This window comes from Mesorhizobium newzealandense, assembly GCF_042682145.1.
In the GTDB taxonomy this organism is placed as follows: domain Bacteria; phylum Pseudomonadota; class Alphaproteobacteria; order Rhizobiales; family Rhizobiaceae; genus Mesorhizobium; species Mesorhizobium newzealandense.
Map to the genome: position 1 here is coordinate 1 of NZ_JBHUGZ010000002.1, position 56,655 is coordinate 56,655.

Below are 56,655 nucleotides of genomic sequence, written 5' to 3' on the forward strand. Positions count from 1 at the left end.
GCAACAATCCTGAGGACGTGGTCGAATTCACCACCAATGCCAAGCCGGGCGATTTCGGCGGCTTCGCGCCCAAGGTGTTCGAGCATGCCGAAAAGGGCGACAGCGTCGCCAACTGGATTTTGGACAGGGTGGTCGCCGATGTCGAAGCCGCGCTCGGCGCGCTCGACCTTTCGGGCGACGCGCCACTGTGCCTGCTCGGCGGGCTGGCGCCGCTCTATGCGCCGCGCCTTTCGGCGCGCTACCGGGCGCTGCTGAAGCCGCCGCTCGACGATGCGCTGGGCGGCGCGGTGCAGATGGCGGCCCGCCTTTTCACTGGGACAGCGGAGGCGGCTCGATGAGCGACGCCGCCGACCAGATCTTCGCCACGCTGAAACAGTCGTCGCAAAGCGGCGCGCCGCTCTATCTGCAACTGCGCAAGAGCATCGAGGACGCGGTCAATCGCGGCCTGATCGGACCGGGCGACGCGCTGCCCTCCGAGCGCGACATCGCCACCAAGGCCGACATTTCGCGCGTCACCGTGCGCAAGGCGGTGCAGGACCTGGTCAAGGGCGGCATCCTGGTGCAACGCCACGGCTCCGGCACGTTCGTGGCGCCGCGCATGGAGCGCGTCGAGCAGTCGCTGTCGCGGCTGACCTCGTTTACCGAGGACATGGCGCGGCGCGGCATGGCGGTGCGTTCGGCATGGCTCGACCGTGGCCTTTACGCGCCCTCGCCGGACGAGATGATGGTGCTCGGGCTGTCGTCGAACGAACTTGTGGCGCGGGTGGCGCGCCTGCGCATTGCCAACGACACGCCGCTGGCGATCGAACGCGCCTCGCTGTCGGCCAGCGTGCTGCCCGACCCGGCCGGGATAGGCTCCTCGCTCTACGCGGCGCTGGAATTGACCGGCAACCGGCCGGTGCGGGCGGTGCAGCGCATCTCCGCCGCCAATCTCGGCGACGGCGACGCACGCCTGCTCGAAGTGCCGCCGGGAATTGCCGGCCTGCACATCGAGCGCATTTCCTATCTGGCGAGCGGCAAGGTGATCGAATTCACCCGCTCCATCTATCGGGGCGACGCCTATGATTTCGTCGCCGAACTGCGGCTGACAGGGCCGAGCGAAGAGGGCCGACCATGACTGCAGAGCCGACCATGCCGACTGAGCCGACCATGTCGACTGAGATGACCCATATGCGGCGCGAGATCGAAGAGATCCCACAGGCCGTCGCCCGCCTGCTCGACGGCTCCGGCGCGGTGCTGAGCGAGGCCGGGCGCGGCATCCGCGAACGTGACCCGCAGTTTGTCGTCACCGTGGCGCGCGGTTCCTCCGACCATGCGGCCACCTTCATGAAATACGCCGTCGAGCTCACCGCCGGCCTTGCCGTCGCTTCGGTCGGTCCGTCGATTGCCTCGATCTACGGCGCCCAGCTCAGGCTCGGCGGTTCGGCCTGCCTGGCGATCTCGCAGTCGGGCAAGAGCCCCGACATCGTCGCCATGGCCGAAGCCGCGCGAGCCGGCGGCGCGTTGACCATCGCCATCACCAACACCGCCGATTCGCCGCTGGCCCGCGCCTCGGACTACGCGATCGATATCCTGGCCGGGCCGGAGCGCAGCGTGGCGGCGACCAAGACCTTCATCAATTCCGCCGTTGCCGGCCTTGCTTTGATGGCGCATGCCACCGGCGACGAGGCGCTGCTGGCAGCACTTTTCCAATTGCCCGAGCATTTCGGGAAAGCGATCGCCTGCGACTGGATGACGGTGCTGTCCGAGACGATCGAGAAGCAGAAGTCGCTGTTCATCCTCGGCCGCGGCCCGTCGGCAGCGATGGCCAACGAGGCGGCGCTGAAATTCAAGGAGACCTGCGGCATGCATGCCGAGGCCTACAGTGCCGCCGAAGTCATGCATGGCCCGCTGGCACTGATCGGCCCGGACTTTCCGGTGCTGGCGCTGGCCGCGCGCGATGCATCCGAACCGTCCGTCGCCGAAGCCGCCGACAGCCTGGCGGCCAAGGGCGCGCCGGTGTTCGTCACCTCCGCACTTGCCCAGCGCGCCGTGCGCCTGCCGCATGTCGCCACCGGCCATCCGCTGACCGATCCGCTGACGCTGATCGTCTCCTTCTACATGTTCGTCGAGGCCTTCGCCCGCCATCGTGGCCTCGATCCGGACACGCCACGCAATCTTCGCAAGGTGACGGAGACCGTATGAGCGACCGTTTTGCCCTGACTGGCGCCCGCATTTTCGATGGCGACGACTGGCATGACGGCCACGCACTCGTCGCGCGCGACGGTCTCGTCGAGGCCATCCTGCCCACAGGCGCCATTCCCTCCGACATCCGCGTTATCGAGACCGGCGGCGGCATGCTGGCGCCCGGCTTCGTCGACCTGCAGGTCAATGGCGGCGGCGGCGTCATGCTCAACGACCACCCCGATGTCGCCTCGATCGAAACCATCTGCCGGGCACACGTGCCCTTCGGCACGACGGCGTTGCTGGTAACGCTGATCACCGACACGCCCGCCATCACCGCCGCCGCAGTCGCCGCCGGCGAAGCAGCGGCGCTGCAAAAGATGCCGGGTTTCCTCGGCCTGCATCTCGAAGGACCGCATTTGTCGATCGCCCGCAAGGGCGCACATGATCCGGCGCTGATCCGGCCGATGCTTGACGCCGACCAGGCAATGCTGATCGCCGCGCGGCAAAAACTGCCGGTGCTGCTCACCACCATAGCACCCGAATCGGTCGAACCGGCGCGCGTCTCGGCGCTGACCAGGGCCGGCATCATCGTCAGCCTCGGCCATTCCGACACCGGCTACGCCACGGCCAACACCTTTGCCGCGGCCGGTGCCTCGATGGGCTCACACGCAATGAGCCAGATCGGCAACCGCGAGCCCGGGCTGGCGGGCGCGGCGATCGACATCGGCACCTTGTCTGCCGGCATCATCGCCGACGGCATCCATGTCGACCCCGCCACCATCAAGATCGCGCTGCGCGCCAAGCGCGGACCGGCCCGGATTGTGCTGGTCACCGACGCCATGGCGACGATCGGCACCGACATGACCTCGTTCACGCTGAACGGCCGCACCATCTATCGCAGGGATGGCAGCCTGCGGCTCGCCGACGGCACGCTGGCAGGCGCCGATCTCGACATGATCTCGGCTATTCGATACGTCCATCGGGTTGTCGGACTTGACCTGTCGGAGGCGTTGCGCATGGCCTCGCTATATCCGGCGCAAGCGATCGGCCAGTCGCACCGGCTCGGGCGCTTCGCCAACGGCACGGCGGCGGACATTGTCGCACTGTCGGACGATCTCGATATCAGAAACGTCTGGATCGGCGGCGAAAGGGTTTTTTCAACCGATAGTGCGAGGTGATATCAGGCCATGCATGACGTCGATTGCGTCATTGCCGGAGCGGGCGTCGTCGGGCTCGCCATCGCCAGGGCGCTTGCCCTGTCGGGCCGCGAGGTGCTGGTGGTCGAACAGGCCGGCACGATCGGCACCGGCACCAGTTCGCGCAATTCCGAAGTCATCCATGCCGGGCTCTATTATGCACCGGGCAGCCTGAAAGCCCGGCTCTGCGTCGAAGGCCGCGAGCGGCTCTACGCCTATTGCCGCGAGCACAATGTCGCCCATGCCCGCACCGGCAAGCTGATCGTCGCCGTCGAACCGGACCAGTTGGACAGGCTGGGCGCGATCCGGACCAACGCGCAGAGCTGCGGGGTCGGCGATCTCGAAATCTTGACGCAGGCACAAGCCGAAAGCCTCGAACCCGCGCTGCGATGCGCCGGCGCGCTGCTGTCGCCATCGACCGGCATCATCGACAGCCAGGCGCTGATGCTGTCGCTGCGGGGCGACGCGGAGGCAGCCGGCGCTTCTTTTGCGTTCCTCACATCCGTTTCCGATGCGGCCATCGAGGCCGGCGGCATCCGGATCGATACGCGCGATGCCAATGGCGAGACCTTCGCCTTGCAGGCCGGCGCCTTCGTCAACGCCGCGGGCCTCGATGCACAGGCCGTGGCGGGCCGGATCGAAGGCTTCCCGCAAGCCCTCGTTCCGCCGCTCTGGCTGGCACGCGGCAACTATTTTTCACTCTCGGGACGATCGCCTTTCTCGCGGTTGATCTATCCCGTTCCGGTCAATGGCGGCCTCGGGGTTCATCTCACCCTCGATCTCGCCGGGGCCGCGCGCTTCGGTCCGGATGTCGAATGGATCGACAGCGTGGATTATACGGTCGGTCCCACCCGTGGCGAGGCCTTCTACGATGAGATCAGGCGCTATTGGCCGGATCTTGCCGACGGCGCCTTGCAGCCTGCCTATGCCGGCGTCCGGCCAAAACTGTCCGGCCCGGGCCAGCCGGCGGCCGACTTCACGATCCAGGGTCCGGCCGACCATGGCGCCGGCCAGATCGTCAATCTGTTCGGCATCGAGAGCCCCGGCCTGACGTCAAGCCTGGCGATCGCCGAGCATGTTTGCGAGCTTTTGTACCCAGGCTGACAACCGCTTCCGCACCTCCAGCCTTAAGCCCTTCCAGCCTCAGGATGTGTAGAGACCCTTGTAGGTGTCGCGCAAAAGATTCTTCTGCACCTTGCCCATGGTGTTGCGCGGCAGTTCGTCGACGAAGATCACCCGTTTCGGGTGCTTGTATTTTGCGACGCGCTCCGCGATGGCGCCGAGAATTTCCGCTCCGGTGATGTTCGACGCCGGCGCACGCACGACGACGGCGGTGACGCCTTCGCCGAAATCCGGATGGGCAACGCCGATGACGGCGCTTTCGCTAACCCCGTCAAGCGCGTCGATCTCGCTTTCGAGTTCCTTCGGATAGATGTTGTAGCCGCCCGAAATGATCAGGTCCTTGCCGCGGCCGACGATGTGGACGTAGCCGTCGGCGTCGACCATGCCGAGATCGCCAGTGATGAAGAAGCCATCGGCGCGGAATTCCGCTTTGGTCTTGTCCGGCATGCGCCAGTAGCCGCCAAAGACGTTCGGGCCCTTGACCTCGATCATGCCGACCTCACCCTGGGCAAGCGGCCTGCCATTGTCGGGATCGGCGATGCGAAGTGCTACGCCCGGCAAGGGGAAGCCGACCGTGCCGGCGCGCCGCTCGCCGTCATAGGGGTTCGAGGTGTTCATGTTGGTCTCGGTCATGCCGTAGCGTTCGAGGATCGCGTGGCCGGTGCGCGCACGCCAGGCCTTGTGCGTCTCGGCCAGCAGCGGCGCCGAACCGGAAATGAACAGGCGGATGGTTTTCGCCGCCTGGCGGTCCAGGCCGTCCTGCTGCAGCAGGCGCACATAGAAGGTCGGCACGCCCATCAGGGCGGTGGCGCTCGGCAAAAGCGAGACGATGCGGGCGGGGTCGAATTTCTGCTCGAACAGCATCGAGGCGCCGGCCATCAGGACGACGTTGGTGGCGACGAACAGGCCATGGGTGTGGAAGATCGGCAGCGCGTGGATCAGCACATCGTCCGTCGTGAAGCGCCAGTGATCGACCAGCACCCGCGCGTTCGAGGCGAGGTTCTCGTGGCTGAGCATGGCGCCCTTCGAGCGACCGGTCGTTCCCGACGTGTAGAGGATCGCCGCGAGATCGTCCCCGCCGCGCGCCACATCGTGGAAGTCCGCCGGCAGCCGCGAGGCCTGCTCCGTCAGGGATCCCTCGCCGTTGCGGCCGAGCGTGACGGTGGCAGCGCCCGATTTCTCCGCCAGTGCGCCGATGTCGGCCGCTCTGGCCGGATCGCAGACGACCAGCCGTGGTGCCGCATCGCTGAAGAAGTACTCCAGCTCTGCCAGTGTGTAGGCGGTGTTGAGCGGCAGGAAGACGGCACCGGCACGCAGGCAGGCGAGATAGAGCAGGACGGCTTCGGGACTCTTCTCGACCTGAACGGCGATCCGGTCGCCGGGCTCGACATCCAATTGCAAGAGCGCATGCGCGAGCTGCGCCGACCGCGCCAGCATATCGCCATAGGTCAGCGAGCGGCCATCATCGGTTTCCATCAACAGGCGCCCGGGCGCCGGCATCCGGGAACGGAACGCGTCGAACAGATGGTTGCTCATGAAGTCTTCCTGGGGGGTGGCGGAAACGGCGGCGCTGGGCATGCGTTTCGAGTTGGCATGCATTGGCGGCGAGAGTTCGCGGTTCTTGGCCGCGCCGTCAAGACCGCGGACAGCGGTTCACCCGTCGCGCCAACGGGTTGAGAGCAATGGCCGCAAAGGACTGCCGGGAACCGACGCTATCGCCGGGCTCGTTCGGCCTTGCTGGCAACCGCCTTTGGACCTTCGCCTCGCTGGAAGCGTTCCATGCACATGGCAGCGGTCAACTGGTAGTGATTGATCAGTGCTTCGACGGCACCGTCGGCATTGCCGTCCAGCGCACATTCGGCGATCAGGCGATGCTCCCCGAAATCGTCGCGCTTGACGCTTTCACCGTCACTTGCCATTTGCCGGTAGCGATAGGCGTGATCTGAAAGCTGCTCGCAGAAGCCCACCAGCCATTGCGACCGGCAGGCCGAAACCAGGACCCGATGAAAGATGCGGTGCAGCCTCTCCCAATCCGGATTGAGCGAAGAGAGATCCTGCGGCGAAAGACGTGACGCACGCCCTAGGCGATGCAACGCCAGTACGAGCTGTTCTTCCCATTCGGCGGTGCGGTGAGCGATGGATTCGCGAAGCGCTCGTTCCTCGAGCCAGCAACGGGTGCGCGTCAGCTCTTCGAGTTCCGACGCGCTGACCGGCATGATGAAGAAGCCGCGCTGGTCGTGCCGGCCGAGAAGCCCCTCCGAGGCAAGGCGATTGAGAGCCTCGCGGACGGGGGAAGCGCCGGCCCCATACTTGGAAACCACCCATTCGACCCGCAGCTTGCTCTCGGCTTCAAGAACACCACCAAGAAGGTCGTCCCGCAATTGGTGATAGACCGCGCTGGCAAGCGTGCTCTTGGGTCCTGCGCCGTCGTCGTTCAGATTGGCAGCTCCGTATGTCAAAGCGACTCCTTGTCCCCAATTTTTGTTTTGGGCAATTCGAGTCCGAAAGCAGTCCCTTCCGTACGTGTACTCTACAGCCTTCGCCCACAAACGCTCAAGCTGAAGATACCGTTATTGTACTTAAGCACGAAGGAATATGCGATGTTCCGCTGTTCGATCGAGCAAATCCGCTCATTTCTACAACCTTCGGAAACTTAACATGTTTTGTATGCACGCAGGATCATCTGTTCTTGTGTGCACGCGCGATCGTCCTTTCTATCGCGCGCAAAGAAGGATCTACGCAGACCCCCATCGGGGGCTCGATGCTTCGCGAATCACATGCTGAGGACCGTGCACGGCTCGAGAGCCGTTTGGCCAGCCTGAGGGCCACGGGATGAACGCAGTGGGCTAGCCGGCTGCGTTGTCGGCTGCCGTCCTGATCGCCTGGATATTTTGCCGGTAAGCGTCGACGCTGCCGCCCTTGAAGATGGCGGCGCCCGCCACCAGCACGTCGGCACCGGCGGCGGTGACCAGCGGCGCGGTTTCGGCCGACACACCGCCGTCGATCTCGATGCGAATCGGCCGACCGCCGATCAGCGCCTTGACCCGCTTCACCTTGTCGACGATCGCCGGAATGAAGGCCTGGCCGCCGAAGCCCGGATTGACGGTCATGATCAGGATCAGATCGAGCCGGTCGAGCACATATTCGACCGCACTTTCCGGCGTTGCCGGATTGAGCGACACACCGGCCTTCTTGCCAAGGTTCTTGATCGTCTGCAGAGAACGATCGAGATGCGGCCCGGCCTCGGCATGCACCGTCATGCCGTCGCAACCGGCCTCGGCGAAGGCGGCCAGATAGGGGTCTGCCGGCGCGATCATCAGGTGGCAGTCGAAGAAGGCCTTGGTGCGGTTGCGGATCGCCTTGATCACCGGCGGGCCAAAAGTGATGTTGGGGACGAAATGCCCATCCATCACATCCAGGTGGATCCAGTCGGCGCCGGCAGCCACCACAGCCTCGACTTCGTCGCCGAGCCTGGAAAAATCCGATGCCAGCACCGATGGTGCGATCAAGGTCTTTTTGCTCATTAGGTGCGGCCTTTCCGAGCGCCCTTTCATCCGGCCACTCTGGATCGACTGCCTAATGCGCCACAGGTGACTTGTCGAGTGCGCAGGCGCCGTGGCTGCACAGGCTAGAGCGTCGCCGCCCGTGTTGCTGCCGATTGGCGCGATCCAAACAAAAACCCGCCGGATCTGCTCCGGCGGGTTCTGGTCTGTATCGCAGACGGTTACGGCTTGGTGTTCTGGATGTTTCCAGCCGGGTCGTCCTGCAGTTGCTGGTCGCTTTGCGTCTTGCGCCGCGGCAAAAGCTGCTGCAGGACGTTCGGGTTCAGCAGGCCCGGTTCCAACGACGGTTGTCCGCGGATCGGCCTGCAGTTTGGATACCGCCCAACTGTCCCGACCGGGCAGCGCCGCTTGATGATCGGCTGGCACTGGCCGTTGATCATCTGCGAGCCCGGTGCGCACTCAACCTGCGGCCTGGACCTGCGGCATGCGCCGTCGATCACCTCGGTCCCACGCGGACAGACACACTCGCCGCGCTTGTTGTGGACCTGGCCACGTATCTCGCACTGCTCCACCGTCGGCTGCTTTCGCCGGCAGGCATTGCCTTGCACCTCGGTACCCCTCGGGCAGACACAATTGCCGTTGGCGTCGTGGACCTGGCCACGGATGGTGCACTGCTCGGGTTTCGGCCGGATCGGACGACAGGCATTGCCCCTGACTTCCGTCCCCTTCGGGCAGACGCAATCGCCGTCCGAGTTGTGGACCTGGCCTCGGATCGTGCACTGCTCAGGCTTCGGCCGGATCGGTCGGCAGGCATTGCCCCTGACTTCCGTACCCCTCGGGCAGACGCAGTCGCCGTCCGAATTGTGGACCTGGCCTCGGATCGTGCACTGCTCAGGCTTCGGCCGGATCGGTCGGCAGGCATTGCCCCTGACTTCCGTACCCTTCGGGCAGACGCAATCGCCGTCCGAATTGTGGACCTGACCGCGGATGGTGCATTGCTCAGGCCTCTCAGCCTTGACGCATCTTCCGTTTTCAAGCCCGCTTCCGCGTGGGCAGACGCAACGTCCGTCCTCGGTGCGGATCTGGCCTTCGAGCAGCACGCAAGGCTTCGGCTTTGGCTCGACGATGACACCACCGTCCGGCGAGCACTGGCCGTTGCGGAAGGTGGTGCCTGCCGGGCAGACGCACCGGCCGGCATCGTTCATGACAAAACCTTGCGAGCACTCCTTCTTCGCCTCATACGTGATGGTGAAGGGGTGGCACGCATAGGCCTTGCCGCGATCGCCCTGCACATTGGCCTGGTCTCCGGGGAGCACGTCGCCGCCTTGCACCCGTGTGTTGGGAGACAGGACGCCGACGCAGTTCTGGCCGTTGACGTTACCCCGCAGATTGGCCAGGCGGCCGTCGTCGGGAATGACCACGGTGACATGGTGCACCTGGCTTTCCCCGGCGCCGAGCGTCAGGTTGGCAATGCAGGACAGCGGCAAGGTTGCCGGCTCCGGCGAGCAGCCGAAGGGCGGTTCGATCGAGGTGATCGCAACGCCGTCCAGCCTGCCGAGACCCTCCACGCCGATCGCATCACCGATGCGAACCGGACCGGAGAAGGGGCTGGTGCCGTCGTTCGTGATGGTGATCTCGAACGAACAGGGTTGGCCGAGCTTGCATTCACGGTCGCCGGTCTTTTCGACGCGGATGGTCGAAGAGCCGCCGCCCTTGGCGCAGGCCTGGCCGATCGGATAGACGACGTCGTCGCCCGGGGCCGGACCATAGGAGCCCCGCGCGCAGTTCTCGAACTCGCCGTTCGCCGAAACCGTCACGTCGAAGTGGCGGCTGGTTCCGGGTGTCATGACGGCACCGGGAATCTGGCACGACAGCGCATTGGCCGGAACCGGTCCGCACGCCCATTCCGCGCCGTCGGGAGTGACGGTCTGGATCTGGACGGGCGCGCCGCCCGACACCAGCGTGGCGGCGTCGTTGACCCGCACCGGACCAGTGGGGGCAGCCGTGCCGGCATTGACGACGGTGATGCGGCAAGAGACGACCGCGGCACCGGCCAGCGAGCCATTGCACACCTTGGTGATGCGCAAGGCGGGCTTGCCGCCATTGGGGTGACGGATGCGTTCCTTGGCGCAGGCCTTGTTGTTGGTGAGATCGTCTTCACCAGGAATGGCCTTCACCTCGGCGCAGTTTTTCCACCGTGTCCGACTGGTAGCCGGCCGGCATGACTGCCTTGACGAAGATCGGCGTCGAGGCGCCCGGTGCGAGCGAGATGCCCGCATTGTCGCAGCGGAACAGGCCGGGGCCGGTCGGGCCGCATGTCCAGGGCGGGGTCGGGCCGAAGGTCGAGGAGGCCGGCGCACCGCCCGGGTAGCTGTCGATCACCGTCAGCGGCCCATTGTAGGTGAAGGTGCCGTTGTTGATGATGTCGATCACGAACGTGCAGATGCCGTCGGCCGTGCAGACCTCTGTGCGGGCACGCTTCTTGAGGATCAGGTCGACCTTCTTGTCGACCGGTGGCTGGCACTCGCGGTCACGATCGCCACGCCGGCAGATCGGGATCGAGGCGCAGCCGCGATCGTTCGACTGGCTGCCGAACAGCGGCTTGCCGCTGGCCGGGTAATTGTAGGTGGCGCAGTTGCGCAAGACGCTGCCTTGCCAGCCGCCAGCCGGCTTGAAGCCGAGCTTGAGGTCGATGAAGGTGCCCGGATTGAGCGTGGTCACCGGATAGGTGCACGTCATCGGGGTGGTGCCAGGTACGCAGACCCAGGGCGGGTTGGGCCCTGAATCCAGCGTCGAGCCGGCCGGCAGCGTCACCTCGTCGAGCACGATCTTGCCGTGATAGGCACCGGTGCCGACATTTGTGACCCTGATGGTGAAATCGCAGCCGCCGCCCATCGTGCAACGCTGGACTTCGGCGCGTTTTTCAACCTTGAGGTCCGGTTCCTTGTCCTTGGGCGGGCACCTCTGGTCACGCGGGATGACGATGTCGATGGTCTGCGTGCAGCACAGGCCCCAGCCCTCCTCCGGGCCGGCATAGGTTTCGATGCCGGTGACGATGAGGTGGATGACGTCGCCGGGTGACGCTCCGACGATCTTCCAGTTGAGCACGCCGCCGCCCGCCGGCACCAATTGGGTGTCGGGGATGATGGTGATACCGGGCGTTGTCGTCGAAACCTGCACCCACTTGCCGCCCATCTCAGGGCCGACAGGCATGTGGTAGATGAAGGCGCCGCCACCGGGCACGCAATCGACCGTGCCGCGTTCCACCTTGAAGCATTCCTTGCCGGGAGGTGGGGGCGGCGGATTGCACTTGGTGACGTCGATCTTGATCGAGGTCTTTTCCCCGGTCTTGAAGTCGCCGTCGTCGGGCTTGCTCGGATCCTGCGACGGGATGATGATCCCGGTGCCAGGTCCATTGGTCACCTTGATCATGCCCTGGTTGTCGACGATCGTTGGCGAGGGAAACGCCGCATGATCGATCTTGGCGGTGATCTGGAACGTGATGACGCGCTCGTTGGGGGCGCCGACGCCGTCGAGGTCGGAGGCGGAAATCCGGAAATCGGAAACCGTCGCCGTATCATTCGGATTTGCCGAGGTGCTGATTGAACCACCCGGCAGCGGCCCGCCGGACGAATTCGTGCCGTCGCCGGACACATTGACGTTGACGATCTCAAGGCCGGCCGGGAGCTGGTCCTTGAAGTCCATCTTGAGCTTGTTCAGTCTTTCCGCGAGGCTCGGGTCGGCAAAGCCCTGCGGATCGCCGCGCAAGCCGAAGCTCAGGGAATAGACGACGTAGTCGCAGCCTCTTTGAGTGCCTTTCTTGGTGAAGAAAGGCACGATCCGGTCCGGCCTCGGAGTGACGACGCGCGAATTGTCGAGGTCGAGCTTCAGCTCCGGACTGATCGGGGTAGCGCCTTCCGCGAAGCTTGGCACCGGGGTTAGCATGGCGACCGCGATACCGGCCGCCATCAGCCAGCGCGCGCCGCGCCTGGCATATGACAGGGGTTTCATGATCGTCTCCATGACGGTTGACTTGTTGTTTGCCGCGAGCGGGGAAAGTGCGAGATTTTTCATCTTCCCCTCCTCAACGTTCGCAGCTGACGGCTGGGGTTCTGAGCGGCAAAGTCATCTTGCAGCAAGGGTAGTAGCCACCCTTGTCCTTGTCGGACTTCCTGTAGAAGCAGAGCCCAACATCGACTGTGTCGCCCGGATAGTGGCCGGTGATGCCGATCGTGTATGGCGTGCCGGGCGCATGCGACATGGGGAAAGTCACCCCGACGCCTGGCGTCCTGGACTGGGCCTTGATCGAATCGCCGCCGAAGCCGGCATGGTCATGGAGATAGAGATCGGCCTCGAGACCGGAAGGCGTGCAGAAATACTGGACGTCCTCGATATCGAGACATGGGGGCAGATTGCCGGGCGGTGGGAAGTCCGGCGGATAGAAGGGAGGCAGATAGCCGCCCGGGATTTCTTCATAATAGCCGGCGCGGCCCTCACAGGGATGCCAGACGGCGACGTCGCCGACATGGCCTTCCACTTCGGGATCTTCGAAATAGCCGTCGAAATCGACGAACCAGGAGCCGAAGGGCGGCACGTTGGCCGGCTTGACCAGCTCCTTGGGCGTGATCTGCACGCCATGCACGGCGAGCGGCCCACCGGCGGCGAGTTGCTCGGCGAGCGCCGGATTGTCGCGCAGCTTGTCGCCGGTGTTGACCAGCGTCTGCGTACAGACCGAGGTGTCGAGATTGCCGTCCGCGTCATAGCCATACTGCAGGTCGAGACCGCCGGCCGACTGCCGGTTGCCTTGCGGGAAGCCGACGGCATATTCCTGCGGCACTTCGACCCAGACCGATTCCGTCGCCGGATCGTCCGGGTTCTCGCGCCAGTAGCGGATGACCTCGCCTTTGCCGGAATCGGCGAACTGGCTGTAATCGTAGCGGTTTTCGACCGGGCCGCGCTGGGCCAGGTACATGAAGCCGCTGTTGTCGAAGGCGATGTCGGTGACGGCGTAGTCCTTGTCGGCCTTGACCGTCAGTTCCCAGCGCGGGTCGCCGGCAAAGGTACCGTCGCGGGCAATGCCCACCGACCAGATTTCCGACTTTTCGCCGACCGAATAATAGAGCCGGCCGCCATGATAGGAGACGCCCCAGACGCGGCGCTCGTCCTGCGTGTAGCCCCAGCTGTCGAGGTCTTCGCTGTCGAAGGCCGCGCCCTGTATGTCCATCACCGAACCATCGTCGGCGAGCGGAGCCAGCCCATGTGCCGGACGGCCGGTAACACCATGGTCGAAGCTGTCGATCAGCCTGCCGTCGGCGTCGATGCGATGGATCAGGCCGGTGTCGAGGTCGGAGGCGAAGAACTGGCGGTGGATCGGATCGAAGGTGAGATTGCCGATGCCGGGACCGCTGTTGGTATCGATGTCGGCAAATTTGGAGACCTGGCCGGTGATGCCGTCGATCTTCCAGATGGTGCCCGGCCCGCCACCGTTTTCGGTGCCGAACTGGCCTTCCATGAAGGTGGCGCCGGCCGTGCCGCGGCGCTGCCGCTCCTGCCTGCCATCGCCATCGGCATCCGGGGTGACGATGCGGATGCCGTGCAGCGAGGTGGCGCCGGCATAAAGATTGGGAATGCCGGACGGAACGCCGTCGCGCACGCCGTCATCATAGGTGAGGCCGAACACCTGGCCGATCTGTTCGGCGGTGACCTCGAAGGGCGGCGGCGTGAAGACGAGCTGGCCGGCGGCTGGCCCGCCGAGATGCGAGACGTCGAACACGCGCAAGGTGGCGCGCGTGGTGTCGATGAAGGTTTCGTCGACCGGATCGACGCCGGGCGGCAGGCCCTCGTCGAAATTGGGAATGATGGTGCCGGAAAATCCGGTCACCGCCATCGAGCCGGGATAGATGATCTGGGTCTGGCTGTCCTGCGCCTGCGCGGCGCCACCCAGCCACAGGATGGCGGTGAACGCCAAAGCCAGCAATCCGCCTGGATGCAGGGTCCGGCGCAAACGGCCGTCAAGAGAAGACACGAACGTGCCGCGGACGCGAGACATGAAGCTACCCCCGTTAGCCACGGGAGAAACATCCGGCCTTGCCGCGCAAAACAGGGCAAGGCGCGGTGGTCCGGCACGTTCTTCCCTGATCGAATTGTCTGCTTTCCTCATCCTGACGATACGCCTGCTCTTACGCAGGGTCAACGGAATCAGCAGGAAGCCCAGCGCATCGACCCCGTCCCGAAGGCGGTGGTCGCGCCGAGCTCCTGTCGTTCCCGGAGACCGCAGAGCCTCTGGGTTACTGGTCATGGGGGCTTCCTTTCCGGGCCGCACCATGCGGCACCTGGACATCAGTCGCAGGCGGGGGTGGAAAGGTTCATGGAAGCCTTGCGCAGAATGCTTGCGCGCGATGCTGCCTGTTCTTATATACGCGCCAAGCCGTTCGGCGCCGGAACGCCGGTTGCCGGAACGGTATTTCTTGTGAACAGGGGCTTTCGTTGGAACGCCTGTACGGGTCCTGAGAGCCTGCTTAGCGGAGAGACTAGAAAAATGGCAAAAGTAATCGGTATCGATCTCGGCACCACCAACTCCTGTATCGCCATCATGGATGGCAAGGAGCCGAAGGTGATCGAGAATGCGGAAGGCGCGCGCACGACGCCTTCCATCGTCGCCATCAGCGGCGACGGTGAACGTCTCGTCGGCCAGCCGGCCAAGCGCCAGGCGGTCACCAATCCTGAAAACACCATCTTCGCGGTCAAGCGCCTGATCGGCCGCCGCTATGACGATCCGGTGACGGAGAAGGACAAGAAGCTTGTCCCCTACAAGATCGTCAAGGGCGACAACGGCGATGCCTGGGTCGAGGCCGGCGGCAAGAAGCAGTCGCCCAGCCAGATCTCGGCCATGATCCTGCAGAAGATGAAGGAAACGGCGGAAGCCTATCTCGGCGAGAAAGTCGAGAAGGCGGTCATCACCGTTCCGGCCTATTTCAACGACGCACAGCGCCAGGCAACCAAGGACGCCGGCAAGATCGCCGGCCTGGAAGTGCTACGCATCATCAACGAGCCGACTGCCGCGGCGCTCGCCTACGGCCTCGACAAGAAGGAAGGCAAGACCATTGCCGTCTATGACCTTGGCGGCGGCACGTTCGACATTTCGGTGCTCGAGATCGGCGACGGCGTGTTCGAGGTGAAGTCGACCAATGGCGACACCTTCCTCGGCGGCGAGGATTTCGACATGCGCCTGGTCGAGTACCTGGCGGCCGAGTTCAAGAAGGAACAGGGCATCGACCTGAAGAACGACAAGCTGGCCCTGCAGCGCCTCAAGGAGGCGGCTGAAAAGGCCAAGATCGAGCTGTCGTCGACGACGCAGACCGAGATCAACCTGCCCTTCATCACCGCCGATGCGACCGGTCCGAAGCACCTGACGCTGAAGCTGACGCGGGCCAAGTTCGAGCAGTTGGTCGACGACCTCGTCCAGCGCACCATCGACCCTTGCAAGGCGGCGCTCAAGGATGCCGGCCTGAAGGCTGGCGAAATCGACGAAGTCGTCCTGGTCGGCGGCATGACCCGCATGCCCAAGATCCAGGAGATCGTGAAGCAGTTCTTCGGCAAGGAGCCGCACAAGGGCGTCAACCCGGATGAGGTCGTCGCTCTCGGCGCCGCCATCCAGGCCGGCGTGCTGCAGGGCGACGTCAAGGACGTGCTTTTGCTCGACGTGACGCCGCTGTCGCTCGGCATCGAGACGCTGGGTGGCGTGTTCACGCGGCTGATCGAGCGCAACACGACGATCCCGACCAAGAAGAGCCAGGTGTTCTCTACGGCCGAGGACAGTCAGTCGGCCGTGACCATCCGCGTCTTCCAGGGCGAGCGTGAAATGGCCGCCGACAACAAGGCGCTCGGCCAGTTCGACCTGGTCGGCATTCCGCCGGCGCCGCGCGGCGTGCCGCAGATCGAGGTCACCTTCGACATCGACGCCAACGGCATCGTCAACGTTTCGGCCAAAGACAAGGGCACCGGTAAGGAGCACCAGATCCGCATCCAGGCTTCGGGTGGTCTTTCTGACGCCGACATCGAGAAGATGGTCAAGGACGCCGAGGCCAATGCCGAGAGCGACAAGAAGCGGCGTGCGCTGGTCGAGGCCCGCAATCAGGCCGAAGCTCTGGTGCATTCTTCCGAGAAGTCGCTGAAGGAATATGGCGACAAGGTCTCGGAAGCCGACCGCACGGCGATCGCAGACGCGATCACCGCGCTGAAGGCTGCGGCCGAAGGCGACGACGCGGCCGACATCGAGGCCAAGTCGCAGGCGCTGGCCGAGGCTTCGATGAAACTTGGCCAGGCCATGTACGAGGCTTCGCAGAAGGAAGCCGCGGAAGCCGACGCCAAGGCGGACGCCGCCAAGGACTCCGACGTGGTCGACGCCGATTTCGAGGAAATCGACGAGGACGACGACAAGAAGAAGTCGGCCTGAACCGTTTGACGGCAAGATAATGCTGAAAGCCCGGCGCAAGGCCGGGCTTTTTTGCAACCCCTTGCAGAAAAAGCACGGACCTCGCCAAAAAATTGCCGGCTAAGCCGCGTCGACACTGGCATCGCGGTTCCATCGCACCTAAATCGAAACGTCAGTGCCGGCAAAAGACGCAACAATGCTTCAAGACGTTGAGCATCTGGACAGCGGGAAAAAATGAAAGCTGATTTCTACGAAACGCTGGGTGTCCAGAAAGGCGCCGACGAGAAGGAGCTCAAGAGCGCTTTCCGCAAGCTCGCCATGCAGTTCCATCCCGACCGCAACCCCGGCGATCATTCCTGCGAGCACAAGTTCAAGGAAATCAACGAAGCCTACGAGACGCTGAAGGACCCGCAGAAGCGGGCCGCCTATGACCGCTTCGGCCACGCGGCCTTCGAGCAGGGCGGCATGAATGGCGGTGCGCAAGGCTTTGGCGCCGGCGGCTTCGCCGACATCTTCGAGGATATTTTCGGCGACATGATGGGCGGGCGCCAGCGCCGCTCGTCGGGCGGCCGCGAGCGCGGCGCCGACCTGCGCTACAATATGGAAATCTCGCTGGAGGAGGCCTTTGCCGGCAAGACCGCGCAGATCCGCGTGCCGGCTTCGATCTCCTGCTCGGAATGCTCGGGCAGCGGCGCCAAGCCCGGCACCCAGCCTGTCACCTGCTCGATGTGCAACGGCCACGGCAAGGTGCGCGCCACGCAAGGCTTCTTCTCGATCGAGCGCACCTGCCCGCAATGCCAGGGGCGCGGCCAGACCATCAAGGACCCATGCCCGAAATGCGCCGGCCAGGGCCGTGTCACCGAAGAGCGTTCGCTGTCGGTCAACATCCCGGCCGGCATCGAGGACGGCACCCGCATCCGCCTTGCCAATGAGGGCGAGGCCGGCCTGCGCGGCGGGCCGTCGGGCGACCTCTATATTTTCCTGGCGGTCAAGCCGCACGAGTTCTTCCAGCGCGATGGCGCCGATCTCTACTGCAAGGTGCCGATCTCGATGACGACGGCCGCCCTTGGCGGTTCCTTCGAGGTGACGACGCTGGATGGCACGCAGACCAAGGTGAAAGTGCCGGAAGGCACTCAGAACGGACGCCAGTTCCGCCTCAAGGGCAAGGGCATGCCGGTGCTGCGCCAGCCCAATGTCGGCGACCTCTACATCCAGACCGCGGTCGAGACGCCGCAGAACCTCACCCGCCGCCAGCGCGAGCTGCTGGAGGAGTTCGAACAGCTCTCCTCGCAGGACAATTCGCCCCAGTCGAGCGGCTTTTTCGCCCGCATGAAGGATTTCCTCGAGTCCTTCGGCGAGCGGTGATGCATGTCACCCACAAGCGGGAATCGCTTTGGGCCGCTGATATCCGCGAAACGCGTCGCGTCTCGAGACGCGACGAAAGTTATCTTATCCACGACATCGGCGCCGCCTTACCTTGCCTTGCGCCGCTCAGGTGTTAAGTAACTTGCGGGGAGAGTTGAGGAGAGCTTGCATGACACGTCCCGGACTGCGGAAGGCGCTTGCCGAAAAGTTCGACGACGAACTCAAATTCTTCAAGGGCTGGATCGACAAGCCCAAGACGGTCGGCTCGATCGTGCCGACCAGCTCGATCACCGCCCGCAAGATGGCCTCGATCGTCAATCCGAAATCCGGCCTGCCGGTGCTTGAGGTCGGTCCCGGCACCGGCGTCATCACCCGCGCCATCCTGGCCCAGGGCGTGCGGCCCGAAAACCTCTACGCGGTCGAATATTCCACCGATTTCGTCCGCCACCTGCGGCAGCTCTATCCCGGCGTCAATGTCATCGAGGGCGATGCCTTCAACCTCAACGCCACGCTTGGCGACAAGAGCGGGATGATCTTCGATTCCGTCGTTTCCGGCGTGCCGCTGCTCAATTTTCCGGTCGCCCAGCGCATCGCCTATATCGAGAGCCTGCTCGACCGCATCCCGGCAGGCAGGCCGATCGTGCAGCTGACCTATGGCCCGATGTCGCCGATCCCGGCCGGCCGTGGCGACTACACGGTCAAGCATTTCGATTTCATCTTCCGCAACATCCCGCCGACGCAGCTGTGGATCTACCGGCGCGAGGCGCATTAGGGGGTGCCGATATTCAGGTGAGCCGGCCTGCCTGAATCTCAGCGCACCTGGAGCGATCTGCATTTCGACCTCGATTTTTGGACCGGTGCGTTGATTTGAGCGGTCTCTGGCTGTACCTGTCCGGGAACAAGGTTGGCCAATGGCAGTGATCCCGAAAATCCTCGTCTTCGCCGGCTCGGTGCGCAGTGGCGCCTACAGCGGCAGGACGGCCGACGTGGCGCAAAAGGAGCTCGCCATGCAAGGCGCCGAGGTGACCCGCATCTCGCTCGCCGACTATCCCCTGCCGATCCTCGACGAGGACCTGGAAAAGGAAAAGGGCGTTCCCGAAAACGCCCTGAAACTTGGCCGTCTGGTGAACGCCCATGACGGGCTGCTGATCGCCACGCCGGAATATAACGGCTCCATTCCGCCGCTGCTCAAGAACACGATCGACTGGGTAAGCCGGGTGCGCAGGGATGGCGGCCGGCCGGTCAGGCCGCTTGCCGGCAAGGTGGCCGGCCTCTGCTCATCCTCCAACGGCCACTTTGCCGGGATTCGCTGCATCAACCATCTGCGCGCCGTGCTGGTGCGCTGCCAGATGGAGGTGGTGACGCCGGAATGCTCGGTGCCCGAGGGCGGCAGCGCCTTCGACGAGGACGGCAATTTCCGCGACGAAAGACTGTACAAATCGATGGAGCATCTATGCCGCACGCTGATCGAAACCTCGCGCATGCTGTCCACCCGGATCGAAGCGTGATCGCCGATACCATGCGGACCAAATCCATGCAGGCCCAATCGATACAGGAAAGACTGATCGTCGGCCTCGACGTGCCGACCGTGCAGGAGGCCGAGAAGGCGGTGCGCGAACTCGACGGCGTCGTCTCCTTCTACAAGATCGGCTATCAGCTGGCCTTCGCCGGCGGGCTCGACTTCGCCAGGGAACTGGCCAGCGGCGGGACGAAAATCTTCCTCGACATGAAGCTGCTCGACATCGACCATACGGTGGCCAAGGGCGTCGAGAACATCGTCAAGATGGGCGTGAGCATGCTGACCATCCATGCCTATCCCAAGGCGATGCGGGCGGCGGTGGAAGCGGCCAGGGGCAGCGAGCTTTGCCTGCTTGCGGTCAGCGTGCTGACCTCGATGGACGAGCAGGACATGATCGACGTCGGCTATGAATACGACCCGCACACGCTGGTGCTGAGGCGCTCGGAACAGGCGCTGCATGCCGGTATGGGGGGCATCGTCTGCTCGGCCGCGGAAGCCGAAGCGGTGCGCCGCATCGTCGGGCCCGACATGGCGGTGGTGACGCCCGGCATCCGGCCGGCGGGCAGCGACCATGGCGACCAGAAGCGCGTGGTGACGCCCGCGCAAGCGATCCGCAGCGGTGCCAGCCACCTCGTCGTCGCCCGCCCGATCGTCGCGGCGGCCGACAGGCGAGAAGCGGCCGAAGCGATCATCGCCGAAATGCGGTCGGCATAAGGAACAGGGAGAAAAAGAATGTCCAAGGGATACTGGATCGCTCGTGTCGATGTGCACGACACCGAAGGCTACAAGGACTACGTTGCCGCTGCCAAGCCTGCCTTCGAGCGCTTCGGCGCGAAATTCCTGGCGCGCGGCGGTGCGCATGAGCTGGCCGAGGGTGTCGGGCGCGCGCGCAACGTCGTCATCGAATTCGAAACGCTCGCCGCGGCGCATGACTGCTACCACTCGCCGGAATATCAGCGCGCCGTCGCCATCCGCCAGAAGGTCGCCGACGGCGAGATCGTGCTGATCGAAGGCATCTGAAGTCCTTCGGGATCGCCGCGTCAGACGAAGTCCTGGAGGTTCACTTCCCTCAGCTTCGCGCCGCCAAGCAGGGCTCCGATCAGCTGGTGCTTGAGCGCGAGGCAGTGCGAGCGGGCAAGTTTCACGATGCCGGGAACGTCGCTCTTCTCGCAGGCTTGCAGCAATTGCTTCTGCTGTTCGATGATCAGTTGGGTGAAATCGCGTGACTTGAATCCGAGATGCAGCGCGCGCTCCGACTGATCGAGAATCTGGCTGAGGAGCTGTGCCAGCCGCAGGTTCCCGGACAGCTCGGCAATTGCCAGACGAAAGCCACGGTCGGCCGCGAGGAACGCAACGTGGCTGCGCAGCGTTTCGGGTTTCAGCACCTTTCTTGCGGCCAGCCTGATGTCATCCAGCCCGCGCTCGGTGATGCCTGTAGCCGCAAACCTGAACACTTCCGGTTCGATCAGGCTGCGGACGTCGAAGATCTCGCCGACGTCGCGCAAGGTCAGCGTGGTGATGATATAGCCACGACGCGGCTCGCTCCTGACCAGCCCTTCCTGCATGAGGCGGGCCAGCGCTGAGCGGATCGTCGCCTTCTTGATCCCGTAGCGGGCCTCAATCTGTTTCTCCGTCAAGGCTTCGCCGGGCGACAGGACGCAGGCGACGATGTCGCTCTTCAACTGCTCGTATGCCTGCTCGCTGCGCAGGACGTCCGCCGTCGACAGCGCCGTTGTCCCGCCCGTGGAATCGGGCGACTTCGATGGCGTGGCTTTCGTCGATTTCATGATTTCGCACTATCCATTTGTTTGAGCATGATCTCTGGACAAACGGAAACCGTTTGTCCGAGAAAACCGGATTCCCCCTTTCGGGATCATGCCTTGGCCCCGATTGACGTCGGCATCGGCATTGGCTAGCGTTGATCGTCCTAGATACCTCCGCTGAGCATCTCAGACAGGAACCGTGGAATGCCCCTATCCGCCTCCTCCCCTCTGTACCCTGCCATCACGGATATCGTCAACGCGGCGGCAGGCCCCGATCCTTTCGAGCAGGTCAAGGCCGTGCTGAGCGGCTACACGATCCGTTTCCATTCGCTCGGCAGGCTCGTTCACGAGGAGGAAGACGATGAGCTGCTCCTGCATGCGAGCCCCAACCTGACGATCTATCACATCACGCTCTCTCCCGGCGTGCAGTATCCGCCTCACAACCACCTGATGGATGCCTTGATCGGCATCTACAGGGGCAGCGAGACAAACTTCATCTACCCGGCCACCGGCGACGAAATTGACACTCCAGAACGGCAGGATTTCGTGGCACCCGCGGTGACGCACATGTCTCCCGATACCATTCATTCGGTTGCGAATACGGGCGATGGCCGCTCCGGAGCGCTTCACGTTTACCTGGGTGATCTGCCAGGCACCAGTCGCCAGCTGTGGAGCCTGGCCGACAGCCATGCGGAGCCGTTCGACAACGACCGCTACATAGCCGGCGCACGGCCCATCATCCAGCAATCGACTGGCGAGCCCGAGTAGCTTTCGCCCAGCTGATTGCGACGGCGCTGGTATCTCTTTGTTTCACGCAATTCCCCATGGAAAGGGCTACGCGCTTTTCCCGGGAAAACCGTTTCACACTTTTCCCGGAATCGCTCTCGTTGACATGCAGGTAAATACCTGCATATTATAGCTTCACAAGCGAACGAGAAGAGGCTGATGGACGCCGACAAGGTTTTCAAGGCACTGGGCGACCCGACACGCAGAAGGCTGCTTGACCTTCTGTGTGAGACGAACGGGCAGACGCTCGGTCAGCTCTGCGAAAATCTGGACATGGCCCGGCAATCCGCCACCCAGCACATCGACCTGCTGGAAGCGGCCAATCTGGTGAGCACGGTCAAGCGCGGCCGGGAAAAGCTGCATTTCATCAACCCAGTGCCGCTGCACGAAGTCTACGAGCGGTGGGTGCGGAAATTCGAACGGCAGCGGCTCAGCCTGCTGCACGACCTGAAGCAAGAACTCGAAGGAGACGACCAATGACCCGAGAAACGACCAGCTTTGTCTACGTGACCTACATCAGATCGACGCCGCAAAAAGTGTTCGAGGCCATAATCAGGCCTGACATCGCAAGTCGCTACTGGGGCCACGAGAACGTCTCCGACTGGAAGCCGGGATCGAAGTGGGAACATATCCGCGCCAATGAGGAGCGGACCGTCGAGCTCGTCGGCAAGGTCGTCGAGATCTCGCCGCCGACCCGTCTCGTCATGACCTGGGCGAACGCCTCTCAGGCCGGCGATCCGTCACAATACAGCCGGGTGACGTTCGGCATCGAGGAATACGACACCATGGTGCGGCTGACCGTCACCCATGATGAACTCGAAGCCGGCAGCGGCATGGCGAAAGGCATCAGCCAGGGATGGCCGGCCGTGCTGTCGAGCATGAAATCCTTCCTCGAAACCGGCAGCGGCATCGACCTTTTCGCCAAGCCGAAATCGGCCTGATGCCCTGCGATATCATGCAGAACCAGGCCAGTGGAGAACGACAATGACCAAGCGCTATATCGGCGGCTGTGCGTGCGGCGCGATCCGCTATGAAACCAGCGGCGAGCCCATCTTCCAGAACCACTGCCAATGCCTCGATTGCCAGAAGCGCGCGGGCACCGGCCATGGATCCTATCTGACCTTCGGCCGGCGTGCCGACATGAAAATCACCGGCGAGGCGAGCGCCTGGCGTGTGAAAGGCGCCAGCGGCAACGAAAAAATCCATGCCTTCTGCCCGACCTGCGGAACGCCGGTCTACCTGACATTCGTTGCCATGCCGGAACTGATTGCAGTCCACGCGACCAGCCTCGACGACCCCGGCGATTTCAATCCACAGGTAGTCACCTATACGGTCGGCGGCCATGCCTGGGACACGATTGATCCCTCGTTGCAGGCATTCGACCGAATGCCGCATGGATAGCCCCGCAGGGCAGTCCGCGTGTTAGCGACTCGCCTCGTGGCTCTCATGTCGTGTCGAGTGCTGGTCGCCTGCCAGCGCCTCCGCCTGATGGCGGTGCCCGAGCATTTCGTAGCCGACGATGGTGACGGCCGGGGCCAGCATCAGAATGATCAGGCAGACCGCCGTGTCGACACCGGCAAGTGCTGAGAGGATGGCAAGCGCCACCACAGCCGCGGTGGCGAGCAGCAGCCATATGTGGAACGGATCGAAGCGCTGAACAAGATAGGTGTAGAGCGCATAGATCGCCGCCAGGAAAATGGCGACGGGAACAGCGGTGGCAAGCAGCGTTGCAACCGGGCCGATATGCGCCTTGTGCTCGATGAAATAGGCCGCGACATGCAGCCCGGCTCCGGTCGCGACAATGGCGGCGACAATCAGCATCTGCCCATAGCCCCAGATGAATGATCGGTTGCGGTGCGCATGCAAGATCGGTGCCGAGGGCAGCATGTAGTAGACCCACCACATGCCGAAGGTGAGCCCGGTGCCGGCGACGCAGACCAGTGCCGCATCCACAGTCCAGCCCTGCTCCTCGACCACGGCGGACAGGGTCGCCAGCGTGCCGACGACCCCCTCACCCAAGGCGATGATGGCGAACAGGCTGTAGCGTTCGGCCATGTGGTGCGCATGCCAGGGCGTGCCGCCATCCTTGCGTTCGGCGATCACCGGCCCCGCCAGTTCGATGAGACCGAGAATGCCAGCGAGAATGATGCTGGTGCCGACTGGGAAATCCACAACGATCTGCACCACCCAGCCGATCTGGGCGACCGCGATGGCGGTGGCGTAGGTCAGGCAGGCGCGGCGCCGGGCGGGGTCCTGCCGGGCAGCGCGCAGCCACTGGAAGATCATCGCCACCCGCATGATGACATAGCCAAGCACCATCACCGAATTGTTGAGGTGCTCGCCGTGCTCGATCGAGGCGAACATGCGTGGCAGGCCGATCGCCAGCACCAGCACGCCGATCATCTGCAGCATGGTGACGAGGCGGAAAATCCAGTCGTCCGTGTCATAGGCCGAGGAGAACCAGGAGAAATTGATCCAGGCCCAGCAGATGGAGAAGCTGGCGAAAGCGAAGCCGAGCAAGGCGGCAGCGTAGTGGCCCTCGGCCAGCGCATGGGCGAGCTGGGACGAGGCAAAGCTGAACGCGGTCACGAAAGTCAGGTCGAACAGAAGCTCGAGCGGCGTCGCGACACGATGCACCTCATGCGGATCGCGCCCGGCCATGCGCCTGACATGATGATGAAGGGCTTCGGGGTTGACGGGCGTGGTGTTCATCGCGCGGCCTTCGGGTTGAGGGTCGTGAGCCGACACTAGAGGCAAGGCAGGACGCGTCAAGGCGCACGGCCGGAGCCGCCACGCCGTTCAAATACGATGGTTTGGGCCGGTCAGCCGGGTGGCTGCGGTCTCGGCCATGGCGTCGGCGAGCTCCAGACCCCATTGCTGGCGGCAATAGGCGCGAAAATCGAAGCAGGGCAGGCCGGGGCAGACTTCGAACTCGATGAGGTGGACCGTGTCGTCGGCCTCGACCCGGAGATCGATGGAGAATACGTCGCGCAGGCCGAGCCCGCTCATCAGCCGCTCGGCGATCACGCGAATCCTGGCGTCGGCGACCGGCTGGCTGTCGGCGACCGCAACGAGCTCCGGTTCGGCATAATGTCCCGCCGCCTTGGCTGCCTCGCCGGTGTCGCCGTAAAGTGCCAGGCTATCTGCCATGGTCTGGAAATCGGCGCCTGACTCGACAAAGGCGACGCCAAGCGCTTCGACGCCAGCGCCGGGCACCAGGCCGAGGAAACTCGCGCGCACGTTGCGGCCGGCGACATAGGGCTGGACGACGACGTCATCGCGATAGGCTGAAAAGACGCGCCGGCTGAGCTCCAGGGCGTGGCCGAGATCACCGGTGCGCGAATCCGCCCAGATGCCAATCTTGGCGCCAAGCCGGTTGGGCTTGGCGAACCAGCCGGCGGGTGACGCAGGCGGCTCGACCAGCCATTTGCCGTCGCGCGCAAGACCGGCCGTCGGCACCGGCAGGCCGAGCGCGGCAAGCACGGCGCCGGAGCGGAACTTGTCCTGGCAGAGCGCGAACAGCGCATCGTCGGCCCCGATCGTTTTGAACCCGCCCAGTCTCGCCAAAGCGGGTGCGGCCCCGCCACGGAAATAGGCAATGCCGTCGGTCAGCGTCCAGACCAATGTCGTGCCGGGATGCTCGCCGGCGAGCACGCTTGCGGCATCGTCGAGCGCCACCGGCGCGAACGACAGGCCGCGTGCCTGGCAGGCGGCGGCAAGCGCGTCGAATTCGGGGGCGAGATCGGTCGACTGCGCCAGATAGGATGCGATTTCGGCGGCACGCTCCGGTGCATGGCCGTCGGCGACCAGACGGTCGAAGCAGGCTTTTTCCGGCTCATGGACGAGGATCAGTTTTGGCTTTTGGCTCGTCATGGCTTGGCACGGTTTTCCAGCGGTGGGATCGCCTACCATCGCACGGTAAGTGCAATCGGCTCTCGCGAAACCGACTGGGTCGGACGGTTGCGTGACAGCGCACCGGCCGACCGCGGTTCAATCAGGCGATCAGCACGCGAGGCTCGAAACGGCCGTTGACCTTGATGTCGAGCAGGAAGGTCATGCCCGCCTGCGGATCGAGCTGGCGCTGCTTTTCGTCTTTCCCCTTCCAGGCGGACGTCACTGCCAGCCGGTCGGCGTTCTTGCCGACAAAGGCCGGACAGGATGGCTGTGTCACCGGCATGGCGACCGACCGCAGCAGCGTGCCGTCAGGCGCGTAGGCCCTGAGCACCTTGCCGCCCCAGACGGCATTCCACAGCACGCCGTCACGGTCGAGCACCGAGCCGTCGATATAACCCTTGGCCGAACGGTGATCGACGAAGATTTTCGGCTCGCCGGTGGGCAGGCCGGTCGCCGGGTCGCAGTCGACCCGCATCAACAGTCCGGTCGAGGTGTCGGTGTAGTAGGCGAGCGCGCCATCCGGCGAAAAGCAGATCGAGTTCGACACGGTGATGTCCGAAAACAGGCGGCGCAGTTCGCCTTTGAAAAACCAGTAGATCGAACCGGCCCCCTTTTCCTCCGCCTTGCCCATCGTGCCCGTCCACAGGGCACCACAGGGATGGACGCGGGAATCGTTGGAGCGGGTGGCTGGATTGTCGGCCTCGATCGGCGTGTGCAGCGTCATCGTGCCGGTCGCGACATCGCGGACATGGAGGCCGGTCTCGGTGGCGATCAGCTGGCGCTGGTCGTCGATGATGGCGATGGCGCTTGCCATCTGGCCAAGCGCGTGGATTTTCAGTGGGCCGCCGGCCACGGGCTTTTCCAGAAGCTGGCCGTTGACGATGTCGAACCAGAACAGCGCATCGGTGGCGGGATCGTAGCTCGGCCCTTCGCCGAGCTGGCAGATATGATCGGAAAAAAACCGAAACGGCCGCCTCGCTCATCATGCTTCTCCGAACACCGCGTCCCAGGCCGAGACGGCGGCGTGTGCGCGAACCGCCACCTCGTCGACGCTCATGCCCGGCTTGAACAGGCTGGAGCCAAGGCCAAACACCGTCACCCCGACAGCCTTGTAGCCGGCAAAGTCCTTTTCCGAGACACCGCCGACCGCGCCGATCAATGTCTGCGCCGGCAGCACCGCCCGGATCGCGGAAATGCCTGCCGCGCCGAGCACGCTCGCCGGGAAGAATTTCAACGCCGAGGCGCCGAACCGGATCGCCTGGAAGGCTTCGGTCGGCGTGAACACGCCCGGCATGGTGACCATGCCGTATTGCATCGCACGCGCCATCACCTCGGCATCGATGTTGGGGCTGACCAGCAGCCTCCCGCCGGCCTTGTGCAAGCCATCGACATCGGCTGCTGTCAGCACTGTGCCCGCGCCGACGAGTGCAGTTTTCGGCAGCACCTCGACGATCCGGGCGATCGACGAAAACGGCTCCGGTGAGTTGAGCGGCACTTCGATCGCCTCGATGCCGGCGTCGAACAGCGCCTGGCCGATCGCCATCGCCTCGACGGGCTTGAGGCCGCGCAGGATGGCGACCAGGCCGCGCTTGAGCTTCGGGAAAGGTGCGGTCTGGCTCATAGGGCTGCTCCGGTTCTGGCGATCATGCCGTTCTCACGCGCGGCTTCGACGAGACCGGCACGCACCGCCTCATCGGCATCGACGGTGCGGACCTTGAGCCCGGCAAGGCCGAGTGCGGCTTGGTAGAGTGCTGCAAGCGCGCCGGACGCGACCAGCACAACGGGTTCCGCACCGGCGCCATGGCGGCGGCTGGCCGAGGCGATCTCGCCACCGATCAGCAGGCCGGACAGGCAGGCGGCGGCATCGTCCGCTTTCAGATCCTGGAGCAGACCGGCGGCGCGGATGGAAAACAGCCGCGAGGTGACATCGCCGTCCTCGCCCAAGGCGGTTTCGCACCAGCGGCGGAAGAATGGATTGTCCGAGGTGACCGGGCTGGGGTGTTCGCCGAGCGAATGGCGCAGGATCGAGTGCGCGGCAAGCACCGAGAACAGCTCGCCGGTCGGCCAGGTGCCGAAGCCGGCAACAACGCCGTCCTCGACCAGCACCCATTTCGAATGGGTGCCTGGCATGCAGACCAGCTGGCGTCCGTTGGCCGGCAGGCCGGCGCCGGCAAGCTGGGTTTCCTCGCCCCGCATGACGTCGGGCGCATCGGCCAGCCGTTGGGCAAGGCCCGGCACGATGCGGATGTCGCGGTCCTGGCCGGGCACCCGGGCGGCACCCGCCAGGATGGCACTGAGCGGCGCCGGCACGGTGACATAGGGTGCCTCGAGCCAGCCCTGGCGCGAGCCCGCCATGCCGCAGATGATGACGGGCAGCGCCTCCGGCGCGGCCATCGCCGCCAGATGCCCTTCGAGTATGGTCGAAAAGCCTTTTTGCTGGGCGGTGATCAGGCCATCATCGCCACGCCGTTCGGCAAGAACCTTGCCGTCTTTGTCGATCAGCCAGACCCGCATGCGGGTCGTGCCCCAGTCAACGGCCGCTACCGCCGGCGCTTCGCTCACAGGAAACCTCCATCGACGATCAGCATCTGCGCGGTCAGCATGCGTGACGCGTCCGAAGCCAGGAACAGCACCGTGCCGACAATGTCGTCCGGCTGCATCACCTGCTTGATGCACTGCTTGGCGACATGGGCGGCCAGCCCCTGTTCGGTCACCCAGAGCTCTTTCTGCCGCTCGGTGATCACCCAGCCGGGCGCGATGGCGTTGACGCGGATGCCGTCCACGCCGAGCTTGCCGGCCAGCCCCTTGGTCAGGCCGAGGATGCCGGCCTTGGCGGCGGTGTAGGCCGGCATGTCGGGGTGATTGATCAGATAGGACGTCGAGGTGAAGTTGATGATCGAGCCGCCGCCGGACCGCTTCATGCCCGGCGCCACCGCCTGCGCGGTGAAGAAATGCGGCCGCAGATTGACCGCCTGGTTGTTGTCCCAGAATTCCACCGTCACGTCTTCCACGGCGTGGCGTTCGTCCCACGCCGCGTTGTTGATCAGCACGGTGACATCGCCATGTGCGTCGGCCGCCCTGGTGGCGGACGCACGCAGGGCTTCGACGTCGCGCAGGTCGGTCTTGAGATACAGCGGCCGGCGGCCGGATGCCTTCTCGATGCGATCGGCAAGGGCGATGCTTGGGCCGTCGGCGATATCGATAAAGGCGACATTGGCACCCTGGCGCACAAAACCCTCGGTCAGTGCCGCGCCAATTCCGGAGCCGCCACCGGTGATCAGCACCGAGGCTCCCTCGAGGTCGGCAAAATGCGCCGATGGCATCATAATCTGTTCTCTCCCAGCATGACCGGCGCGCATCCTAGCCAGAGAAGTCCTGCGGGCAAGGGCGAAAAGGCGGATTTGCTGGCTTATGTCAGACAAAACGACAATGCGCCGCACCGGATGCGAACGGCTGCATCATCGGGATTGCGGACCGCGTCGAGATTGGCGGTCAGACCGCCTTGGCGTGCAAGGCGCCGCGGAAGGAATCGCGGAGGTAGCCGAGCGTGGCATCGGCATCGACGGGCTTGCCGAACAGATAGCCCTGCCCGCCGGCGCAGCCGAACTGGACCAGGCGGTCGGCCTGCGCCTCCTGCTCGATGCCTTCGGCGACCACGTCCATGCCGAGCCCCTCGCACATGGCGAGAATGGCGCGGATGATGTGTTCGGACGGGCGGTCGTCGAGAATGGAAGAGACGAAGGCGCGATCGATCTTGAGCTTGTCGAAATGGAACTCGCGCAAGCGGCCGAGCGAGGACTGGCCGGTGCCGAAATCGTCGAGCGAAACGCGGATGCCGACGCGGCGCAGATCCTCGACGATCTTCTCGGCCGAGGCAGGATCGTTCATCAGGCCGGTCTCGGTGATCTCGATCTCCAGCCGGCGCGGATCGAAGCCGGTGCGGTCGAGAATCGCCAGTATGTGCAGGCCGGTGTTCTGGTCGACGAGCTGCGAGGGCGACAGGTTGAACGACAGGAACAGGTCCTTCGGCCAGCTTCTGGCCGCTTCCGTCGCCTTGCGCAGCACCAGCTGCGACAGCGGGCCGATGATACCGCGCTCCTCGGCGATGGGAATGAACACCGTTGGCGGCACCGAGCCGAGGTCGCGATCGGTCCAGCGTGCCAGCGTCTCGAAGCCGATGGTGCGGCGCGTGTTGAGGTCGACGATGGGCTGGAAATGTGGCTCCACCTCGCCGGCCGAGACAGCGCGGCGCAGCGCCTGTTCGATGCGGGTGACGCGCTTGGCCGCTTCTTCCATCTCGCGTGTGTAGACGACGACGCGGCCACGGCCGGAACGCTTGGCGTGGTAGAGCGCCGTCTCTGCCTTGTTGACCAGGATCTCGGTGGTCTCGTCGCCCGAATAAAACAGCGAGCAGCCGACCGAGGCCGAAAGCCTGGCGGTGCGTTCGCCGACATCATAGGGTGCCGAAAGAATCTCGATCAGCATGCGGGACTTGTCGGCCGCAGCGTCCTCGCTGAACACCATCGGGTAAAGAAAGGCGAATTCGTCGGCGCCAATGCGGCAGACAGTGGAATAGCCGTCCATCGAGGCGCGCAGCCGCATCGCGACCTGGATCAGGATATCGTCACCGGCCTTGTGCCCGAACAGGTCGTTGATCGGCTTGAAGCCGTCCAGGTCGAGAATGCCGACGGTAAATGGCGCCGGGTCGTCGGCACGGTCGCTGATCAGGCGATCGACCTTGTCGAAGAAGCGGCGATGGTTGCCAAGCCCGGTCAACGGATCGGTGAATGCCAGATCCGTGCTCTCTCTGTTTGCCTGTCCGGTGCCAAACGAAGTTTGCATCGGTGTCCCTGTTTTGTGACGTCGGAATTTAGTTTCAGACTGGCAGCAAACCCTTTAGGAAACGTATCCCCAAATCGATTATTCGCGGGTAAAGCGCGTTGCTTTCAGCAGGTTGACGCGATGCGCGTCAGGCCTTCACTCAGATCCTCAGCCGTTCGGCCGGACACGATAGAGTTCGAGCGAGGCGCCAGTTGTGTCCGCGATCGGCTCCAGCCATTCCGGCACGTTGCCGCGCATCAGCCCGGCAAGAAAACCGCCCGGCGCGGTGAAGGCGAGAAGCTGGCTTTCCGGGTTGCCGCGGCACAGCGCGACAAGGCCGACGTGATGATCCCTAGCGATCGACCCGGCTTGCGCATCGGAACCGAGGAAAGCGTCGAGCGCCAGCAGGTTTCCGGCGACGTTGCGGTGATAAGGCCCGGCGAACACGCGATGTCCGGAGTAAATCAGGATCGGCGATCCGAGATTGGAAACGGCAAGCACGGTGGTATCCGGCAGCCTGCCGAGCGTGGCGAAGCTGCCCCTGGCCTGGCAGGACGGGTCAACGCCAGCGTTGCTGGTGATCCTTGCACCGGTTGCGAGCGCCGCCGACGCCGCCTGGGCGGCACCCGACCAGATCGAGTTCATCGAGATGAGCCAGGCCGCGGCCATGCGCAGCACCGAGCTGCGCGACGGGCTGGTTTCGGCACGCCGCCGCCATTTGGCGATCCAGGCCGAGAGCGGGATCACCGCGAAGGCGATCGAGAAGGTCGAGCCGCGCACTTGCCAGGCGCTGACCACGAACGCCACAACCAGCAGCACGGCGACAAGGCTGTCCTGCCGCCGCCAGCCGCCACGGACGAAGCGCTGCGCCATCAGCACGATCGCCACCAGCGGCGTGGCATAGCGCGCCGCCAGCTCGGCGGGATCGTGGGCGGCCAGCTGGAACAGCGACTGCGCCTCTTCGATATGATCGAGCCATAGCGTCTTCAACCGCGGATCAAGCTCCGCATAGGGAGAGGCCAGGCATTGCGGGAACAGCAGAAAGAGGACCGCGCCGAGCACGAGTGCAAGCACGCCAAGCGACAGCAGACGCCGTCCGCGCGAGCGGCGGGCCGCTTCGATCGAGGCGATCGCCGCAAGGCCGGTTCCGGTAAGGGCGGCCACGACGAACTGCGCCGTCGAGAAGGCATCGCATTGTGCCTGGCTCCAGGCCGACACCGGGATGGTGGCGACGAAGACAAGCGCCGATACGCCGGCAAAGCCAAGGCCGAAATCCCTGGCGATCCCCCTTTCGCCGGTTGCATCAAAGGCAAACAGCGCCGCCACGCCGACGCCGATGCTGGCGACGTAGGGGGCGGTTTCCATGCCGACGGCCAGGGTCAGCGCGGCGCACAGGCCGGCAAGCAATGCCGCCGGCCGGTGCACAGGCGCTTCGAGCAGGAAACTCAGGCTGGCGACGGTCAGCATCAGCTGGACATTGTGATGGTCGAGTGCGCCCGGCGCGAAGATGCCGATGAAATATAGTGCCGCCGCGCCGACGATGACGGCAGGCAGCACCGCGCCATCGCCGGCAAAGCTGCGCGCGGCGCGAATGATGAAGACCATGGTCAGGCCGAAGAGCAGTGCCGGCCACGCCACCTGCGCGATGTCCTCGGCAAGAGTGGTGTTGCCGGTCAGGCTCGATACGGCGAGCACGATGGCGGCGATCGGCGCATCGACCAGCCGCGACCAATGCATGACGAAGCCGCCGTCCAGGCCCATCCGGTATTGATGCAGGTCGAACCAGCCCTGGCCGGCCAGCAGGTCGCGCACCTCGACGAGCCGCAGCAGATCGTCATTGTCGCCGCCGGCATTGGTCAGCGCCGGGAATCCGGCCCAGGCGTTGACGGCAAGGAAGCCGAGCGTGGCAAGCAGCGCCAGAATGAGGTCCGCTCGCCAGGAGGCGCGTGCCCCATCTTTGGAAAGCATCGCGGTATGTGCGGTGGTCATGGGATGGGCTTTCAGCCTGTGTCTATCAGCGCAAGCTAACGCGGGCCGCTTCACAAAGCGTAAAGCCGCCCGCGATCCAGCTAATCGCGCGCCGGAAACACCCACAGGGACGACAGAATGTAGCTCACCGTGCTTGCAGCAACCGTCATCAGCGCCGACATGGCGAGTGCCGACATGCCGAAACGGGTGACCGCCAGGTGCGACACCATTCCCGAAAACAACGCGCATCCGAGCTGCAGCGCGAGATAGCGCGGCATGGCGCTGGCATGATCGTGCTGGCCGCCGAATGTCCAGCCGCGCTGCGCGCTATAGGCAACGATGAAGGTGATCGCGTAGGCAACGACGCTGCCGACGAAGGGCGAGAGGCCCAGCGATACCAGCAGCCACGACAGAACGAACAGCAGCAATGCGGCGCCGACGCCGACCGTCAGGAACCGGAACAGGCGCGTCTGGACAAACACTGGCAATACCTGGGCTCACGCGTCGCGCGGCGGCGTTTGATTAGCCGGCGATTCATCGGTCCGCAATTCATTGGCCCGTAATTCATTGGCCCGGAATTCATTGGAACGACCGGCCTGGCCGGCTTTCAGCCGCTTGACCGGTATTTCCAGGACACCGAGCAGGAAGGCCGAGAAGAAGGCCTGGAGTGAAATGACCATCAGGCTCAGGCCCAGCACGACGATGCGCGGGATTTCGGAATCGTTCAGCGGGCCGAAGCCGAGATGCGCCCAGCGCGCCACGGCATAGCCAAAGAACAGCACGCCGCCGGCAAAGCAGATGCCGGCATTGGCGGCGAGACGATCGGTGCTGATGGTTCTGGTCAGCCAGTCGGATCGGCTGCTGCGCGGCAGGATACCGGTTATCTCGGCATAGTAGCGCGAAATTGCGCCGAAGGTGATGAGCTGGACGCCGGTGACGACCATGAAACAGGCGGCGACGAAGGTGTTGAGGTCGAGCGACAGATTGTTGATCACGCGCAGCGGCCCGAACACCAGTAGTGCCGCGAACACGATGCCAAGACCGCCGAGCACCGTGCCCGGGATGAAGAACATCCAACGCGGATTGTAGACCAGCAGGAATTTCAGATGCCGCCAGCCGTCGCGCCAGGTCCTGAGATGCGGCGGCCGGCTGCGGCCGTCGGGCTTGAGCGTGGTCGGCACTTCCTCGATGCGCAGGCCGGCAAGGGCGCCGCGCACCACCATCTCGCTGGCGAATTCCATGCCTGTCGTCTGCAGGTCGAGCTTCCTGATGCTGTCGGCGTTGAACCCGCGCAGGCCGCAGTGGAAATCGCCGGTCTTGATACGGAAGAACAGGCGGCCGACAAAGCTCAGCACCGGGTTGCCGAGATAGCGATGCAGCGGCGGCATGGCGCCGGCTTCGATGCCGCCCTGGAAGCGATTGCCCATGACCAGGTCGGCGCCATCGCGCAGCCGCACAACGAACGCTTCCAGCGCGCCGAAATCATAGCTGTCGTCGGCATCGCCCATGATGATGAAGCGGCCCTTGGCGGCTGCGATGCCGCCCAAAAGGGCCGCGCCATAGCCCTTCTGCGCCACCGGCACGACACGGGCGCCGCTCTCCTCGGCAATCGCCTGCGATCCGTCGGTGCTGCCATTGTCTGATATCAGCACTTCACCGGAGATGCCCGCCTGGTCGAGGAAGGCCCTGGCCTTGCCGATGCACACGGCCAGCGTCTCGGCCTCGTTGAGGCATGGCATCAGAATGGTGAGTTCGAGCTGTTTGGTTGCGGTGGCGCGGATGGCGGTGACGGCGTTCATTGGTCGTTGTTCCATCGAGTGCCCGGCTGCGTCAGTTCGGCCGGGCGCATTCGGAGCATACCCTTGCACGGCAAGGCTTAAGAAAACGATGACGCACAGCCTCGCCTTGTCTCCAAATGACCGGCACGGTCCGGGCCTGCCCCGCGTTTGCGGATCGCTGATGCCAACTTCAAAATGTCGCGATTGGCAGACGGCCAATGAGCCTGTACAGGCAAGACAGTCGCCCATCCGAGCCGCCGGAGACTTGCCATGAAGCTGAAGATCGCCGTCCAGATGGACCATATCTCCACGGTGTCGATCGCCGGCGACACCTCGTTCGCGCTATCGCTGGAAGCGCAGCGGCGCGGACATCAGCTGTTTCACTACACGCCCGACCGGCTGTCGCTGCGCGACGGCAAGGTGTTTGCCCGCATCGAGGAAATGCAGGTGCGCGACGAGAAGGGCAACCATTACTCGCTCGGCGAAAAGGTGCGCACGGATCTTTCGGAAATGGATGTCGTCCTGCTGCGCCAGGACCCGCCCTTCGACATGAACTACATCACCACCACGCATATCCTGGAGCGCATCCATCCGAAGACGCTGGTGGTCAACGACCCGGCCTGGGTGCGCAACAGCCCGGAAAAGATCTTCGTCACCGAGTTTTCCGACCTGATGCCGGACACGCTGATCACCAAGGATCCGCTCGAGGTCGCCGCCTTCCGCAAGGAGTTCGGCGACATCATCATCAAGCCGCTCTACGGCAATGGCGGCGCCGGCATCTTCCATCTGCTGGAGGCCGACCGCAACCTCGCCTCGCTGCTCGAAATGTTCGGCCAGATGTTCCGCGAGCCCTATATCGTGCAGCGCTACCTGAAGGATGTGCGCAAGGGCGACAAGCGCATCATCCTGATCGACGGCGAGCCGGTCGGCGCCATCAACCGGGTGCCCGCCGAGCACGATTCACGCTCCAACATGCATGTCGGCGGCCGCGCCGAAAAGACCGAGTTGACGGAGCGCGAGCGCGAGATCTGCGCCCGCATCGGGCCGGCGCTAAAGGAACGCGGCTTCATCCTCGTCGGCATCGACGTCATCGGCGACTACATGACCGAGATCAACGTGACCTCGCCGACCGGCGTGCGCGAAGTCAGGCGCTTCGGCGGCGCCGACATCGCCAGCCTGTTCTGGGACGCGGTCGAGGACAAGCGGCGGACCTAGTCCGTTTTTATTTTGTCTTAACCATGTTCCGCTTTTTCAACCAGGCACAACCCGGCCGCGACCGGTGCGGCTGCATGTTCCTGTAATGTTCTTGATTTGACCGGGCGATTATATATTTGACAGACCCGGTGACGGGTTGGACCTATGGTGATACCGTCTGATCCTCATGTTGAGGGTGCAAAAATGGGCATTAGGATTACCCGTCGTTCAGATACAAGCGACTATCGGACTGAGTGGAAGGGGGAGGAGCCAGGTATCTATGGAGCCGAATTAGGCGGTGTGAATGTCTATTTCCAGCGGCCCGTTGGGAAAGGCCGCACCCATTTTGAATTAGAAATAATGCCCGACAAATTCGTTGAATTGGCCAAGGCCATGATGGAAGCCGCGCCAAGGGAAGCGATCAAAGCTTTCGGGAAAGCGCTCGCAACAGCCAAGTTGGACAGATAGCGCGGCCCTGTCCCGTTCCACCGGATGAACGAGGTAGCAACTCGCGGCCTGTTCGCGCTCCCGTAGAGAAGCCCCTTCCGCCAGCATTGTAACAATGTTATCCCTCTCCAAATAATGGCTTGGGGGATAAAATGCCAATACGATACATTCCTGTCGTTCGCACTAAAGCGGGCGAAGCAGACGCGCTTGGAAACTTAACCGCAGCAGCACGCGCCAGAACATTTCCTCTGATCAGGCTTACGGGGCAAATACCAGTTACTTTCCAGAAAAAAATGATCGCGAATTGCAATGGATTTCCCATGGCAATCGACGGAAGTTACAACTTTCTCGGGACAGGCGGCCCTGCCGCCTACAACGGGTTATTTAAGGGTCTTGGTGCTAACGGCGTTCCCGTGATCCCGGTACTTTGGATTAGGGGGGACCCGGCCTATAACTCAGCCGCTCTTGCGCTGGTCGGCCTGTATGGTCACGGGTTCGTGCTAAACGTACCTTTGGCGGATCTGCCTCTCGCTCTTGGATGGGTGACGGCAGTCGAGGGGTGGAACCCGAACAATATTGATTTGCTCATCGATGTCGGCGGGGTTGCGGAGCATGACCCGGCAGCGATGGCCCCGTATGTCTCTCACACCATCAACGCAACGTTGAAGCCCGGCCATCCGTGGCGCTCCGTCGCTGTTCATTCATGGAGTGCACCGAAAGACCATGGCCCATTAAAAGCTGGACGCAACGACGTCCCACGGCGCGACTGGCGGATGTGGGACCAGGCACGTTTGGCCGTGCCATTTGACATCGATTATTCTGACTGCGGTCACGTCCATCCATCCCTTGACGAAGTGCCCGGGTTTGTAATGGGCAACGCGACGGTCAGCGTTCGATACGCGGTTGATAACAATTGGATAATTTACAAAGGATCGCCCGTCTCAGGTCCCAACGGCATAGACATGGGAGCTCAGTATCGCGGCCATGCAAAGGCGTTGATGGCCGATGTAGCCTTCGGAGGGGTTGCTGGATGCTGGGGTGATGGACGTATCCAGCACTATGCTAACGGGCCGGGTGGGACCGGTGGGCGAGCCCAATGGGCAGCGCTTCTTTTAAACCGGCATTTGTCTCTCACGGCTGCCAGATTGCCGTAGCCAGCTTCTAGATTTCAAAACACGCCTAACTTCAGCACTCAGTTCCGAGAAGGACAATTCGGAAGCCAGCCGCTGGTGGACCGCCTTGGCTGGCTTTCCCCGCCATCCCCGCGCTAGGCCGCGAGCATCAAGGATTGCGATGGCTTCCTCTTTCCAAAGAAGATCGGCAACCAAGTACGGGTCAGGCGAGGGATTGCGTGTACCGCATTTGATGTTCGTGAGATCTACCCCGGATGGGGTTTCTCTCGCGGACATCACCCCCCACCAATTGGGGATCAGATCAGTCGCTTTTTCTGCATGGCGCTCCCCGACAACCAGCGTAACGTGGTCGAAAACGCGGCTGTAAATATCCGCCTGCACGGGAAGGCGCTGGAGGGTGTCCCGGTCAGATTTCAGTTCGAATCCGGTGAGGTCGCCGTTAATGACGGCGATATCGATACGAACAGACCCGGACCAAACACCCATCTCCTCGACAACGCGAGTGTCATCGTCGCCTTCATGAAGGCGGATCAGGTGCGCCTTTACGGCAGTCCGGACGTCGCTATCGCGCATTTACTATCCACCGCTGCTTCGTTTCTGCAGCGTAACGTCTAAGACGTTAACGAAGTTTAACCATGTGGTCAAGAATCGCAGGTTGCAAATGGTGCTATTCCTCTTTCTTTTTTTTGTTTTCCTGCTGAGGCGTCGTCGTCTTCACCACCTTCCTAAGTGCTGCATTCAGCGGCTCTTCAGAATCGATGGTGCCGATCTTGCGCGCCAGTTCGCGGAACTTCTCTACTTGGGACTCCGCTTTTTTTGAAGAATCAGGCACATTTGCTCCATATTGTTTGTTCTTCGATTCGGACATTCCAGAGTTCCTGTGTTGTTATCAAACTCCTTGGCGGGGGTCGGGCTTGGTGATTACTCGTGCTTCACCGACGAGACCGATCTGACTGCACGGTACATGACTATTGGCGGTATTACCTGCGGGACGGCGTTCGTTCCCGAGCTATTTTCGATTCTCACTCGATACCAGGCCCGCATGCCATTCCACGGGCGCCTTCAGTGGAAGGATATCACAAAACGCAACCATCAGATTTTTGAGGATCTGATAGACGAGTTCTTCTACCTAAATGGGGAGCAGCTTGTCGATTTCCACGCGCTGGTCGTGGACATGTGGAAGTTCGACCACATGACCTACAACGAGGGTGACAAGGAAGTCAGCTTCGACAAGATGCTATTTCAATCGCTCTTGGCCATCCACAAACGGTATCCGGGCTGCACAAAAATCAGATGCTTCCATGGGAACAGGGATTCTCCCTACCCAATAGCGAACCTCCGCGAGATGCTAAACAGCAAGACATTTGCCCTCAAATTCGGGCGCATTTTCGTACCGTATGTGGTTGTCAAAAACTTGGAGGTAAAGCGCAGCCTGCCTATGCAGTTTGCTGACCTTCTGATCGGGGCGCTTGGTGCCCATTGGAACCGACGTAAAGGTGCAACCGCAGGGTCACCGAAGGACTTGGTAGCGCAGCACTTCAAGCGGGAATGCCCCGTCGATAATCTATTGGAAAGTACGCCTAGGGCGATGAAAAACTTCGTCGTTTGGGAGTTTAAAGGGAAGGGCCTGCGGGCCTAGGCGTTAGCCATCCAGACGATGCTGGCACACCAAGCTGGTGAGACTTCGAACCCGCAGGGTTCCATATATATAAGGGATTCTGCCTTAAGAATCAACGTTTATTCCGCTTCCGAAACGGTTCTCCCTTCCACAATGGCAGCTTCAACTGCACCGGTTTTCGGTAATGTTCCTTCTTGGCGTCAAGCAGATTGACGGTAGGTCAGGCGCTTGCCCTTGGCGCCCTTCAGGGCGATGAGCGAACGAACGTTGTCGTCAATGCCAAGCGCAACCCGGTTCGAGTAGCGGAAGTCGAACTCTGCCAGATAGCGGTGCAGATGGTGTTCGGCGCAATGCTGGTAAACGCCCTTCATGCCGCGCTTGAACACGCTGTAGAAGCCTTCCACGGTGTTGGTGTGGACCTTGCCGCGAACGTATTCGCCAGCGCTATGCTCGACCGTGCCATGAGCGGCGAAGTCGGGGCCGAAGTTCTGGTACACGCGAGCCTCGTCCGACATGAGGACGCTTTCCTTGTGAATGTTGGCGTTCACGATGGGCAGCACGCGGGCAACCGTGGCGCTGTCGATATGGAACGAGCGGGCAGCACCGCCGCGCTCTACCAAGGTCAGCACAACGTTCTTGTGAGCGCCGCTAGGAGCCTTCGGAACGTCCTTCAAACGGCCAATGTAGGTTTCGTCAACTTCAACGAACTTGCCAGCGCCACCCATGGGCGTGAAGTCATCCGAGCGCATCATTTCGCGGATGCGATGGCAGAGAAACCAAGCGGTTTTGTAGGTGATTTCCAGAGCGCGATGCAGCTGGTGGGCTGAAACGCCCTTCTTGCTAGCGCACATGGCATGCAAAGCCTGAAGCCAAATGTGCAGCGGAAGCTTGGACTCCTCGAAAACCGTACCCATGCGAACGGTGAACTTCTTGCGGCAATCGCTGCACTTGTAGAGGCCGTGGATTTCCAAGCCGTGCGGGTTCTTCTTCGAAGGCTTGGTGCGGCCGCCCTTCAATGCGTAGTGCTTTTCCATGGAGCCGCAATGATGGCAGACCGGACCCTGCGGCCACAGCATACCCTCGACGTGTTCGAAAGCGGCGGCTTCATCGTGGAAGTAGGGGCGGGACAGGACGGACATGGCTTGTTCTCGGAACGGGCTTCTAACGTTCCAAAACCTTACCCTTACGGAATGGGTCTGTCAAATATATAATCGCCTTTGACCGGGGAACTGTGATTGTCTCCCCGAGGGCCAATGACGGCCTCGCACGGGCTGGGGCTAGCCCATATCCGGGGGTGCATGATGGTGGCGCGGGTTCGCACGGTCGCTTTCCAGGGCATCGAGGCCGTGCCGGTCGACGTGCAGGTGATGATCGCACCCGGCAAGGTCAACATGCACATCGTCGGCCTGGCCGACAAGGCGGTGGCAGAAAGCCGCGAACGGGTGCAGGCGGCACTGCATGCCTCCGGCCTGTCGATGCCGTCGAAGAAGGTCACGGTCAATCTGGCGCCCGCCGACCTGCCCAAGGAAGGCAGCCACTACGATTTGCCGATCGCGCTTGGCCTGATGGCGGCCCTGGGCGCCATTCCGGGCGACATGCTGGCCAGCTATGTCGTGCTTGGCGAATTGTCGCTCGACGGCACGATTGCCGCGGTCGCCGGTGCCTTGCCGGCGGCGATCGGCGCCAACGCCGAAGGCAAGGGCCTGATCTGCCCGTTCGCCTGCGGGCCGGAAGCGGCCTGGGCCGGCGCCGATTTCGACATTCTGGCGCCGCGCAGCCTGATTGCGATTGCCAATCATTTTCGCGGCACGCAGGTGCTGTCGCGCCCGGAAGCCGGCATCCACGCCTCGGCGCGCGACCTGCCCGACCTGGCCGACATCAAGGGCCAGGAGACCGCCAAGCGGGCGCTGGAAGTGGCGGCGGCCGGTGGACACAACCTACTGATGGTCGGGCCGCCTGGATCGGGCAAGTCGATGCTGGCGCAGCGGTTGCCGTCGATCCTGCCGCCGCTGGCGCCGAAGGAATTGCTCGAAGTCTCGATGATCGCCTCGGTGGCGGGAGAACTCGGTGAAGGCAAGCTGACCGATCGGCGGCCGTTCCGCGCCCCGCACCATTCTGCCTCGATGGCGGCGATGGTCGGCGGCGGCCTGCGCGCACGGCCGGGCGAAGTGTCGCTTGCCCATCACGGCGTGCTGTTCCTCGACGAGTTTCCCGAGTTCACCGGTATTATGGAGCAAACTCACCAAAGTGAGTTTGCTCCATAATACCGGAGTTCACGCCGCAGACGCTCGACGCGCTACGCCAACCGCTGGAGACCGGCGACTGCATGATCGCGCGCGCCAACCATCGCGTCACCTATCCAGCGCGCATCCAGCTGGTCGCGGCGATGAACCCGTGCCGCTGCGGCATGGCCGGCGAGCCGGGATACCGCTGCCTGCGCGGCGAGCGCTGCCGCACCGACTACCAGGCGCGCATCTCGGGCCCGCTGCTCGACCGCATTGACCTCCGGATAGAGGTGCCGGCGGTCTCGGCCAGCGACCTGATCCGGCCGGACCGGGCGGAGAAAAGTGCTGCCGTGGCGCTGCGTGTGGCGCGAGCCCGCACCATCCAGCGCGAGCGTTTCGAACGGCTCGGCGCCCGAGCCACCACCAACGCGCATTGCGCGCCGTCGGTCATCGAGGAAATCGCCATGCCCGACGCCGCCGGCCTGTCGCTGCTCAAGGACGCCAGCGAAAAGCTTGCCTTTTCCGCCCGCGCCTATCATCGCGTGCTGAAGGTGGCGAGAACACTGGCCGATCTCGATGCCAGCGAAACCGTCGGGCGCATCCATCTGGCGGAAGCAATCTCCTACCGCATGAGCTCGGAGCGCGTCGCGCAGGCGGCTTGACGTCCCCCTCCTGCTTCAAAGGCGGGGGACCGCAGGCGGCGGCACCCGTGCCTTGGCTCCTATCGCGCTTTCCGAGCCCTAGGCTCAGGCCGAGGTGTGCGCCTTCAGCTCCAGGCGCCGTGCGTGCAGCACTGGCTCGGTGTAGCCGTTGGGCTGGATACGGCCCTTGAAGACCAGGTCGCAGGCGGCCTGGAAGGCGATGGAGCGGTCGAAGTCGGCGGCCATCGGGTGGTAGAGCGCGTCGCCGACATTCTGCAGGTCGACGATGGCCGCCATGCGCCGCAGGGAATCCATCACCTGGATGCGCGAGCAGACGTCGTGGTGCAGCCAGTTGGCGATGTGCTGCGAGGAGATGCGCAGCGTGGCGCGGTCCTCCATCAGGCCGACATCGTTGATGTCGGGGACTTTCGAACAGCCGACGCCCTGGTCGATCCAGCGCACGACATAGCCCAGAATGCCCTGCGCGTTGTTGTCGAGCTCGCGCTGGATCTCGTCGGGAGTCCAGTTCGGCCGCACCGCGACCGGCACCGACAATATGTCGTCGAGTTTCGCTTTCGGCCGGCTTTTCAGCGCCGCCTGCACGGCATGGACGTCGACCTTGTGGTAGTGCGTGGCATGCAGCGTCGCCGCCGTCGGCGACGGCACCCAGGCGGTGTTGGCGCCGGCCCTGGGATGGGCGATCTTCTCGGTGAGCATTGCCGCCATCAGATCGGGCATCGCCCACATGCCCTTGCCGATCTGGGCATGGCCGGCCAGCCCGCACTCCAGCCCGGTGTCGACATTCCAGGCCTCGTAGGCGGAGATCCAGGCGGCCTGCTTCATGTCGCCCTTGCGGATCATCGGGCCGGCTTCCATCGAGGTGTGGATCTCGTCGCCGGTGCGGTCGAGGAAGCCGGTGTTGATGAACACGACGCGTTCCCGGGCAGCGCGGATCGCCTCCTTGAGGTTGACGGTGGTGCGCCGCTCCTCGTCCATGATGCCCATCTTGATGGTGTTCCTGGCCATGCCGAGCAGGGCTTCGACACGGTCGAAGATCTCGACGGCGAAGGCGACTTCCTCCGGCCCGTGCATCTTGGGTTTCACGACATACATCGAGCCGGCGCGGGAATTGGCACGGCGGCCGCTCGGCCCGACATCGTGCAGCGCGATCAGCGCCGTCATCGCCGCATCCATGATGCCTTCCGGCACTTCGTTGCCGTCGCGGTCAAGGATCGCCGGATTGGTCATCAGGTGGCCGACATTCCTGACCAGCATCAGCGACCGGCCAGGCACCGTCAGCGTGCCGCCGGCCGGCGTGGTGTAGGCGCGGTCGGGATTGAGCTTGCGGACAAAGCTCTTGCCACCCTTGCTGATCTCTTCCGCCAGGTCGCCCGTCATCAGGCCGAGCCAATTGCGGTAGATCACGACCTTGTCTTCGGCATCGACCGCCGCGACCGAATCCTCGCAGTCCTGGATGGTGGTCAGTGCCGATTCCAGGATGACATCGGCGATGCCCGCCGGATCGGTGCGGCCGATCTGGTTGTTGCGGTCGATCACGATCTCGATGTGCAGGCCGTTCCTGACAAGCAGAACGGCATCGGGATTGGCTGCATCGCCGCGGTAGCCGACGAATTGTTTCGGGTTGGCCAGCGTGGTCGAACCCGCGCCGGCACTCAGCCGCAAGGCGCCGTTGGCCAGCGACAGGCCGTTCACCCCTGCCCATTTGCCGAGGGTGAGCGGGGCAGCCTCATCGAGAAAAGTCTTCGTCCAGGCAACGACCTTGGCGCCTCGCACCGGGTTGAAGCTTTTGCCTTTTTCGGCGCCGTCCGTCTCGGGAATGGCGTCGGTGCCATAGAGCGCGTCATAGAGCGAACCCCAGCGCGCATTGGCGGCATTGAGCGCGTAACGCGCATTCATCACCGGCACCACCAGCTGCGGCCCGGCGACGACCGCGATTTCCGGATCGACATTATCGGTCGAGACGCTGAAGGCGGGGGCCTCGGGAACAAGGTAGCCGATTTCCTTGAGGAAGGCTTTGTAAGCCTCCATGTCGACGGGAGCGCCGTGGTCGCGATACCAGCCGTCGAGCTTTTCCTGCATGGCGTCGCGTTTCGCCAGCAGCGCCCGGTTCTTGGTGCCGAGGTCGTGGACGATGGCCGAGAAGCCGTTCCAGAAGTCCGCCGCTTCGATGCCGGTGCCGGGCAACGCTTCCTTGGCCACGAACTCATGAAGCTCGCGGGCAATCCGCAATCCGGCGATCTCGATGCGATCGGTCATCAGGCTTCTCCAGATGAAAGGCTTTGCGGGCCTTTGGCATGTCAGGTTTGCCGGGTCAATTCAGCTTAGGGTGAAGGGGGTGTATTTGCATCGCTTCACACGGCGTACGGGATACAGGTCAGGCCGAGTCGAAAATGGCGGATTCCGAGAACCGGAGCGGAGCGTACTTTTGGGTACGTGAGCACCGGAAGCGCAGGAAGCCGCCATTTGCAGGCCGGCCTCACCTGACTCTACACGGCAATCCTCGGCCTTCCCGAGGCCACCGCCACCACATGCGCCTCGATGAACATGCGCTGGGCCTCGACGGTGGAGACGCGCAATTCGGTCGCGACCTCGATCTCGGCGCTGTCGGTGCCGGCATCCCTGGCGCGCTCGGCGACGATGGCGCGGACATCGGCCTCGGCGGCCGCGATCGCCGCCGCCTCGTCGAGGAAATCGCGCACGGTTTCACCCGAGGCAAGACGAAACAGCCCTTCCGTGGGCTGGCTGACCCGTGCTTCGGCCGAAACCCGCACCTGGCCGACGACGGCGCCGAGCGCGTTGGCGACATCGGTATCTTCCGGCACCACGCATTCATTGCCGATCAAGGGAGGCAGGCCGGCATAGTGCAGCGGCGCCGAGGCGCCAAGGCCGATGACCGGGCGGTCGAGCGCGACGCTCAGCCGGGCAATGCCGGGATGCGCATCGACGGCGCGCTGCACAAGCGCATGCGCCACCGTCGACGCACCGTCGAGGCCGTCCTCGGCAAAAGCGGTTTCGAGGATGTATTCGGCCGACCAGCGTGTCAGCGTCACCAGCACCCGCTCCGAAATCACTTCAGGCGACGCAGCAATCGGCTGGCCGCGGCCGTCGCGCTTGCGCGCGAAGAGTTCGGCGCCCAGCCGAGCGGCGACCGTATCCCAGTTCGCCTGCTTGCCCAGCACATGGGCAGCGTCGGACGGCGTGAAGCCGGCGACATGCACCAGCCCGCGCGACACCAGCCGGTTCAGCGTCGCGTTCTGCGCGTTCGAGGTCAAAAGCCTGTCGACGGCGAGCGGCACGGCACCAATCGCCTCGTAAAGCCGGGCTTCGGCGCCGGTCAATCCGGCGGCGAGCCGGTCCGGCACGCCGGTGCGCACCGCGAAGCGGCCGTCCATGCGGCCAGGATTGGGCGCGCGCAGCTGGCGCTCCAGCTCGGCCGTCACCGCTTCGCCATGCGCCATGCCGGCCAGCGCCAGCGGCACCAGGCGGCGCGGCCCGAGCAGGATCTTGGGGTTGAGCGAGCCATCCTCCAGCGCCACTTCGGAATCGCCGCCAAGGCCGAAGGTGCGCATGGCCACCGCCTCGACCATGGTGCGGAAGCCGCCAACGGTGGCGCCTTCCGGATCAAGCCGCGGCCGGCCCTTGTCGAGCACGGCGACGTCGGTGGTGGTGCCGCCGATGTCGGACACCATGGCGTTGTCGAGCCCGGTCATGTGGCGGGCGCCGACGAGGCTGGCGGCCGGGCCGGACAGGATGGTCTCGATCGGCCGCTGGCGGGCAAACGCCGCCGACACCAGCGCGCCATCGCCGCGCACCACCATCAGGGGTGCGGCGATGTTGCGCGCTTCGAGGAAGCCCTCGGTCGCCGCCACCAGCCGGTCGATCATCGAGATCAGCCTGGCGTTGAGCAGCGTGGTGAGCGCCCGTCGCGGACCGCCAAGCTTGGCCGACAGTTCATGGCTTGATGTGACCGGCAGGCCGGTCTTTTCGCGGATCAGCTCGCGGGCAGTGATCTCATGCGCCGGATTGCGGGTGGCGAAATAGGCGCAGACGGCAAAGCCGGAGACCGAGACGCCAAGTTCCGGCAGCGCTGCCTCTAGGCCGGACAGGTCGAGCTTGGCGGCATTGCCATGCACGTCGTGGCCGCCGGGGCAGAACACCACCGGGTCGGTGCCGAGGGCGGCCTTCAGCCCGTCACGAGCGAGGTCGGCCTCGGAGAAGCCGATCATCACCAGCGCCACGCGGCCGCCCTGGCCCTCGACCAGCGCGTTGGTGGCAAGCGTCGTCGACATCGAGACCAGTTTGATGGCAGCCGGATCGGTGCCGGCCTTCTGCAGCACCGCATCGACCGCGCCGGAAATGCCGACGGCCAGATCATGCCGCGTGGTCAGCGCCTTGGCCTTGGCCAGCACCTTGCCCTTATTCGGCCCCTCTTGCTTACCTTCCGTTTCAGACCACAGCACGGCATCGGTGTAGGTGCCGCCGGTGTCGATCCCGAGGAACAGCGGCTTTGGCTTGGTCTTGGCGGTCATTCTTTGCGGATCCGGCGGGGCGAGGTGTTTTTGCTCCCCGCCCCTTAGCCGATACGGGACGGGCGATAAAGACGCGAGCGCTAGGCCACGATGGGTTCGATCTCCCCCCTTGTGGGGAGATTGGCGGCTCGGCCGCCCAACCTATCCGATAAACCCAACCTTCTTGTGCGTCCCATCGCAAAACGGCTTGTTGGCCGAGTGGCCGCAGCGGCAGAGGAAGGTGCGTTGCGTGCGATCGACGGTGTGGCCGGTGCCGGTGACGATCTCCAGATTGCCCTCGAGCTTGAGCGGGCCGTTTTTTCGTCGGCGTGACGTTGAGCGGCCCGTCGCGCGCTTCCAGCGCCGGCGTGTCCTTCAGCGGCGGCTCGCCGGTGGCGGTGAACCCTGATTTGTTGTGGCTGCCGTCGCAGAACGGCTTGTTTTCCGACGCGCCGCAGCGGCAGAGCGTGGCGCGATAAAAAGTCTCGCCGTCGAGCACGATCTCGGCATGCACGGCCAGCGGGCCGTTTTCCCGCAGCCGCACGGTGTTGACGACCGGCGGCTGTTCCTGCGGCCCGCCATCCTTCCTGATATAGGTGATGGCGCCCGAGGGGCAGCTTTCGGCGATGGCGACGACCTTCTCGACGCTGGCGGCCTCGGGATGTATCCATTGCCCTGGCGCGTTGGGCACGAAGACATGCGGATCGCCAAGCACGCAGTTGCGCGAATGGATGCAGCGCTTGCCGGAAAACCCGACGTCGATCTTGTCGCTTTCGACCATGCCGGCCATGGCTGGGCTCCTGTTGCCTGAAGCGCGTCGCGTCCGAACAGTCCGACGCGGCGCGCTTTGGGTGTATGTGCAGGCTATGTTTTAACGCAATTCCCTTAGGGAAAGCGCTACGCGCTTTTCCCGGGAAAACCGTTTCACACTTTTCCTGGAATTGCTCTACGGCTCCAGCCGGAAAGCCGTCAAGCTGGCAAACCGGTCAGGGAACCAGATCGATCTCCTCGGTCTCGCCGCCGCTGCAGGTATAGCAGCAGTCGTCGCATTTTTCCTTGTTGCCGGGACCGACGCCCCAATAGGTCTCTTCGTCGCCATCGACCCAGGCGCCGTAGCAGATCGACTCGCCCTCGTTGCAGGAAACCGGCAACGACTTGGTCTCACCGTCATTGAGGTAGAAATCCTGGTCGTTGCCCGGCCAGACATAGTCGCGGTCTTGGCTGTAAAGCTCGAGGCGCATGGCATTGGGATGGCTGTTCTTGATGGCGAAGGTGACGTCGCCGGCATGCGCTGACGGCGCGACCAACATCACGAGAGACAGCGCGGCCAGCGTACGGCGCGCATAAGCGTAAGACATGGTTACCCCCTGAATAAGCGGCCCACTTGGCCGCCGTGCAATCATCGCATGCTGCACGTGGCCGCCAAAGGGATGATTGCAACAATTCCGGACTGATTTTTGGGGATATCGGTGTACCTCTTTCCCTTCTCCAAGGGGGGCGGCAAGACGCGTCCCCTAGGGCACCAGATCGATCGTCTCGGTCGAATGTTCCACGCAGATGAAGCAGCAGGTATCGCAAGGCTGGTCATTGTCCGGCCCGACGCCGGCAGAGATGCTGTCGTTGCCATCAACCCAGGCGCCGTAGCAGATGTGTTCGCCCTGGTTGCAGGTGAGCGGCACCGATTTCTGCGAGCTGGGGTCGATCAGGAACACCTGATCGTTGCCCGGCCAGACCGTTTCGCGGTCGCGGCTGAACAGCTCGACCGCCACCGCTTCCTTGCGCAGGTTCTTGACGAAGAAGGCCATCTCCGTGGCCTCGGCCGAGGTGGTGAAGAGCAAGGCAACTAGTGCAGCCATGCGAACCAGCGTCACGGTCTCGATCTCCCGAATCATGGCGGCAGAATCGCATGCCTGCCGGGAACTAGGAAGACGCAGGGCGTTGTGCCGCGATCTGCCGTCCCAGTCGCACCGTTTCACGCACCAGAAGGTCGAGATCCTCGCGCCGGGTGCGGTGATTGGTGATCGCCACCCGCAGCCAGTGCTGGCCATGCACCGTGGTGTCCGACAGCGCGGCAATGCCCTCTTCCTGCAGCCGCAGCATGATTTCGGTGTTGAGCGCCTTCAGCGCCTCGCCTGCCAAACCGGGCTGATAGCGGAAACAGACGATGTTGATGGTCGGCGAGGCGGCCAGCTCGAGCTGCGGCTCGGCCTCGATCCGGCCGGCGAGGTAACCCGCCTGCGCGATGTTCTGGTCGATCAGGCGGCCGAACTTGTCGGCGCCATGCTCCTTCAGCGCCATCCACACCTTGAGCGCGCGAAAGCCGCGCGACGTCTGCAAGCCGTAGTCATGCAGCCATTCGCCGGAGGCGAGACCGCGCGGTGTCGATTCCAGGTATTCCGGCGTCACGGTGAAGGTCCTGCGATGCGCGGCAGCGTCCCGGACCAGGGCGCAGCCGACCTCGAATGGCGCGTGCAGCCATTTGTGCGGATCAAGCGCGACCGAATCGGCCCATTCGATGCCGGCGACGCGATGGGCATTTTCGGGCGCGATGGCGATCAGTGCACCGATGCAGCCGTCGACATGGAACCAGAGGTCTTCCTCATGCGCCAGCTTGGCGAGCGCCTGCAGGTCATCGATCGCCCCGGTGTTGACCGTGCCCGCCGTGCCGATGACGCAGGCCGGCTTGAACCCGGCCGCGCGGTCCTCGGCGATCGCCGCGCGCAAGGCAGCGATGTCGATGCGCAGGCCGGCATCGGTCGGGATGCGGCGCAGCGCCCGGTTGCCGAGGCCGAGCGCTTCCATCGCCTTGCGGTGGCAGGAATGGATCTGGTCCGAGCCATAGAAGCGCAACGGCTTCTCGATGGCGGCAACGCCGTGCTCGCGCACGTCGATGCCGGCCTTGGTGTTGCGCGCCACGGTCAGCCCGATGAGGTTGGCCATCGAGCCGCCGCTGACCAGCGTGCCGCTGGCCGACGCGGGCAAACCCAGCATCTGCTTGCACCAGTTGACCACCTGGCTGTCCATCAGCCCGGCGGCATGGTTGCCGCCGCCGAGGTTGGAGCCCTGGATTGCCGCCAGGAAATCGCCGAGTGCACCGGTGAAGTTGCTTGACCCCATGTACCAGGACCAGAACCGCGGATGGATGTTGCCCATCGGATAGGACATCACGGTCCGCGAGACCTCGCCATAGACAGCGGCAAGGGGCGCCGGCGATCGCGGCACGGGTGCCGCGAAGACATCTCGCACATCCGCCGGCATCTCCCGCCAGACCGGGCGGTCGCGCACGTCCTGCAGATAGTCGATCGCGTCATCGATGACCCGGTGCGACAGAGCCTGCACATCGGCCCAGTCCGAGGGGTCAAGCGTTTCCTCGGCCACTATGCCGAAGATTTCCTGCACCGTGTCCATGACTGTCTCCTTCAAGCCGCCGGAAACTGACAGGCGGGCGTCGAGCGCGACAAGGCGATCTCGTCGGCGTCCATCTCGGCCTCGATGCCGTCGAACAGCGGCGTCGACATGTAGCGTTCGCCGGTGTCGGGCAGCATGCACAGGATCACCGCGCCGGCCGGCGCCCGTTCGGCGACCTGCCGTGCTACGGCGAAGGTGGCGCCGCCGGAAATGCCGGTGAAGATGCCTTCCTGGCGCGCCAGCGCCTTGGCCCATTTGATGCCCTCGGGCCCGGCAACCGGCATCACCTCGTCATAGAGGCTGGCGTCGATCGCCTCCTGCAGCACGTTGGGGATGAAGTCCGGCGTCCAGCCCTGGATCGGGTGCGGCTCGAAGGCCGGGTGGGTGGCCGCGGGAGCGCCATCGGCTCCGCGCTGCTGCGCCTTGCCGCTGCCGATGAGCTGCGCGTTGGCCGGCTCGGACAGGACGATGCGGGTGTCCGGCCGCTCGCGGCGCAGCACACGCGCGACGCCAACGACGGTGCCGCCGGTGCCGTAGCCAGTGACGAAGCAGTCGAGCCGCGAACCGGCGAAATCATTGACGATCTCGCGCGCCGTGGTCGCTTCGTGGATGGCGGCATTGGCGGCCGTCTCGAACTGGCGGGCGAGGAACCAGCCATTGGCCTCAGCCAGCTCCACAGCCTTCTTGTACATGCCAAAACCCTTCTCGGCGCGCGGCGTCAGCACCACCTTGGCGCCCAGCATGCGCATCAGCTTGCGGCGCTCGACGGAAAAGCTGTCGGCCATGGTGACGACCAGCGGATAGCCCTTTTGCGCGCAGACCATGGCCAGCCCGATGCCGGTGTTGCCGCTGGTCGCCTCGACCACCGTCTGGCCCGGCTTCAGCGCGCCAGTGCGCTCGCCTTCCTCGATGATGTTGAGCGCCAGCCGGTCCTTCACCGAAGCGCCGGGGTTGAAGAATTCGGCCTTCACAAAGATCGTCGCATGGGCCGGCCCCAGATTGTTGATGCGGACCACCGGCGTGTCACCGACGGTGTCGAGAATGCTGTCGAACAGACGGCCGCGCCCGGCCGTGGTTCTGATTTTCTGCTGATGCAACATCTTTGATCTCCTCGATCGTTTCCATCACAAGCCGGTTACAAACCGGCGGCTTGGGCGGCGAGGTTTCGAGACCTTGCCGCGATAGGACTGACTGCCGACGATGTGGCAATGCCGGTATCCGGCGCGGAAAATCGCCGTCGGATGCGCCGTGTCGCCTTCGGTGGTATAGGAGAGGCCGACAGGCCAGCGTGGGAGCAGGCGTGGAAACGCACGTGGAATCCGCCAGATCGAGACTGGACGGCGAAGCGACCGGCCTATCCGTGCGCCTGCTTGGATCGCTGACGATCTCCCGCAACGGCGTTCCGGTGGCGCTGCCGGCGTCACGCAAGCTGCGCGCGCTGCTTGCCTATCTGGCGCTGGCGCCGCATGCCGTCGGCCGCAGTCGCCTGTGCGAGCTGTTGTGGGACGTGCCCAACGACCCCCGTGGCGAATTGCGCTGGTGCCTCAGCAAGCTGCGCGGTGCGCTCGACGCGCCGGACCGGCGCCGGGTCGAGACGCAAGGCGACATGGTCGCGCTCGACCTGAGCGATTGCCTGGTCGATGCGCTGGAGGTCGCCCGCGCCGCCGCGCAGGGGATCGACACGCTCGATACGGAGCGGCTCCGGACACTCGCCGAATTGTTCGCCGGCGACTTCCTCGATGGGCTGGAGCTCGACCGCAGCCCGCATTTCAACAGCTGGCTGGTCGCCCAGCGCCGCCGCTTTCACTCATACCACGCCGCCGTGCTGGAACATCTTGCCGCAAACCCTCCGGCGGACACACCGGATGTGTCCGCGCATCTCGACAAATGGGTCGAGCTGGCGCCATTCGACACGCGCGCGCATCTGGCGTTGCTGTCCAATCTGGCGGAGCGCGGCGCCATCGGCGCCGCCGAGGAGCATTTGGCGTCGGCGGCTCGGCTGTTCCAGTCGGAGGAGCTCGATTTCGGCCCGGTTCAAATCGCTTGGCGGGCGATGCGTGAGCAACGGTCAGGTATCTTGCTCCCGGCACCGCCTACCTGCCTGTCCGCGGTGTCGCAGTTGGTCGCCGCGCCTGGCGATGCCGACCCGGTCGAGCCCAGCCAGGCTTCGCTGGCTGTGATGCCGTTTGTCGAGGAAACCGGCACACGCGGCGGGCTCGCCGACGGTTTTACCCACGACATCATCACCCGCCTCGCCAAGCTTAGGGATTTCTTCGTCATCGCGCGCGGATCGGTGTTTGCGCTGGCCGAGAAGAACATCGCGCCGGAGGATGCCGGCCGCCGGCTGAATGTCGACTATGTCGCCACCGGCACGGTGCGCAGCCCGCCCGGCCGCCTGATTGTCAGCGTCGAACTCATCGAGGTGCGCACGGCCAGGATCGTATGGGCCGAGACGTTCGAGCGCCGGCCCGACGACATCTTCGGCGTGCTTGACGACATCGGCAACAGCATCGTCTCGTCGATCTCGGCCGAGATCGAAACGGTCGAGCGCAACCGCGCCATGCTCAAGGCGCCCAATTCGCTCAACGCCTGGGAGGCCTATCATCGCGGCCTCTGGCACATGTACCGCTTCACCCAGGCCGAGAACGAGCGGGCGCGGCATTTTTTCGACATGGCCGTGCAGCTCGATCCCACCTTTGCCCGCGCCTATGCCGGCCTGTCTTTCACCCATTGGCAGAACGCCTTCCAGCGCTGGGGCGACCGCGACCGGGAAAGCGGGCTGGCCTTTGAAAGCGCCGGCCACAGCCTGCTGGTCGACGACCACAATCCGGCCGCCCACTGGGCGATGGGCCGGGCGCTGTGGCTGCGCGGCGAACAGGATGGCTCGCTGCTCGAACTGGAACGGGCGGTGGATCTCAGCCCCAACTTCGCGCTTGGCCACTATGCTTTGTCCTTCGTGCATTCGCAGTCGGGCGACCCGCAGGCGGCGATCGGCTCGTCCGACCATTCGCGCCATCTCAGCCCGTTCGACCCGCTGCTGTTCGGCATGCTGGGGGCGCGGGCGATGGCGCATGTCCGGCTCGGCCAGTTCGAGGAAGCGGCCGAATGGGCGCTGAAGGCGGCGGCGCGGCCCAACGCTCACGCCATCATCCTGGCGATCGCCGCGCACTGCCTGGCGCTGGCGGGCCGGCTCGACGAGGCGCGCGGCTTTGCCGCCGCCATCCGCAAGACGTTGCCGAACTATGGCGTCGACGATTTCATCGGCACCTTCCGCTTCGAACCGGACGCGGTGGCGTTGTTCCGGCAAGGCGCAAGGCGGATCGGGCTGGGCTGACGCCGGGGATCGCTACCCAGGACATTCGCCTCAATTCCGCCGGGTTAACAAAGTCGGAAGGAGTTGCTTAACCGTTCCCGGCTATGTCACGGTCGGGGGGTCTGACAAAGTGAGTATGATGAGCAACAGCCCCGAAAAGCGCAACGAATGGCGCGCCATCTTTTACGTGCAAGCCCGCATTGCCATCCTGTTCGTGCCGGTTGTCGCCAGCCTGCTGCTCATCGCCGCACTTGCCGGCAACGAACGCAAATCCGTTCCCGGCACGGTCGACCCGACCGTCACCGGCTCCGTGCGATAACCGCAAACCGTCGGCTGTTGCCCTCTCGGGAGAGCGCTTTCTTCTGGCTGGGAACCCCACGCACCGTCGAACATTGTGTTTCCAGGCATGGAGGACATGATGACGAGAGCCCTCGACGTGAACAACAACACCGCGCAGAATCCAAAGCGCCCACCGCAACCGCAGACGGGCGACCTGAAGAAAAAGAAGGTTGAAGGAATAGCCTTCCAGGTAAACGACAACAGCGTGGAGAACCAGGAGCCCGCGCCGGCATCGCCGAAGCGAGACTGATCGCGCGATCCGCACCCGACGATCAAACAAGAAAAAGCCCGGGCGAACCGGGCTTTTTCTTTGGCGTTTCCGCACCTCTGGCTGCCGCCTCAATAGAAGCGCGGGATCGGGCCGTTCTGCGGCGTGGTGCGGTCGCCGAGGTCCAAAAAGACCTCGTCGATGTAGCACCAGCCCCAGCCTTCCGGCGGATCGTAGCCCTCGATGATCGGATGGCGGGTCGCGTGAAAATGCTTGGTGGCGTGACGATTGGGCGAGTCGTCGCAGCAGCCGACATGGCCGCAGGTGCGGCAGAGCCGCAGGTGCACCCATTCCGAGCCGCTCTTCAGGCATTCCTCGCAGCCGAGCGCGCTCGGCGTCACGTCCTTGATCTCAGCCGCATGTCTGCATTCATCCGCCATCACACTCTCCCGATTCGTTCTGGCCCGACCCGTTCCGACGCGACGGCGTGGCTGCCGTCTTGCGCGAGATAGGCGTGCAATGCCGCAACCACCTGGGCACCTTCGCCGACAGCCGCAGCAACGCGCTTGACCGAGCCGGCGCGAACGTCGCCGATGGCAAACACCCCGCTGCGGCTCGTCTCCATCACACCATGCCCCGATCCTAGGTCCGATCCGGTGCGCACGAAACCCTTGGCGTCCAGCGCCACGTTGCAGTTCGCCAGCCAGTCCGTATTCGGGTCGGCGCCGATGAACAGAAAGAGATGGCGGATCGGGCGCGTCGTTTCCGCGCCGCTGGAACGGTTGCGCCACCGCACGGAGCCGAGATTGCCCTCGTCGCCTTCCAGCGCCTCGACCTCGCTTCCTGTCAGCACCTCGATGTTCGGCTGCGCCTTGATGCGCTCGACCAGATAGCGCGACATGCTGGCATCGAGACTGCCGCCGCGCGCCAGCAGCGCCACCTTGCGCACATGGCTGGCAAGGTAGACAGCCGCCTGCCCGGCCGAATTGCCGGCGCCGACCAATGCCACTTCCTGGCCCGCGCAAAGCCGCGCTTCGATGGGCGAGGCCCAATAATGCACGCATGTTCCCTCGAACTGCGCCAGATTGGCGATATCGAGGCGGCGGTAGCGCGCGCCGCTGGCGATCACCACGGTGCGCGTCCGCACGGTCTCGCCGTCTCCGACATCAAGCGTGTAACGGGCGCCGTCGGTCGCGGCACTCAGCAGCTTCGCCTCGTCCGGTATCACCATTTCGACGCCGAATTTCTGCGCCTGATTGTAGGCGCGCGCCATCAGCGCCATGCCCGAAATGCCGGTCGGGAAGCCGAGATAGTTCTCGATGCGCGAGGAGGCACCGGCCTGTCCGCCAAAGGCCCGGCAATCGAGCACGATCGTCGACAGTCCTTCGGACGCCGCATAGACCGCGGCCGCCAGCCCCGCCGGCCCGGCGCCGACGATGGCAACGTCGTACAGCCTGGAAGCATCGATCGGCCGCAGCAGGCCGATGCAGCGGGCAAGGTCCTTCTCGCCGGGGTTCATCAGCAGCCGCCCGTTCGGACACAGCACGATCGGCAGGTGGTGAGGATCGACATCGAAGCGCTCGACCAAAGTCTTCGCGCAAGGATCGCTGTCGGAATCAAGCACGCGGTGCGGCTGACCGCTGCGAGCCAGGAAACCCTGCAGCCGCAACACGTCGCTGTTGTTCAAGGGTCCGATGATGATCGGCCCGCTGGTGGCGCTCTCCAGCAGCCCGACACGGCGCAGGATCAGCGCGCGCATGATGCGCTCGCCGAGATTGGCTTCCTGCACCATCAGGTCGCGCAGCCTCTGCGACGCGATGACGAACGCCTCCACCGGCTCGGCGGCCTGCGCATTGACCAGCGAGGGGCGGGCCGAAAGCTGGGCCAGTTCGCCAACGAAGCTGCCCGGACCATGCGTGACGATCGTTTCACGCCGGCCGAGCCCGCCATCCTGGGTGATATCGACCTTGCCCGACAGCACGACGATCAAACCGGGCGCCACATCGCCGGCCGTGACGATGTGCTCGCCGGCGGCATAGAAGCTGGCCTCGCCGAACCGGCGCATGCGATCGATGTCGACTTCACCCAGCGTGGGAAACGCCTGATCGCGACGCGCGCCGAAGATCGGATTGCTGGTTTGAGACATGGTTTCGAGCCTACCGAAGCGGCTGCAGAGTTTGAAGCGGTTTGTTCAGCGCCTAGCCGGTAGGCGAGGTGGCGGCAAAGAAAAAGCCCGGACGAACCGGGCTTTTTCTTTTGGGTTTCTGAACCATCGAATGGTTCGAAACGGGAATTTGGTGCCCAGAAGAGGACTCGAACCTCCACTCCTTGCGGAACACGGACCTGAACCGTGCGCGTCTACCAATTCCGCCATCTGGGCTGGTGCGGGCTCATGTAAGCGGGCAAGCGATGTGTGTCAACGCGGTTTTCAAAGCATGATCCCGAAAAGTGGGAACCGGTTTTCGCAAAAGATCATGCTCAATCCAAAATACATTGCTCGCTTGCCGGCTCAAGGAGCCCTCAGTTCTCCAGGACTTCCTTGGAAGCCACCGTCGAATCCGCATTGAGCTGGTAGATGACCGGCACGCCGGTGCCGAGTTCCAGCTTGACGATCTCCTCGCCCGACTTGCCGTCCAGCGCCATGATCAGCGCGCGCAGCGAGTTGCCGTGCGCGGCGACCAGAACGGTGCCGCCACGCAGCACGTGCGGCTGCAGGTCATGCAGGTAGTAGGGCCAGACGCGGGCGCCGGTGTCCTTCAGGCTTTCGCCGGCCGGCGGCGGCACATCGTAGGAGCGGCGCCAGACATGCACCTGCTCCTCGCCCCACTTCTTGCGGGCGTCATCCTTGTTGAGGCCTGAGAGATCGCCATAGTCGCGCTCGTTGAGCGCCTGGTCGCGGATGGTTTTCAGGTCGCTCTGGCCGACGGCGTCGAGAATGTGCTGGCAAGTCTTCTGCGCCCGGACCAGCGCCGAGGTGAAGGCAATGTCGAATTTCAGCCCGCGCGCCTTGAGTTTCTGGCCGGCGGCCTTGGCTTCGGCGTGGCCCTGATCGGTCAGGTCGACGTCGCGCCAGCCGGTGAACAGGTTCTTCAGGTTCCATTCGCTCTGGCCGTGGCGCACGAGCACGAGGGTTCTCGACATGTTTGCTCCCTTCAAGAGCAATTCCAGGAAAAGTGTGAAGCGGTTTTCCGTCCGGAATTGCGTTAAAACAGGTGTGGATTGGCCGCTCAGCTGAGGCCGAGCACGTCCCGCATGGAATACAGTCCCGGCTTGCGGCCGCGCGCC

The 56,655-nt window shown here is 64.1% G+C and carries 50 protein-coding genes, 1 tRNA gene and 3 pseudogenes (1 of these 54 only partly in view); 23 read left to right on the top strand and 31 right to left on the bottom strand.

Translation table 11 applies throughout. The annotated features are described in order from the left end of the window. The 5 genes and pseudogenes from ACFSOZ_RS04105 to ACFSOZ_RS04125 all read left to right on the top strand — a co-directional run. Positions 1-338, top strand: a pseudogene (locus ACFSOZ_RS04105) (glucosamine kinase nucleotide-binding domain-containing protein); the annotation flags it as partial. Beyond that, the gene (locus tag ACFSOZ_RS04110) at positions 335-1,117 is read left to right on the top strand and encodes a GntR family transcriptional regulator (protein WP_379093883.1); all 783 of its coding nucleotides are present in this window, start codon (positions 335-337) and stop codon (positions 1,115-1,117) included. The pseudogene ACFSOZ_RS04105 and the gene ACFSOZ_RS04110, both read left to right, overlap by 4 nt. Before the next feature lie 32 nt (positions 1,118-1,149). Further along, the gene (locus tag ACFSOZ_RS04115) at positions 1,150-2,184 is read left to right on the top strand and encodes an SIS domain-containing protein (RefSeq protein WP_379094946.1); all 1,035 of its coding nucleotides are present in this window, start codon (positions 1,150-1,152) and stop codon (positions 2,182-2,184) included. Beyond that, the gene (nagA, locus tag ACFSOZ_RS04120) at positions 2,181-3,344 is read left to right on the top strand and encodes an N-acetylglucosamine-6-phosphate deacetylase (protein WP_379093886.1); all 1,164 of its coding nucleotides are present in this window, start codon (positions 2,181-2,183) and stop codon (positions 3,342-3,344) included. Before ACFSOZ_RS04115 ends, nagA begins: the two co-directional genes overlap by 4 nt. 9 nt (positions 3,345-3,353) lie before the next feature. Beyond that, the gene (locus tag ACFSOZ_RS04125; protein ID WP_379093889.1) at positions 3,354-4,466 is read left to right on the top strand and encodes an NAD(P)/FAD-dependent oxidoreductase; all 1,113 of its coding nucleotides are present in this window, start codon (positions 3,354-3,356) and stop codon (positions 4,464-4,466) included. A gap of 39 nt (positions 4,467-4,505) precedes the next feature. On the opposite strand, the gene ACFSOZ_RS04130 is transcribed toward ACFSOZ_RS04125, so the two are convergent. The 5 genes and pseudogenes from ACFSOZ_RS04130 to ACFSOZ_RS04150 all read right to left on the bottom strand — a co-directional run bounded on the left by ACFSOZ_RS04130 (position 4,506) and on the right by ACFSOZ_RS04150 (position 14,312). Further along, complete coding sequence (locus tag ACFSOZ_RS04130) at positions 4,506-6,020, bottom strand: malonate--CoA ligase (protein ID WP_379093892.1); 1,515 nt, start codon at positions 6,018-6,020, stop codon at positions 4,506-4,508. A 176-nt stretch (positions 6,021-6,196) separates the two neighbouring features. Beyond that, entirely contained in the window at positions 6,197-6,943 is a 747-nt protein-coding gene (locus tag ACFSOZ_RS04135) for a GntR family transcriptional regulator (RefSeq protein ID WP_379093895.1), read from the bottom strand. A 387-nt stretch (positions 6,944-7,330) separates the two neighbouring features. Continuing rightward, complete coding sequence (rpe, locus tag ACFSOZ_RS04140; protein WP_379093898.1) at positions 7,331-8,008, bottom strand: ribulose-phosphate 3-epimerase; 678 nt, start codon at positions 8,006-8,008, stop codon at positions 7,331-7,333. A 200-nt stretch (positions 8,009-8,208) separates the two neighbouring features. Then, positions 8,209-12,061 (bottom strand): annotated as a pseudogene (locus tag ACFSOZ_RS04145) (DUF7929 domain-containing protein). A 10-nt stretch (positions 12,062-12,071) separates the two neighbouring features. Next, complete coding sequence (locus ACFSOZ_RS04150; protein WP_379093901.1) at positions 12,072-14,312, bottom strand: NHL repeat-containing protein; 2,241 nt, start codon at positions 14,310-14,312, stop codon at positions 12,072-12,074. A gap of 213 nt (positions 14,313-14,525) precedes the next feature. Here ACFSOZ_RS04150 and dnaK point away from each other — a divergent pair, with 213 nt between their 5' ends. From dnaK to ACFSOZ_RS04180, 6 genes are all read left to right on the top strand, one after another. Beyond that, positions 14,526-16,442, top strand: a complete 1,917-nt coding sequence (gene dnaK / locus ACFSOZ_RS04155; RefSeq protein ID WP_379093904.1) for a molecular chaperone DnaK — start codon at positions 14,526-14,528, stop codon at positions 16,440-16,442. Positions 16,443-16,655: 213 nt separating this feature from the next. Beyond that, positions 16,656-17,786: a molecular chaperone DnaJ gene (gene dnaJ / locus ACFSOZ_RS04160; RefSeq protein ID WP_379093907.1), complete on the top strand. Its 1,131-nt coding sequence runs from the start codon at positions 16,656-16,658 to the stop codon at positions 17,784-17,786. A 169-nt stretch (positions 17,787-17,955) separates the two neighbouring features. Then, positions 17,956-18,558: a phospholipid N-methyltransferase PmtA gene (gene pmtA / locus ACFSOZ_RS04165; RefSeq protein ID WP_184872868.1), complete on the top strand. Its 603-nt coding sequence runs from the start codon at positions 17,956-17,958 to the stop codon at positions 18,556-18,558. A 139-nt stretch (positions 18,559-18,697) separates the two neighbouring features. Continuing rightward, on the top strand, positions 18,698-19,294 hold the full coding sequence (locus tag ACFSOZ_RS04170) for an NADPH-dependent FMN reductase (protein WP_379093910.1): 597 nt from the start codon (positions 18,698-18,700) through the stop codon (positions 19,292-19,294). 11 nt (positions 19,295-19,305) lie between these two features. Further along, positions 19,306-20,019 carry an orotidine-5'-phosphate decarboxylase gene (pyrF, locus tag ACFSOZ_RS04175; RefSeq protein ID WP_379094949.1) on the top strand — a complete coding sequence of 238 codons (714 nt, stop codon included), beginning with the start codon at positions 19,306-19,308 and terminating at the stop codon, positions 20,017-20,019. An 18-nt stretch (positions 20,020-20,037) separates the two neighbouring features. Continuing rightward, on the top strand, positions 20,038-20,325 hold the full coding sequence (locus tag ACFSOZ_RS04180) for a DUF1330 domain-containing protein (RefSeq protein WP_379093913.1): 288 nt from the start codon (positions 20,038-20,040) through the stop codon (positions 20,323-20,325). A gap of 20 nt (positions 20,326-20,345) precedes the next feature. On the opposite strand, the gene ACFSOZ_RS04185 is transcribed toward ACFSOZ_RS04180, so the two are convergent. Next, entirely contained in the window at positions 20,346-21,092 is a 747-nt protein-coding gene (locus ACFSOZ_RS04185) for a GntR family transcriptional regulator (RefSeq protein ID WP_379093916.1), read from the bottom strand. Between the two features lie 180 nt (positions 21,093-21,272). Here ACFSOZ_RS04185 and ACFSOZ_RS04190 point away from each other — a divergent pair, with 180 nt between their 5' ends. From ACFSOZ_RS04190 to ACFSOZ_RS04205, 4 genes are all read left to right on the top strand, one after another. Then, the gene (locus ACFSOZ_RS04190; protein WP_379093919.1) at positions 21,273-21,836 is read left to right on the top strand and encodes an autotransporter; all 564 of its coding nucleotides are present in this window, start codon (positions 21,273-21,275) and stop codon (positions 21,834-21,836) included. Positions 21,837-22,013: 177 nt separating this feature from the next. After that, entirely contained in the window at positions 22,014-22,334 is a 321-nt protein-coding gene (locus ACFSOZ_RS04195) for an ArsR/SmtB family transcription factor (RefSeq protein ID WP_379093922.1), read from the top strand. After that, positions 22,331-22,795, top strand: coding sequence for an SRPBCC family protein (locus tag ACFSOZ_RS04200; RefSeq protein ID WP_379093925.1), 465 nt, complete (start codon positions 22,331-22,333; stop codon positions 22,793-22,795). Before ACFSOZ_RS04195 ends, ACFSOZ_RS04200 begins: the two co-directional genes overlap by 4 nt. A gap of 43 nt (positions 22,796-22,838) precedes the next feature. Continuing rightward, complete coding sequence (locus ACFSOZ_RS04205; protein ID WP_379093928.1) at positions 22,839-23,255, top strand: GFA family protein; 417 nt, start codon at positions 22,839-22,841, stop codon at positions 23,253-23,255. Positions 23,256-23,276: 21 nt separating this feature from the next. On the opposite strand, the gene ACFSOZ_RS04210 is transcribed toward ACFSOZ_RS04205, so the two are convergent. From ACFSOZ_RS04210 to ACFSOZ_RS04255, 10 genes are all read right to left on the bottom strand, one after another. Further along, positions 23,277-24,566: a low temperature requirement protein A gene (locus ACFSOZ_RS04210; RefSeq protein ID WP_379093931.1), complete on the bottom strand. Its 1,290-nt coding sequence runs from the start codon at positions 24,564-24,566 to the stop codon at positions 23,277-23,279. An 87-nt stretch (positions 24,567-24,653) separates the two neighbouring features. After that, positions 24,654-25,727 carry a D-alanine--D-alanine ligase family protein gene (locus tag ACFSOZ_RS04215; protein WP_379093933.1) on the bottom strand — a complete coding sequence of 358 codons (1,074 nt, stop codon included), beginning with the start codon at positions 25,725-25,727 and terminating at the stop codon, positions 24,654-24,656. A 121-nt stretch (positions 25,728-25,848) separates the two neighbouring features. Continuing rightward, complete coding sequence (locus ACFSOZ_RS04220) at positions 25,849-26,694, bottom strand: SMP-30/gluconolactonase/LRE family protein (protein ID WP_379094952.1); 846 nt, start codon at positions 26,692-26,694, stop codon at positions 25,849-25,851. Between the two features lie 36 nt (positions 26,695-26,730). After that, on the bottom strand, positions 26,731-27,369 hold the full coding sequence (locus tag ACFSOZ_RS04225) for a 2-dehydro-3-deoxy-6-phosphogalactonate aldolase (protein ID WP_379093937.1): 639 nt from the start codon (positions 27,367-27,369) through the stop codon (positions 26,731-26,733). After that, a complete protein-coding gene (locus tag ACFSOZ_RS04230; RefSeq protein WP_379093940.1) occupies positions 27,366-28,310 on the bottom strand; it encodes a 2-dehydro-3-deoxygalactonokinase in 945 nt (314 codons plus the stop codon). The genes ACFSOZ_RS04225 and ACFSOZ_RS04230 overlap by 4 nt, the downstream gene beginning before the upstream one ends. Then, positions 28,307-29,074 (bottom strand): SDR family NAD(P)-dependent oxidoreductase, encoded by a 768-nt coding sequence (locus ACFSOZ_RS04235; RefSeq protein ID WP_379093943.1) that lies wholly within the window; start codon positions 29,072-29,074, stop codon positions 28,307-28,309. Before ACFSOZ_RS04235 ends, ACFSOZ_RS04230 begins: the two co-directional genes overlap by 4 nt. A 166-nt stretch (positions 29,075-29,240) precedes the next feature. Beyond that, positions 29,241-30,590, bottom strand: coding sequence for a putative bifunctional diguanylate cyclase/phosphodiesterase (locus tag ACFSOZ_RS04240; protein ID WP_379093946.1), 1,350 nt, complete (start codon positions 30,588-30,590; stop codon positions 29,241-29,243). Between the two features lie 147 nt (positions 30,591-30,737). Continuing rightward, positions 30,738-32,558 carry a GtrA family protein gene (locus tag ACFSOZ_RS04245; RefSeq protein ID WP_379093949.1) on the bottom strand — a complete coding sequence of 607 codons (1,821 nt, stop codon included), beginning with the start codon at positions 32,556-32,558 and terminating at the stop codon, positions 30,738-30,740. Between the two features lie 80 nt (positions 32,559-32,638). Beyond that, the gene (locus ACFSOZ_RS04250; RefSeq protein WP_379093952.1) at positions 32,639-33,019 is read right to left on the bottom strand and encodes a GtrA family protein; all 381 of its coding nucleotides are present in this window, start codon (positions 33,017-33,019) and stop codon (positions 32,639-32,641) included. A 15-nt stretch (positions 33,020-33,034) separates the two neighbouring features. Further along, positions 33,035-34,336, bottom strand: coding sequence for a glycosyltransferase family 2 protein (locus tag ACFSOZ_RS04255; RefSeq protein ID WP_379093955.1), 1,302 nt, complete (start codon positions 34,334-34,336; stop codon positions 33,035-33,037). Between the two features lie 249 nt (positions 34,337-34,585). Between ACFSOZ_RS04255 and gshB the strand changes: the two genes are divergently transcribed. The 3 genes from gshB (at position 34,586) to ACFSOZ_RS04270 (ending at position 37,110) form a co-directional block, all read left to right on the top strand. Next, positions 34,586-35,530, top strand: coding sequence for a glutathione synthase (gene gshB / locus ACFSOZ_RS04260; protein ID WP_379093958.1), 945 nt, complete (start codon positions 34,586-34,588; stop codon positions 35,528-35,530). 183 nt (positions 35,531-35,713) lie between these two features. Next, positions 35,714-35,977 carry a hypothetical protein gene (locus tag ACFSOZ_RS04265; RefSeq protein WP_379093961.1) on the top strand — a complete coding sequence of 88 codons (264 nt, stop codon included), beginning with the start codon at positions 35,714-35,716 and terminating at the stop codon, positions 35,975-35,977. Positions 35,978-36,108: 131 nt separating this feature from the next. Next, the gene (locus tag ACFSOZ_RS04270; RefSeq protein WP_379093964.1) at positions 36,109-37,110 is read left to right on the top strand and encodes a beta family protein; all 1,002 of its coding nucleotides are present in this window, start codon (positions 36,109-36,111) and stop codon (positions 37,108-37,110) included. Here ACFSOZ_RS04270 and ACFSOZ_RS04275 read toward each other — a convergent pair. Then, complete coding sequence (locus tag ACFSOZ_RS04275; RefSeq protein ID WP_379093967.1) at positions 37,069-37,662, bottom strand: sce7726 family protein; 594 nt, start codon at positions 37,660-37,662, stop codon at positions 37,069-37,071. The two genes, ACFSOZ_RS04270 and ACFSOZ_RS04275, sit on opposite strands and share 42 nt — an antisense overlap. A gap of 94 nt (positions 37,663-37,756) precedes the next feature. Continuing rightward, positions 37,757-37,957, bottom strand: a complete 201-nt coding sequence (locus tag ACFSOZ_RS04280) for a hypothetical protein (protein ID WP_379093970.1) — start codon at positions 37,955-37,957, stop codon at positions 37,757-37,759. A 15-nt stretch (positions 37,958-37,972) separates the two neighbouring features. Here ACFSOZ_RS04280 and ACFSOZ_RS04285 point away from each other — a divergent pair, with 15 nt between their 5' ends. Then, a complete protein-coding gene (locus ACFSOZ_RS04285) occupies positions 37,973-38,728 on the top strand; it encodes a hypothetical protein (RefSeq protein WP_379093973.1) in 756 nt (251 codons plus the stop codon). Positions 38,729-38,907: 179 nt separating this feature from the next. On the opposite strand, the gene ACFSOZ_RS04290 is transcribed toward ACFSOZ_RS04285, so the two are convergent. Beyond that, positions 38,908-39,846 carry an IS1595 family transposase gene (locus ACFSOZ_RS04290; protein ID WP_379093976.1) on the bottom strand — a complete coding sequence of 313 codons (939 nt, stop codon included), beginning with the start codon at positions 39,844-39,846 and terminating at the stop codon, positions 38,908-38,910. A gap of 162 nt (positions 39,847-40,008) precedes the next feature. Between ACFSOZ_RS04290 and ACFSOZ_RS04295 the strand changes: the two are divergent. Next, positions 40,009-41,594: pseudogene (locus ACFSOZ_RS04295) on the top strand (YifB family Mg chelatase-like AAA ATPase). Positions 41,595-41,678: 84 nt separating this feature from the next. Here ACFSOZ_RS04295 and ACFSOZ_RS04300 read toward each other — a convergent pair. The 7 genes from ACFSOZ_RS04300 to ACFSOZ_RS04335 form a co-directional block, all read right to left on the bottom strand. After that, the gene (locus tag ACFSOZ_RS04300; RefSeq protein WP_379093979.1) at positions 41,679-43,850 is read right to left on the bottom strand and encodes a malate synthase G; all 2,172 of its coding nucleotides are present in this window, start codon (positions 43,848-43,850) and stop codon (positions 41,679-41,681) included. A 230-nt stretch (positions 43,851-44,080) separates the two neighbouring features. After that, entirely contained in the window at positions 44,081-46,123 is a 2,043-nt protein-coding gene (locus ACFSOZ_RS04305) for a hydantoinase/oxoprolinase N-terminal domain-containing protein (protein WP_379093982.1), read from the bottom strand. Beyond that, complete coding sequence (locus ACFSOZ_RS38715) at positions 46,041-46,892, bottom strand: (4Fe-4S)-binding protein (protein ID WP_465264452.1); 852 nt, start codon at positions 46,890-46,892, stop codon at positions 46,041-46,043. Before ACFSOZ_RS38715 ends, ACFSOZ_RS04305 begins: the two co-directional genes overlap by 83 nt. Before the next feature lie 196 nt (positions 46,893-47,088). Next, positions 47,089-47,460, bottom strand: coding sequence for a hypothetical protein (locus ACFSOZ_RS04320; protein ID WP_379093985.1), 372 nt, complete (start codon positions 47,458-47,460; stop codon positions 47,089-47,091). Between the two features lie 156 nt (positions 47,461-47,616). Then, a complete protein-coding gene (locus ACFSOZ_RS04325; protein WP_379093987.1) occupies positions 47,617-47,994 on the bottom strand; it encodes a hypothetical protein in 378 nt (125 codons plus the stop codon). A gap of 28 nt (positions 47,995-48,022) precedes the next feature. Then, on the bottom strand, positions 48,023-49,510 hold the full coding sequence (locus tag ACFSOZ_RS04330) for a pyridoxal phosphate-dependent decarboxylase family protein (protein ID WP_379093990.1): 1,488 nt from the start codon (positions 49,508-49,510) through the stop codon (positions 48,023-48,025). An 11-nt stretch (positions 49,511-49,521) separates the two neighbouring features. Next, a complete protein-coding gene (locus ACFSOZ_RS04335; RefSeq protein WP_379093993.1) occupies positions 49,522-50,610 on the bottom strand; it encodes a PLP-dependent cysteine synthase family protein in 1,089 nt (362 codons plus the stop codon). A 212-nt stretch (positions 50,611-50,822) separates the two neighbouring features. Between ACFSOZ_RS04335 and ACFSOZ_RS04340 the strand changes: the two genes are divergently transcribed. From ACFSOZ_RS04340 to ACFSOZ_RS04350, 3 genes are all read left to right on the top strand, one after another. Continuing rightward, on the top strand, positions 50,823-52,844 hold the full coding sequence (locus tag ACFSOZ_RS04340) for a transcriptional regulator (protein WP_379093996.1): 2,022 nt from the start codon (positions 50,823-50,825) through the stop codon (positions 52,842-52,844). A 118-nt stretch (positions 52,845-52,962) separates the two neighbouring features. Then, positions 52,963-53,142 (top strand): hypothetical protein, encoded by a 180-nt coding sequence (locus ACFSOZ_RS04345; protein WP_379093999.1) that lies wholly within the window; start codon positions 52,963-52,965, stop codon positions 53,140-53,142. Between the two features lie 99 nt (positions 53,143-53,241). Then, entirely contained in the window at positions 53,242-53,412 is a 171-nt protein-coding gene (locus ACFSOZ_RS04350) for a hypothetical protein (RefSeq protein ID WP_379094002.1), read from the top strand. A gap of 89 nt (positions 53,413-53,501) precedes the next feature. Here the strand turns inward: ACFSOZ_RS04350 and ACFSOZ_RS04355 are convergent, their stop codons facing one another. The 5 genes from ACFSOZ_RS04355 to dapB form a co-directional block, all read right to left on the bottom strand. Then, a complete protein-coding gene (locus tag ACFSOZ_RS04355) occupies positions 53,502-53,810 on the bottom strand; it encodes a UBP-type zinc finger domain-containing protein (protein WP_379094005.1) in 309 nt (102 codons plus the stop codon). After that, a complete protein-coding gene (locus ACFSOZ_RS04360) occupies positions 53,810-55,516 on the bottom strand; it encodes an FAD-dependent oxidoreductase (protein WP_379094008.1) in 1,707 nt (568 codons plus the stop codon). The genes ACFSOZ_RS04355 and ACFSOZ_RS04360 overlap by 1 nt, the downstream gene beginning before the upstream one ends. Before the next feature lie 149 nt (positions 55,517-55,665). Continuing rightward, positions 55,666-55,750 (bottom strand) — tRNA-Leu (locus ACFSOZ_RS04365). Between the two features lie 140 nt (positions 55,751-55,890). Then, the gene (locus tag ACFSOZ_RS04370) at positions 55,891-56,511 is read right to left on the bottom strand and encodes a 2,3-bisphosphoglycerate-dependent phosphoglycerate mutase (protein WP_379094011.1); all 621 of its coding nucleotides are present in this window, start codon (positions 56,509-56,511) and stop codon (positions 55,891-55,893) included. Positions 56,512-56,597: 86 nt separating this feature from the next. Then, positions 56,598-56,655 carry the final stretch of a 4-hydroxy-tetrahydrodipicolinate reductase gene (gene dapB, locus ACFSOZ_RS04375; RefSeq protein WP_379094014.1) on the bottom strand. The gene runs 770 nt beyond the window's last position, so 58 of the gene's 828 nt are visible here — the last part of the coding sequence; its start codon lies off the right edge, out of view; the stop codon is at positions 56,598-56,600.

Bases quoted from the DNA above. Each gene is read 5' to 3' on its own strand.
- ACFSOZ_RS04235 (WP_379093943.1), bottom strand. From the start codon at position 29,074: ATGATGCCATCGGCGCATTTTGCCGACCTCGAGGGAGCCTCGGTGCTG.
- ACFSOZ_RS04125 (WP_379093889.1), top strand. From the start codon at position 3,354: ATGCATGACGTCGATTGCGTCATTGCCGGAGCGGGCGTCGTCGGGCTC.
- pmtA (WP_184872868.1), top strand. From the start codon at position 17,956: ATGACACGTCCCGGACTGCGGAAGGCGCTTGCCGAAAAGTTCGACGAC.
- ACFSOZ_RS38715 (WP_465264452.1), bottom strand. From the start codon at position 46,892: ATGGCCGGCATGGTCGAAAGCGACAAGATCGACGTCGGGTTTTCCGGC.
- ACFSOZ_RS04215 (WP_379093933.1), bottom strand. From the start codon at position 25,727: ATGACGAGCCAAAAGCCAAAACTGATCCTCGTCCATGAGCCGGAAAAA.
- ACFSOZ_RS04300 (WP_379093979.1), bottom strand. From the start codon at position 43,850: ATGACCGATCGCATCGAGATCGCCGGATTGCGGATTGCCCGCGAGCTT.
- ACFSOZ_RS04130 (WP_379093892.1), bottom strand. From the start codon at position 6,020: ATGAGCAACCATCTGTTCGACGCGTTCCGTTCCCGGATGCCGGCGCCC.
- ACFSOZ_RS04270 (WP_379093964.1), top strand. From the start codon at position 36,109: ATGCCAATACGATACATTCCTGTCGTTCGCACTAAAGCGGGCGAAGCA.
- ACFSOZ_RS04320 (WP_379093985.1), bottom strand. From the start codon at position 47,460: ATGTCTTACGCTTATGCGCGCCGTACGCTGGCCGCGCTGTCTCTCGTG.
- ACFSOZ_RS04190 (WP_379093919.1), top strand. From the start codon at position 21,273: ATGCCCCTATCCGCCTCCTCCCCTCTGTACCCTGCCATCACGGATATC.
- ACFSOZ_RS04280 (WP_379093970.1), bottom strand. From the start codon at position 37,957: ATGTCCGAATCGAAGAACAAACAATATGGAGCAAATGTGCCTGATTCT.
- ACFSOZ_RS04355 (WP_379094005.1), bottom strand. From the start codon at position 53,810: ATGGCGGATGAATGCAGACATGCGGCTGAGATCAAGGACGTGACGCCG.
- ACFSOZ_RS04170 (WP_379093910.1), top strand. From the start codon at position 18,698: ATGGCAGTGATCCCGAAAATCCTCGTCTTCGCCGGCTCGGTGCGCAGT.
- ACFSOZ_RS04275 (WP_379093967.1), bottom strand. From the start codon at position 37,662: ATGCGCGATAGCGACGTCCGGACTGCCGTAAAGGCGCACCTGATCCGC.
- rpe (WP_379093898.1), bottom strand. From the start codon at position 8,008: ATGAGCAAAAAGACCTTGATCGCACCATCGGTGCTGGCATCGGATTTT.
- ACFSOZ_RS04305 (WP_379093982.1), bottom strand. From the start codon at position 46,123: ATGACCGCCAAGACCAAGCCAAAGCCGCTGTTCCTCGGGATCGACACC.
- ACFSOZ_RS04245 (WP_379093949.1), bottom strand. From the start codon at position 32,558: ATGACCACCGCACATACCGCGATGCTTTCCAAAGATGGGGCACGCGCC.
- ACFSOZ_RS04200 (WP_379093925.1), top strand. From the start codon at position 22,331: ATGACCCGAGAAACGACCAGCTTTGTCTACGTGACCTACATCAGATCG.
- ACFSOZ_RS04225 (WP_379093937.1), bottom strand. From the start codon at position 27,369: ATGAGCCAGACCGCACCTTTCCCGAAGCTCAAGCGCGGCCTGGTCGCC.
- ACFSOZ_RS04290 (WP_379093976.1), bottom strand. From the start codon at position 39,846: ATGTCCGTCCTGTCCCGCCCCTACTTCCACGATGAAGCCGCCGCTTTC.
- ACFSOZ_RS04205 (WP_379093928.1), top strand. From the start codon at position 22,839: ATGACCAAGCGCTATATCGGCGGCTGTGCGTGCGGCGCGATCCGCTAT.
- dnaK (WP_379093904.1), top strand. From the start codon at position 14,526: ATGGCAAAAGTAATCGGTATCGATCTCGGCACCACCAACTCCTGTATC.
- gshB (WP_379093958.1), top strand. From the start codon at position 34,586: ATGAAGCTGAAGATCGCCGTCCAGATGGACCATATCTCCACGGTGTCG.
- ACFSOZ_RS04110 (WP_379093883.1), top strand. From the start codon at position 335: ATGAGCGACGCCGCCGACCAGATCTTCGCCACGCTGAAACAGTCGTCG.
- ACFSOZ_RS04255 (WP_379093955.1), bottom strand. From the start codon at position 34,336: ATGAACGCCGTCACCGCCATCCGCGCCACCGCAACCAAACAGCTCGAA.
- ACFSOZ_RS04195 (WP_379093922.1), top strand. From the start codon at position 22,014: ATGGACGCCGACAAGGTTTTCAAGGCACTGGGCGACCCGACACGCAGA.
- ACFSOZ_RS04325 (WP_379093987.1), bottom strand. From the start codon at position 47,994: ATGATTCGGGAGATCGAGACCGTGACGCTGGTTCGCATGGCTGCACTA.
- pyrF (WP_379094949.1), top strand. From the start codon at position 19,306: ATGCGGACCAAATCCATGCAGGCCCAATCGATACAGGAAAGACTGATC.
- ACFSOZ_RS04115 (WP_379094946.1), top strand. From the start codon at position 1,150: ATGTCGACTGAGATGACCCATATGCGGCGCGAGATCGAAGAGATCCCA.
- ACFSOZ_RS04335 (WP_379093993.1), bottom strand. From the start codon at position 50,610: ATGTTGCATCAGCAGAAAATCAGAACCACGGCCGGGCGCGGCCGTCTG.
- ACFSOZ_RS04350 (WP_379094002.1), top strand. From the start codon at position 53,242: ATGACGAGAGCCCTCGACGTGAACAACAACACCGCGCAGAATCCAAAG.
- ACFSOZ_RS04360 (WP_379094008.1), bottom strand. From the start codon at position 55,516: ATGTCTCAAACCAGCAATCCGATCTTCGGCGCGCGTCGCGATCAGGCG.
- dnaJ (WP_379093907.1), top strand. From the start codon at position 16,656: ATGAAAGCTGATTTCTACGAAACGCTGGGTGTCCAGAAAGGCGCCGAC.
- ACFSOZ_RS04240 (WP_379093946.1), bottom strand. From the start codon at position 30,590: ATGCAAACTTCGTTTGGCACCGGACAGGCAAACAGAGAGAGCACGGAT.
- ACFSOZ_RS04185 (WP_379093916.1), bottom strand. From the start codon at position 21,092: ATGAAATCGACGAAAGCCACGCCATCGAAGTCGCCCGATTCCACGGGC.
- ACFSOZ_RS04265 (WP_379093961.1), top strand. From the start codon at position 35,714: ATGGGCATTAGGATTACCCGTCGTTCAGATACAAGCGACTATCGGACT.
- ACFSOZ_RS04345 (WP_379093999.1), top strand. From the start codon at position 52,963: ATGAGCAACAGCCCCGAAAAGCGCAACGAATGGCGCGCCATCTTTTAC.
- ACFSOZ_RS04150 (WP_379093901.1), bottom strand. From the start codon at position 14,312: ATGGTGCGGCCCGGAAAGGAAGCCCCCATGACCAGTAACCCAGAGGCT.
- ACFSOZ_RS04180 (WP_379093913.1), top strand. From the start codon at position 20,038: ATGTCCAAGGGATACTGGATCGCTCGTGTCGATGTGCACGACACCGAA.
- nagA (WP_379093886.1), top strand. From the start codon at position 2,181: ATGAGCGACCGTTTTGCCCTGACTGGCGCCCGCATTTTCGATGGCGAC.
- ACFSOZ_RS04330 (WP_379093990.1), bottom strand. From the start codon at position 49,510: ATGGACACGGTGCAGGAAATCTTCGGCATAGTGGCCGAGGAAACGCTT.
- ACFSOZ_RS04210 (WP_379093931.1), bottom strand. From the start codon at position 24,566: ATGAACACCACGCCCGTCAACCCCGAAGCCCTTCATCATCATGTCAGG.
- ACFSOZ_RS04370 (WP_379094011.1), bottom strand. From the start codon at position 56,511: ATGTCGAGAACCCTCGTGCTCGTGCGCCACGGCCAGAGCGAATGGAAC.